General features: G+C 44.4%; 53 protein-coding genes (1 of these 53 cut by a window edge). 33 read left to right on the top strand and 20 right to left on the bottom strand.

The features are described 5' to 3' along the window. A protein-coding gene (locus tag ABD744_RS17640) for a LysR substrate-binding domain-containing protein (RefSeq protein WP_344799878.1) crosses the window boundary here: on the bottom strand, positions 1 to 426 show its 5' end (the start). The gene continues 507 nt to the left of window position 1, outside the view; the window shows 426 of its 933 coding nt (coding positions 1-426); it begins with the start codon at positions 424 to 426; the stop codon falls past the left edge of the window. 123 nt (positions 427 to 549) lie between these two features. On the opposite strand from ABD744_RS17640, the gene ABD744_RS17635 reads away from it, so the two are divergent. Next, entirely contained in the window at positions 550 to 930 is a 381-nt protein-coding gene (locus ABD744_RS17635) for an MAPEG family protein (RefSeq protein ID WP_344799877.1), read from the top strand. Between the two features lie 76 nt (positions 931 to 1006). After that, a complete protein-coding gene (locus ABD744_RS17630; protein WP_344799876.1) occupies positions 1007 to 2023 on the top strand; it encodes a DUF6795 domain-containing protein in 1017 nt (338 codons plus the stop codon). A gap of 85 nt (positions 2024 to 2108) precedes the next feature. Here the strand turns inward: ABD744_RS17630 and ABD744_RS17625 are convergent, their stop codons facing one another. Together ABD744_RS17625 and codA are read right to left on the bottom strand one after the other, a co-directional pair. Next, on the bottom strand, positions 2109 to 2423 hold the full coding sequence (locus tag ABD744_RS17625) for a DUF3817 domain-containing protein (RefSeq protein WP_344799875.1): 315 nt from the start codon (positions 2421 to 2423) through the stop codon (positions 2109 to 2111). Positions 2424 to 2676: 253 nt separating this feature from the next. After that, positions 2677 to 3954 (bottom strand): cytosine deaminase, encoded by a 1278-nt coding sequence (gene codA / locus ABD744_RS17620; RefSeq protein WP_344799874.1) that lies wholly within the window; start codon positions 3952 to 3954, stop codon positions 2677 to 2679. 84 nt (positions 3955 to 4038) lie between these two features. Here codA and ABD744_RS17615 point away from each other — a divergent pair, with 84 nt between their 5' ends. The 3 genes from ABD744_RS17615 to ABD744_RS17605 all read left to right on the top strand — a co-directional run bounded on the left by ABD744_RS17615 (position 4039) and on the right by ABD744_RS17605 (position 6561). Further along, positions 4039 to 5403: a protein kinase gene (locus tag ABD744_RS17615; RefSeq protein WP_344799872.1), complete on the top strand. Its 1365-nt coding sequence runs from the start codon at positions 4039 to 4041 to the stop codon at positions 5401 to 5403. Positions 5404 to 5428: 25 nt separating this feature from the next. Further along, positions 5429 to 6289 carry a GNAT family N-acetyltransferase gene (locus ABD744_RS17610; RefSeq protein ID WP_344799871.1) on the top strand — a complete coding sequence of 287 codons (861 nt, stop codon included), beginning with the start codon at positions 5429 to 5431 and terminating at the stop codon, positions 6287 to 6289. A gap of 62 nt (positions 6290 to 6351) precedes the next feature. Then, the gene (locus tag ABD744_RS17605) at positions 6352 to 6561 is read left to right on the top strand and encodes a DUF1289 domain-containing protein (RefSeq protein ID WP_344799870.1); all 210 of its coding nucleotides are present in this window, start codon (positions 6352 to 6354) and stop codon (positions 6559 to 6561) included. 99 nt (positions 6562 to 6660) lie between these two features. Here the strand turns inward: ABD744_RS17605 and fusA are convergent, their stop codons facing one another. After that, positions 6661 to 8751, bottom strand: a complete 2091-nt coding sequence (gene fusA, locus ABD744_RS17600; protein WP_344799869.1) for an elongation factor G — start codon at positions 8749 to 8751, stop codon at positions 6661 to 6663. Between the two features lie 497 nt (positions 8752 to 9248). Here fusA and ABD744_RS17595 point away from each other — a divergent pair, with 497 nt between their 5' ends. From ABD744_RS17595 to ABD744_RS17580, 4 genes are all read left to right on the top strand, one after another. Further along, a complete protein-coding gene (locus ABD744_RS17595) occupies positions 9249 to 10085 on the top strand; it encodes an HDOD domain-containing protein (RefSeq protein ID WP_344799868.1) in 837 nt (278 codons plus the stop codon). An 88-nt stretch (positions 10086 to 10173) separates the two neighbouring features. Further along, positions 10174 to 10428, top strand: coding sequence for a DUF2164 domain-containing protein (locus ABD744_RS17590; RefSeq protein WP_344799867.1), 255 nt, complete (start codon positions 10174 to 10176; stop codon positions 10426 to 10428). 35 nt (positions 10429 to 10463) lie between these two features. Continuing rightward, the gene (locus tag ABD744_RS17585; RefSeq protein ID WP_344799866.1) at positions 10464 to 10826 is read left to right on the top strand and encodes a VOC family protein; all 363 of its coding nucleotides are present in this window, start codon (positions 10464 to 10466) and stop codon (positions 10824 to 10826) included. A gap of 11 nt (positions 10827 to 10837) precedes the next feature. Continuing rightward, positions 10838 to 11641 (top strand): adenosylcobinamide-GDP ribazoletransferase, encoded by an 804-nt coding sequence (locus ABD744_RS17580; RefSeq protein WP_344799865.1) that lies wholly within the window; start codon positions 10838 to 10840, stop codon positions 11639 to 11641. A gap of 81 nt (positions 11642 to 11722) precedes the next feature. Here ABD744_RS17580 and ABD744_RS17575 read toward each other — a convergent pair whose 3' ends face one another. Both ABD744_RS17575 and ABD744_RS17570 read right to left on the bottom strand, forming a co-directional pair. Then, a complete protein-coding gene (locus ABD744_RS17575; protein ID WP_344799864.1) occupies positions 11723 to 12205 on the bottom strand; it encodes a YajQ family cyclic di-GMP-binding protein in 483 nt (160 codons plus the stop codon). Positions 12206 to 12401: 196 nt separating this feature from the next. Then, on the bottom strand, positions 12402 to 12944 hold the full coding sequence (locus ABD744_RS17570) for a carboxymuconolactone decarboxylase family protein (RefSeq protein WP_344799863.1): 543 nt from the start codon (positions 12942 to 12944) through the stop codon (positions 12402 to 12404). A 71-nt stretch (positions 12945 to 13015) separates the two neighbouring features. On the opposite strand from ABD744_RS17570, the gene ABD744_RS17565 reads away from it, so the two are divergent. Together ABD744_RS17565 and ABD744_RS17560 are read left to right on the top strand one after the other, a co-directional pair. Continuing rightward, positions 13016 to 13924: an AraC family transcriptional regulator gene (locus tag ABD744_RS17565; protein WP_344799862.1), complete on the top strand. Its 909-nt coding sequence runs from the start codon at positions 13016 to 13018 to the stop codon at positions 13922 to 13924. Between the two features lie 89 nt (positions 13925 to 14013). Next, on the top strand, positions 14014 to 14904 hold the full coding sequence (locus ABD744_RS17560) for a hypothetical protein (RefSeq protein ID WP_344799861.1): 891 nt from the start codon (positions 14014 to 14016) through the stop codon (positions 14902 to 14904). A gap of 23 nt (positions 14905 to 14927) precedes the next feature. Here the strand turns inward: ABD744_RS17560 and ABD744_RS17555 are convergent, their stop codons facing one another. After that, the gene (locus ABD744_RS17555) at positions 14928 to 18365 is read right to left on the bottom strand and encodes a methylmalonyl-CoA mutase family protein (RefSeq protein ID WP_344799860.1); all 3438 of its coding nucleotides are present in this window, start codon (positions 18363 to 18365) and stop codon (positions 14928 to 14930) included. Positions 18366 to 18575: 210 nt separating this feature from the next. Here ABD744_RS17555 and ABD744_RS17550 point away from each other — a divergent pair, with 210 nt between their 5' ends. After that, on the top strand, positions 18576 to 19313 hold the full coding sequence (locus ABD744_RS17550) for a substrate-binding periplasmic protein (RefSeq protein ID WP_344799859.1): 738 nt from the start codon (positions 18576 to 18578) through the stop codon (positions 19311 to 19313). Positions 19314 to 19486: 173 nt separating this feature from the next. Further along, positions 19487 to 20686 (top strand): NnrS family protein, encoded by a 1200-nt coding sequence (locus ABD744_RS17545; protein WP_344799858.1) that lies wholly within the window; start codon positions 19487 to 19489, stop codon positions 20684 to 20686. Positions 20687 to 20763: 77 nt separating this feature from the next. Here ABD744_RS17545 and ABD744_RS17540 read toward each other — a convergent pair whose 3' ends face one another. After that, positions 20764 to 22506: a bifunctional protein-serine/threonine kinase/phosphatase gene (locus ABD744_RS17540; protein ID WP_344799857.1), complete on the bottom strand. Its 1743-nt coding sequence runs from the start codon at positions 22504 to 22506 to the stop codon at positions 20764 to 20766. A 230-nt stretch (positions 22507 to 22736) separates the two neighbouring features. On the opposite strand from ABD744_RS17540, the gene ABD744_RS17535 reads away from it, so the two are divergent. The 4 genes from ABD744_RS17535 to ABD744_RS17525 all read left to right on the top strand — a co-directional run bounded on the left by ABD744_RS17535 (position 22737) and on the right by ABD744_RS17525 (position 25488). Further along, positions 22737 to 23930: an alpha/beta fold hydrolase gene (locus ABD744_RS17535; protein ID WP_344799856.1), complete on the top strand. Its 1194-nt coding sequence runs from the start codon at positions 22737 to 22739 to the stop codon at positions 23928 to 23930. 37 nt (positions 23931 to 23967) lie between these two features. Then, positions 23968 to 24162, top strand: coding sequence for a cysteine-rich CWC family protein (locus ABD744_RS23190; protein WP_425562195.1), 195 nt, complete (start codon positions 23968 to 23970; stop codon positions 24160 to 24162). Positions 24163 to 24437: 275 nt separating this feature from the next. Then, a complete protein-coding gene (locus ABD744_RS17530; RefSeq protein WP_344799855.1) occupies positions 24438 to 24722 on the top strand; it encodes a hypothetical protein in 285 nt (94 codons plus the stop codon). A 52-nt stretch (positions 24723 to 24774) separates the two neighbouring features. Beyond that, a complete protein-coding gene (locus ABD744_RS17525; RefSeq protein WP_344799854.1) occupies positions 24775 to 25488 on the top strand; it encodes an SGNH/GDSL hydrolase family protein in 714 nt (237 codons plus the stop codon). On the opposite strand, the gene ABD744_RS17520 is transcribed toward ABD744_RS17525, so the two are convergent. After that, on the bottom strand, positions 25463 to 25738 hold the full coding sequence (locus ABD744_RS17520; protein ID WP_344799853.1) for a peptidylprolyl isomerase: 276 nt from the start codon (positions 25736 to 25738) through the stop codon (positions 25463 to 25465). The genes ABD744_RS17525 and ABD744_RS17520 overlap by 26 nt on opposite strands. A 144-nt stretch (positions 25739 to 25882) precedes the next feature. On the opposite strand from ABD744_RS17520, the gene ABD744_RS17515 reads away from it, so the two are divergent. The 5 genes from ABD744_RS17515 to ABD744_RS17495 all read left to right on the top strand — a co-directional run bounded on the left by ABD744_RS17515 (position 25883) and on the right by ABD744_RS17495 (position 32588). Continuing rightward, positions 25883 to 27211, top strand: coding sequence for an ATP-binding protein (locus ABD744_RS17515; protein ID WP_344799852.1), 1329 nt, complete (start codon positions 25883 to 25885; stop codon positions 27209 to 27211). 94 nt (positions 27212 to 27305) lie between these two features. Then, complete coding sequence (locus ABD744_RS17510) at positions 27306 to 27860, top strand: response regulator transcription factor (protein ID WP_344799851.1); 555 nt, start codon at positions 27306 to 27308, stop codon at positions 27858 to 27860. A gap of 43 nt (positions 27861 to 27903) precedes the next feature. After that, complete coding sequence (locus ABD744_RS17505) at positions 27904 to 28758, top strand: TonB family protein (RefSeq protein ID WP_344799850.1); 855 nt, start codon at positions 27904 to 27906, stop codon at positions 28756 to 28758. 96 nt (positions 28759 to 28854) lie between these two features. Continuing rightward, positions 28855 to 30972, top strand: a complete 2118-nt coding sequence (locus ABD744_RS17500) for a TonB-dependent copper receptor (protein ID WP_344799849.1) — start codon at positions 28855 to 28857, stop codon at positions 30970 to 30972. Between the two features lie 173 nt (positions 30973 to 31145). Next, positions 31146 to 32588 carry a wax ester/triacylglycerol synthase family O-acyltransferase gene (locus ABD744_RS17495; RefSeq protein ID WP_344799848.1) on the top strand — a complete coding sequence of 481 codons (1443 nt, stop codon included), beginning with the start codon at positions 31146 to 31148 and terminating at the stop codon, positions 32586 to 32588. Positions 32589 to 32717: 129 nt separating this feature from the next. Here the strand turns inward: ABD744_RS17495 and ABD744_RS17490 are convergent, their stop codons facing one another. From ABD744_RS17490 to ABD744_RS17480, 3 genes are all read right to left on the bottom strand, one after another. Then, positions 32718 to 34064, bottom strand: coding sequence for an ABC1 kinase family protein (locus ABD744_RS17490; protein WP_344799847.1), 1347 nt, complete (start codon positions 34062 to 34064; stop codon positions 32718 to 32720). 21 nt (positions 34065 to 34085) lie between these two features. Further along, entirely contained in the window at positions 34086 to 34760 is a 675-nt protein-coding gene (locus tag ABD744_RS17485; protein ID WP_344799846.1) for a UPF0149 family protein, read from the bottom strand. A gap of 99 nt (positions 34761 to 34859) precedes the next feature. Beyond that, positions 34860 to 35720 carry an SDR family oxidoreductase gene (locus ABD744_RS17480; protein ID WP_344799845.1) on the bottom strand — a complete coding sequence of 287 codons (861 nt, stop codon included), beginning with the start codon at positions 35718 to 35720 and terminating at the stop codon, positions 34860 to 34862. 182 nt (positions 35721 to 35902) lie between these two features. Here ABD744_RS17480 and pyrC point away from each other — a divergent pair, with 182 nt between their 5' ends. Continuing rightward, positions 35903 to 36940, top strand: coding sequence for a dihydroorotase (gene pyrC, locus ABD744_RS17475; protein ID WP_344799844.1), 1038 nt, complete (start codon positions 35903 to 35905; stop codon positions 36938 to 36940). Between the two features lie 87 nt (positions 36941 to 37027). Here the strand turns inward: pyrC and ABD744_RS17470 are convergent, their stop codons facing one another. Further along, complete coding sequence (locus ABD744_RS17470; RefSeq protein ID WP_344799843.1) at positions 37028 to 38413, bottom strand: HAMP domain-containing sensor histidine kinase; 1386 nt, start codon at positions 38411 to 38413, stop codon at positions 37028 to 37030. After that, positions 38410 to 39165, bottom strand: coding sequence for a response regulator (locus ABD744_RS17465; RefSeq protein ID WP_344799842.1), 756 nt, complete (start codon positions 39163 to 39165; stop codon positions 38410 to 38412). Before ABD744_RS17465 ends, ABD744_RS17470 begins: the two co-directional genes overlap by 4 nt. 217 nt (positions 39166 to 39382) lie before the next feature. On the opposite strand from ABD744_RS17465, the gene ABD744_RS17460 reads away from it, so the two are divergent. The 3 genes from ABD744_RS17460 (at position 39383) to ABD744_RS17450 (ending at position 43557) form a co-directional block, all read left to right on the top strand. After that, positions 39383 to 40216 carry a CvfB family protein gene (locus ABD744_RS17460; RefSeq protein ID WP_344799841.1) on the top strand — a complete coding sequence of 278 codons (834 nt, stop codon included), beginning with the start codon at positions 39383 to 39385 and terminating at the stop codon, positions 40214 to 40216. A gap of 150 nt (positions 40217 to 40366) precedes the next feature. After that, on the top strand, positions 40367 to 42955 hold the full coding sequence (locus ABD744_RS17455) for an EAL domain-containing protein (RefSeq protein ID WP_344799840.1): 2589 nt from the start codon (positions 40367 to 40369) through the stop codon (positions 42953 to 42955). A gap of 161 nt (positions 42956 to 43116) precedes the next feature. Then, positions 43117 to 43557 carry a Spy/CpxP family protein refolding chaperone gene (locus tag ABD744_RS17450; protein WP_344799839.1) on the top strand — a complete coding sequence of 147 codons (441 nt, stop codon included), beginning with the start codon at positions 43117 to 43119 and terminating at the stop codon, positions 43555 to 43557. A gap of 171 nt (positions 43558 to 43728) precedes the next feature. Here the strand turns inward: ABD744_RS17450 and ABD744_RS17445 are convergent, their stop codons facing one another. Next, entirely contained in the window at positions 43729 to 43878 is a 150-nt protein-coding gene (locus ABD744_RS17445; RefSeq protein ID WP_344799838.1) for a hypothetical protein, read from the bottom strand. A gap of 103 nt (positions 43879 to 43981) precedes the next feature. On the opposite strand from ABD744_RS17445, the gene ABD744_RS17440 reads away from it, so the two are divergent. The 3 genes from ABD744_RS17440 to ABD744_RS17430 all read left to right on the top strand — a co-directional run bounded on the left by ABD744_RS17440 (position 43982) and on the right by ABD744_RS17430 (position 46135). Then, positions 43982 to 45058 carry a helix-turn-helix transcriptional regulator gene (locus tag ABD744_RS17440; protein ID WP_344799837.1) on the top strand — a complete coding sequence of 359 codons (1077 nt, stop codon included), beginning with the start codon at positions 43982 to 43984 and terminating at the stop codon, positions 45056 to 45058. 105 nt (positions 45059 to 45163) lie between these two features. Next, a complete protein-coding gene (gene bamE / locus ABD744_RS17435; RefSeq protein ID WP_344799836.1) occupies positions 45164 to 45487 on the top strand; it encodes an outer membrane protein assembly factor BamE domain-containing protein in 324 nt (107 codons plus the stop codon). Between the two features lie 12 nt (positions 45488 to 45499). Next, on the top strand, positions 45500 to 46135 hold the full coding sequence (locus ABD744_RS17430; RefSeq protein ID WP_344799835.1) for a LysE family translocator: 636 nt from the start codon (positions 45500 to 45502) through the stop codon (positions 46133 to 46135). A 75-nt stretch (positions 46136 to 46210) separates the two neighbouring features. On the opposite strand, the gene ABD744_RS17425 is transcribed toward ABD744_RS17430, so the two are convergent. After that, a complete protein-coding gene (locus tag ABD744_RS17425) occupies positions 46211 to 47098 on the bottom strand; it encodes a Tim44 domain-containing protein (RefSeq protein ID WP_344799834.1) in 888 nt (295 codons plus the stop codon). A 162-nt stretch (positions 47099 to 47260) separates the two neighbouring features. Here ABD744_RS17425 and ABD744_RS17420 point away from each other — a divergent pair, with 162 nt between their 5' ends. Then, positions 47261 to 47845 carry a DUF1415 domain-containing protein gene (locus ABD744_RS17420; RefSeq protein WP_344799833.1) on the top strand — a complete coding sequence of 195 codons (585 nt, stop codon included), beginning with the start codon at positions 47261 to 47263 and terminating at the stop codon, positions 47843 to 47845. Here the strand turns inward: ABD744_RS17420 and ABD744_RS17415 are convergent. Beyond that, positions 47832 to 48524, bottom strand: coding sequence for a class I SAM-dependent methyltransferase (locus ABD744_RS17415; RefSeq protein ID WP_344799831.1), 693 nt, complete (start codon positions 48522 to 48524; stop codon positions 47832 to 47834). The genes ABD744_RS17420 and ABD744_RS17415 overlap by 14 nt on opposite strands. Before the next feature lie 62 nt (positions 48525 to 48586). Between ABD744_RS17415 and ABD744_RS17410 the strand changes: the two genes are divergently transcribed. Next, the gene (locus ABD744_RS17410) at positions 48587 to 49579 is read left to right on the top strand and encodes an ion channel (RefSeq protein WP_344799830.1); all 993 of its coding nucleotides are present in this window, start codon (positions 48587 to 48589) and stop codon (positions 49577 to 49579) included. Positions 49580 to 49584: 5 nt separating this feature from the next. Here the strand turns inward: ABD744_RS17410 and ABD744_RS17405 are convergent, their stop codons facing one another. From ABD744_RS17405 to ABD744_RS17395, 3 genes are read right to left on the bottom strand one after another with little or no spacing between them, the layout of a single operon-like run. Further along, the gene (locus tag ABD744_RS17405; RefSeq protein WP_344799829.1) at positions 49585 to 50421 is read right to left on the bottom strand and encodes a PIG-L deacetylase family protein; all 837 of its coding nucleotides are present in this window, start codon (positions 50419 to 50421) and stop codon (positions 49585 to 49587) included. A 4-nt stretch (positions 50422 to 50425) separates the two neighbouring features. Continuing rightward, entirely contained in the window at positions 50426 to 51316 is an 891-nt protein-coding gene (locus ABD744_RS17400) for a hypothetical protein (RefSeq protein ID WP_344799828.1), read from the bottom strand. Positions 51317 to 51375: 59 nt separating this feature from the next. Beyond that, a complete protein-coding gene (locus ABD744_RS17395; protein WP_344799827.1) occupies positions 51376 to 51594 on the bottom strand; it encodes a hypothetical protein in 219 nt (72 codons plus the stop codon). Positions 51595 to 51734: 140 nt separating this feature from the next. On the opposite strand from ABD744_RS17395, the gene ABD744_RS17390 reads away from it, so the two are divergent. Together ABD744_RS17390 and ABD744_RS17385 are read left to right on the top strand one after the other, a co-directional pair. After that, the gene (locus tag ABD744_RS17390) at positions 51735 to 52367 is read left to right on the top strand and encodes a cyclic nucleotide-binding domain-containing protein (protein WP_344799826.1); all 633 of its coding nucleotides are present in this window, start codon (positions 51735 to 51737) and stop codon (positions 52365 to 52367) included. Between the two features lie 179 nt (positions 52368 to 52546). Further along, positions 52547 to 57671, top strand: a 5125-nt coding sequence (locus tag ABD744_RS17385) for a hypothetical protein (RefSeq protein WP_344799825.1), incomplete at its 3' end; no start/stop codon positions are given.

The following is a 57671-nucleotide window of genomic DNA, read 5'->3' as shown; positions in this document are numbered from 1 at the left end:
CACTGCGTCGGTGTCAAAGTCGACAAATGACATTCGCGCTTCTAATCGTAGCTCGGTATTGGGCAGATAATCAGAAAACTCCAGGTAGTGAGGCATAATCAATTCTTGCGCAACAAAAAGAGGTGCACTTACCTTCAAGGCTGACTTCTCAAAGCGACGTTCGTATTCAGCAAAGCCTTGATAGTGGACTTTCATGATGGCCATTGCTGTGGCTTGGTAATGTTTACCTTCAGGGGTAAGGCTTAACTTTCGAGTATGTCGCTGAAATAATGGCTTTCCAAGCCAATCCTCAAAGGCTTTAATTTGCTGGCCTACCGCCGGAGCTGAAACGCACAGTTCATCTGCGGCTTTTTTAAAACTCAGGTGCCGGGCTGCAGCTTCAAAAACAGGGATGTATTGTATTGGAGGAGACTGTTTGTACTTCATTTGCTTATTTTATGAAAAAGTAGATATTTTTTATAAAACATAAATTCTGTTTTGTCAGCCCTTTATGAAAAGAATATATTTTTTCTTTGGATGAAAATTATTAATTTGAAATAAGGAGTTAAAGTGTTGATTACGCCTTTGTATGCTGCGGTTTTTGGCTTGTTCTTTGTATTTTTAAGTGCTCGGGTGATATGGATTCGGCGGCATTATAAAGTTGCTTTTGGGGTAGGTGAGAATAAAAAGCTGGAGCGTGCCGTTCGGGTGCATGGTAATTTTTCGGAGTATGTGCCGCTCACATTTTTATTGATTTATTTTGTTGAAATCGAAAATACCAATGCGATGTGGATTCATGCCCTGAGCATCACTTTTTTAGTCGCTCGATGCTCTCATGCTTTTGGCGTGAGCAGGATCAAAGAAGACCTTAGGTTTCGGGTTTGTGGATTGTTTTTAACGGGTGTTGTTATTTGTGCAAGCGCTTTGATGATTTTAGTGGGTAGGTTATAACGGATTTAATGATCTCTTTAAAGGTTTGTGGGCCGTGTCTACTTAATGGATTGCTGGCTTTTGATATCCTTGCTAAATGCAGTTACTCTCTGAAAAATATTACTTGTCGATCTTCGAGGCTCCATTGTTTCGAGAATTCAGGTTACAGCGATTTTTAACGTTAGCATTATCATTGCTTCTAGGGATGAATGTGTTTGCCGGGAATAATGCAAATAAAGGATTAACCGTTTCGCTTTTTTCTGAAGTGAAGGGGGTTGTAAAATATCAGGGAGAGCCGGTTGCTGATGCGGTTGTTACTCGAAAATACCACTTTACGTGGGTGAACAAGGATATAGAAGAGACAACGCAGACCAACGAAAGAGGTGAATTTTCTTTTAAAGAAGCGACCACCTGGATGATTTTGGGCAAGTTTTTCCCCCATGAGCCGGTGATTCCACAGATCATCAGCGTTCACTTTCAAGGTGAAGAACTGGACATTTGGCAACATACCAAGAGGACTTATGACTCTATGGGTGAGTTGTATCCGCTTGAGGCGTATAGCGATGTCTCGACGCCTGTGATGGATGCGTATCGCGAGGGATACATCCTGATTGACTCGGAGCTGTCTCTACCTGATTTAATCATGCAGGCCAGCGGTGACCACGCCTTTGTGTTTGCTCGTGGTGATCTGAGATTACCTTATCAGGTGGCTTTAGAACGCATTGAGGGAATACGGCAAAGCAGAAGTTCAGAGTTTCTCGCCGCTCTCATACCGTATTTCACTAATTCAGAGCGCTGGCGGAAGCAGTTTGACGAACCTGAGTTCAGACCCTATCAGGGGGCGATGTTTCAGGCAATCGAAGCACTTCGACTGTCTGACTATTCAAGACTTTATCAGTTTGAAGAAGAGTACAAAAGTGACGAGTTAACGGTCGCTACCGGCGGAGAGGTTATTTTACGAGTGCGTTTGCCGAATGGTGAAGAGGTGAAGATTCGTGGTTGGTTGAGCGATGGCGTTTTTAAGGTGTCTGACAAGCAGATTCTTGTTGACCAGAATCGGACTTCGCTGGTGTTTAATCAGTTTAATATTGATCCAGACTCTTCGACGGATTAGCTCGTTGCTTTTGAGAAAGAATGTAAGAAAGGGATACAGACATTTGGCCCAGTACAGCAATGTAGTGGGCCTCTTTTTAGGTTCATTAAGTCAGTTCTGGCGACTCGCTGCCTTCTTGAGCAGTGATTGATTTTTTAAGTTGAAGCTCAAGCACAATAAAACCAAAGGGTACTACAGATAAGACCAGGGTAAACAGCCAATAACCGACAGACCATTTTGCGTTATGGGATGCGCTGAGAGACATCACCAGATATATTAGCCAAAGTACGCCATGGGTCATGCCGACATAGGGAACCAGCGACGGATTGTTGAACATGTATTTTGCGGGCATGGCAATACATACCAGTGCAACGAGGGATAGTCCTTCAATCAGACTGATCATGCGAAAGGATTTCAGCATTAAAGTGGGTCTCTTCGTAGTGGGTAGAAGGGGGCCAAGTAAAATTTGCTCGGTTCCTCAGCTTGTCGGGCGCATTATACGAGTAATTTCTGCCGATTCAAGGTCACTTCATCTGTTTACTATTTGATCGCTTTGCTGTGGCTTTATATCAATATTCGTTTATTAAAGACCTGTTTTGTGATCTTGAGCGGTTGGGGTTGAAGTGACAGAAAGGTGTTTAACTCGTTTAGATTGAGAAATTATACAGATCGGCCTATGGTTCGAACACATCACTGAATGTGGTTCTTTGGATCAGTTGAGCGGGTTTTCGTTCGATAAGAATCGCCCCTTCACGAACCGACCAAAGCACTTCCCCTTGTTTTTGGATGACGTCTAGATCTGAGCTTCCTTCAAGAATGATGAAGTTCGCTGGTTTACCGATCTCAATGCCATACTCGGTGATGACTTGAAGTGTTTTTGCTCCATTGACCGTGATCAGGTCTAAAGCCGTTGACAGTTGTTGGTAACCCATCATATGGCATATGTGCAATCCTGCATCCAGAACCCTTAATAACTTTCCGTTACCCAGGGTGTACCAAGGGTCTTGAATGGAGTCTTCAGCCATGCAGACATTCATTCCTGCTTCGGTAAGTTCTTTTACTCTGGTAACTCCTCGGCGTTTAGGAAAAGTATCAAAGCGCCCCTGAAGATGAATGCTTTCTGTCGGGCAGGAAACAAAGTTAATGCCTGACATTTTGAGCAAACGAAACAGTTTTGAACAATAGGCATTGTTGTACGAGTGCATTGCGGTGGTGTGGCTGGCGGTTACTTTGTCTTTCATTTCGGTTTCAAGGGCGGCGGTGGCCAAAACTTCCAAAAACCGGGAGGAGCCATCGTCTGTTTCGTCGCAGTGGACATCCACTAAAAGATTATGTTGTTTTGCTAAGTCCACCACCCAGTGCATCGATTCGACGCCATATTCCCGGGTGAACTCAAAGTGAGGAATGCCTCCGATCACATCAGCGCCTTCATCAATGGCTTGTTTCATTAATTGCTTGCCATTGGGAAATGACAAAATGCCTTCTTGCGGAAAGGCCACAATTTGAAGATGAATTTTATGCGCAACTTTGCGTTTTATTTGAGCGATGGTTTTGAGGGCTGTTAGGCTCGGGTCGGTAACATCTACATGGGTTCGAATGTATTGAACGCCGTGACTGATGAGTAGCTCCAGTACTTTTAGTACTCTTCGCTCAATGTCTTCGGGGGTTAGTAAAGGTTTTCGTTCAGACCATCTTTCAATGCCTTCGAATAATGTGCCGCTCATGTTCCAGTTTGGTTCACCCGCAGTTAAAACGGCATCTAAATGGATGTGAGGTTCGACAAAAGGAGGGCATACCAGATTTTGCTGAGCATCAATGAGTTGAGTTGCTTTTGATTCCGGGCTTGCGGGGATTATGCCTGATTGTGCTTCGATGCTTGAAAACTTCCCTTGATGAACGTTCAAGCTGTAAAGACCGTCCATTCCTCTCAGTCGAGCATTAATGACTTTCATGTGGCTTCCTTTAATCATTGATTCCATTCAACCGCTCAGTTTTTTATTATGTGCGCTCTTTTAATTTAGTTTGGATGGAACACTTTGCATACTTTAGACCAATTGAAGTCTGGCTCGTTGTTTGGAATAACTCGTTTACAGTTGGCAGAGGGCTTATTGGAGTTCCCTCTGGAAATCCTGGAACTGTCCGAGACTTTGGAAGTTCTGGACTTATCGAACAACAATATAAGTGCTTTGCCAGACGACTTTGGTCGTTTGAAACAACTCAAAATCCTCTTCATGGCAAATAATAAGTTTGATCATTTGCCGGAGGTGTTGTCTCAGTGCCCTAACTTGGAAATGATCGGGTTCAAGTCGAATCAAATTAAAACCGTTTCAGAGCAGTCTTTACCAGAGCAAACGCGATGGTTAATTCTGACCAATAACCAAATTAAAGTTTTGCCCGACTCAATGGGTAAGCTGCATAGACTTCAGAAACTCGCCTTGGCAGGCAACCAAATAACCCGTTTGCCTGATTCTATGGCGAATTGTAAAAACCTTGAATTGGCTCGTATTTCAGCAAATCAGTTAACCTCCTTACCGGATTGGTTGTTTCAGCTTCCCAAGTTGTCTTGGCTTGCGTTTCAGGGTAATCCTCTGCAAGCCGCTAATGAGCATAATTCTCATATGTCAGACTCTGTCACTCAGGTTGGGTTACAAGACTTGGCTTTGAAGGAGCAACTGGGCGAAGGGGCTTCAGGGGTTATATATCGTGCCGAGTGGATTAATCAGCCAGAATCACTGAAAGATACGAGTGCTTTTGTGGCAGTGAAGTTATTTAAAGGCGAGGTTACCAGCGATGGTTATCCTGAAGACGAGTTGAAGTGCTGTTTGTCTGCGGGTGAACATAACAATCTAATCAAAGTGGTTGCTCAAATTTCAGATGAAGGCCAGTTAGGTTTGGTGATGGAATTGATTCCAGATACATACGGGAATTTAGGCTTGCCTCCTTCTCTGGTGTCATGCACAAGAGATACCTTTAAAGCCGGTACACAAATTGAGCTGAAAGATATTGTGGAAATTGTGTTACAGATGTCTGATGCGATGGCTCATCTGCACTCTCAATCTGTGAGTCATGGCGATGTATATGCTCATAACACTATGGTTGATTCAAATGCGTCCATGTTATTTGGGGACTTTGGCGCGGCTTCAGACTTATCGGTACTGTCTGTACTACAAAAAGAAGCGATGGAAAGCATTGAGATAAGAGCTTTAGGCTGTTTGCTTGATGATTTATTGAAGTTGTCTTACTCCGCGCATGGAGAGCAGGCGGTTGCTTTAAAGGCTGCATTAAGCGAGCTTAGGGATGACTGCATGCAACCATCAATGGGGGATCGACCGAGGTTTTCCGAGGTTTATAAGATGCTTGATACCTTAGTAGTTGTGCCCGAAGAAGCACTCACCCAATAGTTTACATCCAAACAGGCTCGTAGTTATGGACTTTCAGATTCGTAAAATGGTACGTAAAGATCTTGCTAAAGTGATTGATTGGGCGGCTCAAGAAGGCTGGAACCCCGGTTTGCACGATCTCAATGCATTTTTTGATACCGACCCAACAGGCTTTTTGGTTGGTGTGTTAAACGGAGAAGTTATTGGGTCTGTTTCCGTTGTGAGGTACGACGATTCTTTTGGTTTTTTGGGTTTTTATATTGTAAAGCCCGAACATCGGGGCAAAGGCTATGGTATTAAAATCTGGCAGGCCGGGATGGACTATTTGCATGGGTGTAATGTTGGCTTAGATGGGGTAGTCGAACAGCAGAATAATTATAAAAAGTCCGGTTTCGAATATGCGTACGCTAATATCAGGTTTCAAGGGTGTGGCGGAAACCGAAACCAATCTATTGGCAAGCAATGTAATGACCCTGCCGTGTCTGAATACTCGTCTGAAATGTTTGATTCGCTGCTTGCGTTCGATCGAAATTATTTTCCGGTTGCTCGCACAGGCTTTCTGAAAGCATGGTTAAATTTACCGGAGAGTCGTGCGTTTGTTCACCGTGCGGGTGAAGAAGTTACTGGCTACGGGATGATTAGAAAGTGCAGGGAAGGGTATAAGATTGGACCTCTTTTTTCTACAACACCCGAAGTTGCCGAAGCTTTATACTTGGCGCTTAAGGCTAACGTTGCTGAGTCTGAATCGATTTATTTGGATGTCCCTGCTATTAATCATCATGGCATGGCTTTAGCCCAAAAATATAATATGACTGAAGTTTTCGAAACAGCTCGGATGTATACCAAGTCAACACCCGACATCAATTTGGATGGCGTATTTGGTGTCACGAGTTTTGAGTTGGGCTAATACGCAATTTGTCTTGATCGAGACTAAAATTAGGGCAGAGTGCATGCTATTCAGGCGCAACTATGTCTTTTGTCGATTCGTCCTCCGTTAATTCCCCGTGCGTTCGCAATTGTTGTTTGAATGAGCAAGATGTTTGTCTTGGCTGTTTTCGAACGTTGGAGGAAATCAAAGCCTGGGGTGGGGCGGACGCTGGACAGAAAGAAATCATTCTAATTAATGCAATGAAGCGGAGAAAAGAACACGGCGCAGCCAAGGCAAAGCGATTTCGTTGATGGTGAAGTAAGCATCTGGCATAAAAGTTCCAGGCATTAAAAAAGCTCTACTGGTTTTCACCAGCAGAGCTTTTCTTTTTGAAGCGACCTAGAAGTTAATTACTTCTTAGCTGCTTTCTTTTCTTTCTCTTCTTCGATTACTTTCTCAGCAACACTGTTTGGACATGCCATGTAGTGTGAGAATTCCATCGAGAACTGACCACGACCTGAAGTCATAGTACGTAGGTGTCCGATGTAGCCAAACATTTCTGATAGAGGAACGTCTGCTTTAATACGAACGCCTGTTACGCCAGCTTCCTGATCTTTGATCATGCCGCGACGACGGTTCAAGTCACCGATTACGTCACCAACGTGGTCTTCAGGCGTGAACACGTCAACTTTCATGATAGGCTCAAGAAGTTGTGGTCCGGCTTTAGGCATAGATTGACGGAATGCACCTTTCGCTGCAATTTCAAACGCGATTGCAGAGGAGTCAACCGGGTGGAAGCCACCGTCGAACAATTCAATTTCAAGGTCAAGAACCTGGAATCCAGCCAAAGGACCTTCAGCCATCATCATTTCAAAACCTTTCTCAACTGCTGGCCAGAATTCCTTAGGAACGTTACCACCAACAACTGTTGAAGAGAACTTAAAGCCTGTACCTGGCTCACCAGGCTTGATGCGGTAGTCGATCTTACCGAACTGACCAGAACCACCAGACTGCTTCTTGTGCGTGTAGCTGTCTTCTAGAGGCGTAGTAATTGTTTCACGGTAAGCAACCTGTGGTTGACCCACTTCTAGTTCAACACCGTAAGTACGCTTAAGGATGTCAACTTTAATGTCTAGGTGAAGTTCACCCATACCCTTAAGGATAGTTTCGCCAGTTTCTTCGTCTGTTTCAACGATGAACGATGGATCTTCTGCAACCATTTTACCGATAGCAACGCCCATCTTCTCTGTAGAACCTTTGTCCTTAGGAGTAACAGCAATAGAGATTACTGGCTCAGGGAAAATCATAGGCTCAAGAGTACATTCGTGCTTAGGATCACATAGAGTGTGACCAGTTTGAACGTTCTTCATACCAACAACGGCCATGATGTCACCCGCTTGAGCGCGATCGATCTCAGTACGGTCATCAGCGTGCATCTCAACCATACGGCCGATACGCTCAGTCTTACCTGTGAATGAGTTAAGAACTGTCATGCCTTTTTCAAGAACACCAGAGTAAATACGGATGAAGGTCAGGGCGCCGAAACGGTCGTCCATGATCTTAAACGCAAGTGCACGTAGTGGCTCGTCTGCAGATACAGTTGCCACTTCACCAGTAGGCTCACCAGTTTCTGAGTCAGTCAATGGCTGAGGATCAACTTCTGTTGGGCTTGGTAGGTAATCAACAACAGCGTCAAGTACCAACTGAACACCTTTGTTCTTGAACGCAGAACCACAGTAAGTAGGGAAGAAGTCCAGAGCAATTGTACCTTTACGGATACAACGCTTGATGTCTTCTATAGAAGGCTCTTCGCCGTCCATGTAGGACATCATCAGGTCGTCGTCTTGCTCTACTGCAGTTTCGATTAGTTTCTCACGGTATTCTTCTACCTGATCAACCATGTCTGCAGGAATTTCTTTGATTTCGTAGTTTTCTGGAAGACCAGAGTCATCCCATACGAAAGCTTGACGACTTAGGATGTCTACAACACCAACGAATTCGTCTTCACGACCGATTGGAAGCGTCATTACAAGTGGATTTGCACCCAAAACGTCTTCAACCTGACCAACTACGCGCAGGAAGTCAGCACCGATACGGTCTAGCTTGTTTACGAAGATGATACGAGCAACTTCAGATTCGTTAGCATAGCGCCAGTTAGTTTCTGATTGAGGCTCAACACCACCAGAACCACAGAATACACCAACACCACCATCCAATACTTTCAATGAACGGTAAACTTCAACAGTGAAGTCAACGTGTCCAGGAGTATCGATGATGTTCATGCGATGATCTTTCCAGAAACAAGTCGTTGCTGCCGACTGAATGGTAATACCACGCTCAGCTTCCTGTTCCATGAAGTCAGTTGTCGCTGCACCGTCGTGTACTTCACCTGTCTTATGGATTTTACCCGTAAGTTTCAGGATACGCTCAGTTGTAGTTGTCTTACCCGCATCAACGTGCGCGAAGATACCAATGTTTCTGTAATGTGATAAATCTGCCATTGTTTTACTCTATCAAAAAATTAGCGTCGAAAAAATTTCGAGCAAGTATACAGGGTTTTAACAAAATTTTTATAGATTTTTTATCGAAATTATCTAAATAAAATTCATACGCCCGTTGGATGTGACTTCTTTAACACCACTTCGGAATGGAGGCGGTGTTCTTTTAGGTGGCAGAGTGTGAATTTGAAATCAGGTAAAGTAAACAGAAATCAGCTTCCGGCTATGATTTATAAAGAAATATGGTTCTGATTCTTTGAACGCTGACAATGCACAAATTATATTCTGTTGGTTGCATTCTTGTGATCATCCCCCTTTTTTAGGTGACCCAAGGGGGGAGTTTTAAACAAGGGATTTTTATGCGATGGCAGATAGTATCTAATTTGGTGATATTGACTACTATTGTTATTAAACGCTGCCCTGATTTCAGTGGCTGAGTATCGCTTGAGTCGGCTCCGGTCTGGGAGCTGGAAACCCTTTAGTAAGAAAGGTGCTGCTTAATGGCTTTAGATCCTGTGTCTGAATTGTTTGATGATGCGGTTAATCAACTAAAAGGGATCGTCTTTCCAGTTAAACCCCGTTTACTCTCCAACATAAGCTCTGTTTATCCAGACACTGAGGCAATGAGTGAGTTGCTTATGGCAGACCCGGCTCTTTGTTTAAGTGTCTTAAAGGCCAACTCCTTTCAGAAAAGCTCGGAATTATCACAAACCTCCATTCAGGAAGCCATTGATGAACTGGGAGGGGAACGCTTGATGATTATGATTAAAGCAGTGATGTTCATCATGGCGAAGCACGGGGATTTTCATCAATGGGACTTTGAAGATTTCTGGGAAACCAGTAAACAAGTGGCCGACATTACCACTGAACTGGCGCGTCAATTAAATATCCCCTTGGTGGATGAAGCGCAATGCGTGGGCATTCTTCATAACGCAGGTATGCCATTCTTATGGCAAAAACATCCCAATTACTTTGATCAGATTAAAGAGTTGGATGGAAAGTCACTGATTGCCCGCGAAGATGAACTGTTCAAATGTGATCACGCGACTATTGGTTTCTATATCGCTAAAGGCTTAAACCTTGATCACTCTGTCTGTGAAGTCATTCGGCTGCATCATTTTAGTGAGGACATACTTTGTAAATCTCAGGTGGCAGATGATAAAACCCAAACTTTACTCGCTTTACTCAAAATTGCAGAGAACATTGCGGAAGAGCAGTTTCAGCTGGTGCACAGTTCTGATCAAACTGAGTGGGATCGAATGAAAGGGTGCGTGTTTGAAATTTTAGGAATCAGTGAGCTGGATTATGAAGATTTGGCCGGGATGTTTCAGAATTAACTGAACGTTTTTTCTGTGTTTATATCTTGTATTCTATTTGTGAAGCAGAGTAGTGTGCTTCGCAAATAGAATACAAAGGATGAGCAGTATGTCGAAAATTGAATTCTCCAAGGATGAAAAAGCAATTATCGTAAGAAAGTTACAGATGTATTTTAATGAGGAACTGGATCAGGATCTTGGTCAGTTCGATGCAGAATTTTTATTGGATTTCTTTTCTGAAGAAGTGGGGGCCTATTACTATAATAGAGGCTTGTACGATGCGCGTTCTGTGTTGGAGGATAAACTGGAAACCATTACAGAGGCAATTTACGAAATTGAAAAGCCCGCTTCTTTTGTTAAGTAATGTTGAACGTTAAATATACGCAAGGGATTGAACAGATGAATCACCATGAAAAAATAAACTACGTCGAGTTTCCTGCCAAAGATATTGAGGCCACTAAGGCATTTTTTACCAAAGTATTTGATTGGTCTTTTACGGACTACGGCCCCGAGTACACTGCTTTTTCGAATGAGGGCTTAGATGGCGGCTTTTATAAGTCGACATTAAATGCATCTGTTGCCAGAGGCAGTGCTTTGGTTGTTTTTTACAGTGGTGACCTGGAAAAAACGTTGGCCAAAGTTGAGTCTGCGGACGGAAAGATCGTTAAACCGGTGTTTACATTCCCGGGAGGGCGAAGATTTCATTTTACAGACCCAAGCAATAATGAATTCGCTGTTTGGTCCGATGTTGGAATGGTTTAATCGTGCAAAAAATGAAGAACTCTGTCATGCACTTTCAGGCTTTTTTAACGGCACTGCAATTTTTGACTGTGTTTCCGGTACGATTTAAATCGTACCCAAATGAGACAGTTGTGGGTTTGTCGTTGATTTATTATCCCTTGGTGGGGGCGATAATTGGTGGTGTATTATTTACTGTTTCATATTTCTTTCAAGGTATGGCATCTCCAGTTCTGGCTGCATTCTTATTAATCGTATGGGTAGTTTGTTCAGGGGCTCTTCATTTAGACGGCTTTGCCGATTCTGTAGATGCATTCATGGCGGGCCACAGCTTACATTCTGAGGGATCACCTGAAGAACAAAAGAATCTTAAAAAAGAGCGGATTCTTAGCATCATGAAGGACCCTACCTCCGGTCCAGTGGCCGTTGTAGCCTTGGTGCTTCTTCTGTTATTAAAGTTTGCTTTGTTACATTCACTCATTGAGTACGGGCTTTGGTATGTCTTGGTTTTATCGCCTTTGATTGGTCGTGCTTTTTTGCCTGTTGTGTTGTTGACGACACCTTATGTCAGGGAAAACGGGTCTGGTAGCTGGTTGGTGGATTATGCTCCGAAAGATATTGTTTGGCCTGGCTTGGCGGTATTAACCATCGGTTTAATTGCTCTGTTTGGTGCCTGGCTATTTGTAACTCTGATATGCTGCTTATTCGTATTTTTGGGTGTTCGTATGTATTTGATGGCAAGAATCGGTGGAACGACCGGAGATACCGCTGGCGGAATTCTTGAAGTTATTGAGCTTATGTTTATGTTGTTTGGGGTGATGTTAATCCAGGCGATGTAGTTTGTTTCTTGAATGTCCTTGAAATATAACAGAAAGGTAATAGCCCCGGATTGTTCCTTCGGGGCTATTAATGCAGCTCTTCTAGTCTCTGAAGTTGTTGAATTGCAGAGGCATGCCGATATCACCTTCTCGAAGAAGGCTCATTGCTTGTTGTAAGTCATCTCGTTTTTTGCCGGTGATACGAACCTTCTCACCTTGAATGGCCGCTTGGACTTTCATCTTACTGTCTTTGATCAGCTTAACTACTTTCCGGGTATGCTCCGACTCAAGGCCAGTGCGAACAATGATGTCTTGCTTTACTTGTTTTCCGGCACCAACAAGATCTTTGATTTCTAAAGAACCTGTATCAACGCCTCGCTTGACCATCTTCCCGCGAAGAATGTCTTCCATTTGGTTGAGTTGGAACTCAACGTCGGCCGTCATTGTGATGACGGTGTCTTTCACTTCAAATTTGGCTTCCACGCCCCGGAAATCAAATCGGGTTGTCAGTTCGCGATTTGCCTGATCGACCGCGTTAGTTAATTCATGCATGTCAATTTCAGACACAACGTCAAACGAAGGCATAGCTTGCTCCAATATAGGCTGTACAGAGAATGTTAACAGGGTCAGATGTCCCATAAAATTGGTTGGAAGTTTACTATAAATTATTGCTTTTGTGAGAGTGTTTTCAAGGACGGGGACTTTCTTGCGGCGCAGATACGTGGTTAATGCTGTTAGAGGTGTTGTTTTCACCTCTAACAGACAGGGGTTTGTAAACAGTTTAACCAATCATTTTGATCAGCTCGGGGTTAACTTCGGGCTTGGTTACATGATTGGTGTAATTGGAAAGGGTTTTGATAGCAACAACGACCATCAACTCGAAGTACTGTTGTTTAGTAAAGCCAGCCTCAAAGAAGGTGTTGAGCAGGTCTTCTGAAACCCAGCCTTTATTCTCCAGAATGGCGGTTACAGTTTTAACCAATACTCTGTCCTGAAGGTCTTCAATGTCTGTGCCGTTTAATATGGCCGAGACGGTTTGTTCATTCGAACCGTAGTTTTTACTCATGGCATGGTGCGCTGTGGAGCAGAAATCGCATTCATTTTTTTTGCTGATGGCAAGCAGTGCCACTTGAAGCTGACCCGCAGGTATCGAACTTTCTGATAAAAGCTCATTCAATTGCAGGTACGCTTTTAATGCGATGGGCGCTTCGGCCATATACCCGAATAAGTTAGGAACGAAACCGTATCCTTTTTGTACCTGCTCAAGAATTTCTTTGGATTCACCGGTCGCAGTGGTTAAGTCGTGAAAAGTAAAGTCGGTCATTTTTTTATTCCTGTTCGCGTGAGAGTTGGGTTCTTTAGGAATAAATATAGTTTGATAAAGACGTATGATGAATGTCTAATTGTATGCTTTTGTTGATGCAGAGTCCGAATATGGATGCTTTTTCTGAGTTGATTCGTGTATTTAGGCTAAAGGTCACTATTTATCATAATGCCAAAGTCTGCGGTGATTGGTTAATCAGAGAGCACAGTCAAAGTAATACTTGCTTTCATATGGCAACCTTGGGGGCGTGCGAACTGGAAGTACCTGGGCATTTGTCTTGTATTTTGAATGCCGGCGATTTGGTTATTTTTCCTCGCGAACTACCTCATAAAATGGTTCCGGTTGGTCAACAGGTCGGCCCTCAGCAACACAAAAAATACAGCGCTCCTGGCTCTGGCGTCGGCATGTTGTGTGGTCAAGTGATGTTTGAACATTCGGGCAGTCAGAAGCTTTTGGGTGTTTTACCTCCAGTGTTTGTTGTTTCTAATTCCTCCCAAACTCCTTGGTTAAAGCACTTGTTGGATCTGATTCTTGAAGAAAGTTTTCATCCGACGTCCGCTTCAGATGAAATAGTGGATCGGTTGTCAGAGTTATTATTTACCTATGCGCTGCGGGATTATTTTATTCACAACCCTCAAGAGCCCGGAATTCTGGCCTTATATGGGCATCCAAAACTTTCGAAAGTGATTCAGGCCATACATCAACAGCCTAATTACCCCTGGACTCTTGAAGCCTTGGCAAGCTCTGCGAATCAGTCCCGGTCGACTTTTGCGGAGACATTCAAGAGAGCCTGTGGTTGGACCGCCATGCAATACGTCACATGGTGGCGGATGCAGTTAGCGTGGTCAAAGTTACGTTCTGGGGAAAGCGTCGCAGAGGTTTCAGAAGCGGTAGGTTACAATTCAGAGGCGTCCTTTTCCCGGGCGTTTAGTAAAGAATTTTCAGTGAGTGCCGGAAAGGTTCGAAGACATCAGGATTAAGAAGTACCGATGTCTGCTGAGCATAAGGACTAACATAAGGGCTAAAGGGTGTCTAGAATTAGTAAATCTGACCGGAGCGTGTTGTTACGATGCAGTATCTTATTTTAGTGGTTGTTTTTCTATACAGCTCGATGGCTTTCCCTAATGAGGACGGCTCTATTACACCGGTTCGGGTTTGTCAGGTCGAGAAAGCCAAGTATTTATTTCGCATTGATTTAGCGAATCTGATTTTAGCGAAAACAGCTCCGGTATACGGTGATGCGCGTGTGACGCCATTTCGCAAAGAAACATCCACCGTCAGTCAGGATCGCTGTGTGGTACTTCTAAAGCAGCAGCAAGTGGATTTATTGTATTTACCGCCCAAAGATAATTTGCTGGAAAGCTTTGACTATATTCCATTTGATATTCATGCCGGTATGTTGGGTTATCGGGTTTTTATTATTCGTGAGAATGATCAGAGACGATTTGATCAGGTTGAAAGTCTGGACGATCTAAGGCGGTTTGTGGGTGGGTTTGGTAGTCAATGGGGGGATTTCAAAGTCTTTGGTCTGAATGATTTGCCTGTGATCGGTGCCGCCAATACCTCAGTGCTACTTAATATGCTGAACCATGAACGTTTTGATTATTTTCATCGGGGGCTGCATGAGGCTTGGGCCGAAGTTGAAGCAAATAATAGCAAGCTTCCTAATCTGAGCGTTGAAACCGGCCTCACTTTGAGGTATCCGTTTCAGGTCTACTATTGGTTTAACCCGAGCAATACCGAGCTTAAACAGCGGTTTGAAACCGGATTGTTACTGGTATTACAAGACGGCAGTTATCACGCACTCTTTAAGGAGTACTTCCAGAAAACAGTGAAACGGGCTCGTCTTGCTGAACGTAAAACCATTAATATTAAATACCCGCTGCCTCAAAAGTCGGATAATTGGGTGACGGAAGTCAATCACACCCCGTTTTGGGTAGAACCCCGCTGGCTTGACTAGGCTTTACTCTGGATTAACCGGGTTCACATATTCCTTCGATATTCGCCTCCCACCTGATACAAAGCCTGAGTGATTTCACCAAGCGTGCAGTGTTTGACTGTTTCCATCAGACACTCAAAGGTGTTCTCTCTACTTCTGGCTACGGCTTTTAATTGATTTAGCCGAGAGGCAGATTGTGTTTTATGCCGGTTCTTGAATTTGTTTAATTCGGATACTTGTTGCTGTTTCTCCGTTTCACTGGAACGCATTAACTCAATGGTGTCTGTCGTGTTTGTCTCGTCTTTTGATTGAAAGGTATTTACGCCAACAAGAGGCAAAGAGCCTTCGTGTTTTTTGTGCTCATAAAGCATGGATTCGTCCTGAATCTTGGATCGCTGATACATGGTATCTATCGCGCCCAGCACACCACCCCGGTCGGATATGGATTTAAACTCTTGATAAACCGCCTCTTCTACAAGGTCCGTTAACTGGGTAATGAAAAAGGAGCCTTGCCAGGGATTTTCACAATAATTTAAGCCAAGTTCTTTGTTGATGATAAGTTGAATGGCAACCGCTCTTCGAACAGAAGATTCCGTGGGGGTGGTGATGGCCTCATCAAATGCATTGGTATGTAAGCTGTTGCAATTATCGACTAAAGCATACAGCGCCTGCAGCGTTGTTCGTATGTCGTTGAATTGTATTTCTTGTGCGTGCAATGATCGACCGGAGGTCTGAATGTGGTATTTCAGTTTTTGTGCGCTGTCACTTGCGTCATATCGCTCTTTCATGGCTTTGGCCCAGATGCGTCGAGCGACTCGGCCTATGACGGTGTATTCCGGGTCCATACCGTTGCTGAAAAAGAAACTCAGGTTCGGCGCAAACTCATCAATGTGCATGCCCCTCGCTAAATAATATTCTACGATGGTGAATCCGTTTGCGAGCGTGAACGCTAATTGAGTAATGGGGTTCGCTCCGGCTTCAGCGATGTGGTAACCCGAGATTGAAACGCTATAAAAGTTTTTTATTTGATGATCGACAAAAAATTGCTCGATGTCGCCCATCATGTGCATGGCAAACTCAGTGGAAAAGATGCAAGTGTTCTGTGCTTGATCCTCTTTTAGAATGTCGGCTTGAACGGTGCCACGCAATTGCTTCAGGGTTTTGACTTTAATCTCATTGTAAACTTCAGTCGCCAGCAATTGATCGCCAGTGATTCCAAGAAGCTTTAACCCTAGGCCGTTATTGCTGGCGGGAATATCTCCTTGGTATGTCGGTTGGGGGGCTTCTTTGAAAATGGCTTTTATTTTGTTTTCCATTTCAGGCCACAAGCCTTGGTCTGAAATGTACTTCTCGACTTGCTGATCTATGGCGGCGACCATAAAGAAAGCGAGGATGATGGGGGCCGGGCCGTTAATGGTCATGGAGACAGACGTTGTGGGCAGGCAGAGATCAAACCCTGAATACAGTTTTTTCATGTCGTCTAAGGTGGCAATGGAAACCCCCGAGTTTCCTACTTTGCCGTATATGTCGGGTTGTTCATCCGGATCATTGCCGTAAAGAGTTACGGAGTCGAAGGCGGTTGAAAGCCGGGCAGCGGGTTGGCCTTGAGCAATATAATGAAAGCGCTTGTTTGTTCTTTCCGGCGTGCCTTCGCCTGCAAACATGCGCGTTGGATCTTCCCCTGAACGGCGATAAGGATAAACTCCGGCTGTAAACGGGTAGTAGCCCGGTAAATTTTCTTTGCTGATGAAGGTCAGAATTTCCCCCCAATCTCGATAGTTGGGTGCAGCAACTTTGGGGATGGGGTTGCCTGCCAGTGAGGTATGGTAATTTTCGCCAACGATGGACTTTCCTCTGACTTGGTAACTGTATTCCGGGTTGATTACGCTTTGTTGTGTCTTTGGCCAATGCTGAATGGTACTTTTTTCTTCAAGACTTAAGCATGCAATAGCCTCCTGATAACCACTCCTCAACTTAATGATGGCTGGCTCGATTGAGTCGTCTTTCACTTGTGATGCCGAGTAGGGAACGAGTGGGTGAGGTAATTCGGGGTCTTCCAGCAGCTTGAGACTGCCATAATACTGCTGAGCCAAGTGGGCCGCTTTTGCTTTTTGATTAATGGATGCGTTAATGGCAGCACCTTGGTCTGCGATTTCAGCTAAGTACCTTATTTTTTCTGAGGGAATTAAAGCATTGCCTTTTGGCAATTGCTGTAGGGGTTTTGAACCCAGAGCCCAAGTGTTGTTATTGTTGGAGTTTTCAATAGGCACTTGGTTTGCAAGTAGCTCTACAATATTAGCAAATAACCAGTTAATGCCTGGGTCGTTGAACTGGCTGGCAATGGTTGGAAATACGGGAAGAGCTTCATCGGGAACAGAAAATTCGTTGTGGTTTCGCCGGTATTGTTTGCGCACATCTCTTAAGGCGTCTTGTGCGCCTTTTTTCTCGAATTTATTAATGACAATGACGTCGGCGAAATCGAGCATGTCTATTTTTTCAAGTTGACTGGCTGCACCATAATCACTGGTCATGACGTAAGCGGAAACATCCACTAAATCAATGATGGCGGAGTCGCTTTGGCCAATTCCTGCAGTTTCGACGATCACTAAGTCATACTTTTGTGCTTTCAGAAAAGAGATTGCATCATTCAGTACTTCGTTCGTGGCTAAGTTCTGCCGGCGGGTAGCCATTGAGCGCATAAAGATATTGTTGCTTCGTAGGCTGTTCATTCGGATTCGGTCGCCCAGAAGTGCTCCACCGGTTCGTCGTCGGCTTGGGTCGACGGCGAGCATGGCCACTTTTTTGTTGGGAAACGTCTCACTTATCCGGTTTAACAGTTCGTCGGTCAGAGAGGACTTACCTGCGCCGCCAGTGCCTGTGATGCCTAATACCGGGGATTGTGATTGTGTGTGCCATTCCTTTCTTAACTGAGTTAGCTCTTGTTCAGTAAAGTGGTTGTTTTCCAGCTGGCTAAGGGTTCGGCTGATGTTGAGGTCCGGCGCTATGTTAATGAGTTCAATGGCGGTTTGATTGTTTCGGGTTCGCTGGATGACATCTTCGATCATATCAATCAGCCCCATTTTCAGGCCATCCTGAGGGTGATAGATACGTTCAATGCCATATTCATGAAGGGTCTGGATTTCTTCCGGGGTGATGGTTCCGCCTCCGCCACCAAAAATTCGGATGTGATTGGCACCGCTTTCTTTCAGCTTATCGTAAAGATATTTGAAAAACTCAATATGCCCGCCTTGGTAAGAACTGATGGCGATGGCATCGGCATCCTCTTGCAGTGCTGCTTTTACGATATCCTCAACACTTCGGTTGTGGCCTAAATGTATGACTTCCACACCCTGAGCCTGAATGAGGCGCCTCATGATATTGATGGCTGCGTCATGACCGTCAAACAGTGATGCTGCGGTAATGAATCGAAGTGGCCTGAGTTCTGCGTTTTTGTTTTTGTTTTTGTTGGATGTCCCTGTCATGGTTTGCCTCATTGTTTATCCATAAATTTGTGGCTTTTTATTCAGTATGGGTAGGGTTTTGAGGTTCTGCCAATCCAACTATTTGCTTATCAAGTCCGGATGGGACATGAAATAGAGGCATTGGTGTGCATTTTTATAAGAATTTGTCATTAGTTTGAATGTATTGTCTATATTGATAAGGGTGGATTTTTCGAATAAAAAGGAGGAAAAATGTCACGCTTTATCATGCTTATGGCGCTTGCGCTGGTTACTAATTTGAGTTTTGCTGAAAAAATTACGTTGGCGAATGGTGAATGGGCTCCGTACCTTTCTAAAGGGTTGAAACACAATGGGTATATTTCCCATATCGTGACAGAGGCTTTTGCCGAAGAAGGCATTGAAGTTGAATATGTGTTCCTTCCTTGGAAGCGAGGCTTTGAAGATGCCAAGTCCGGTAAATTCGAGGGGACATTGATTTGGGGGTACAACGAAGAGCGTGCGAAAGATTTCATGTATTCGGATGTGGTTGCTCAGTTGGGTACGTCTCTTTTTCATCTTAAAGACAAGCCGTTAACGTGGGATAAGGCCGAAGACCTGGCGAAATACAAAATGGGCGGCGTGATTGGTTATGCTTATGGCATTGAAGAGCTTGAAAAGCAGGGCGTTTTGAAGGTTGAGCGCATTGGTAAAGACGTAGGTAATTATAAAAAACTTGCGGCAGGCCGCTTAGATATTGTTTTGGAAGATACCGAAGTGGGTCATGAAACTCTGAACAAGCTGAACCTGGCAGATAAAATCACAGCAGACCCGAAAACGCTTAAATCCCGAAATTATTCGGTGATTTTTTCTAAAAAGTCGCCCAATGCTCAGCGTTTGTTAGAGGCGTTTAATCGGGGCCTGAAAAAACTTCAGGATGATGGTCGTTATCAAAAATATCTGGACGCTTCTCGTCGGGGTGAATACAAGTAAGTTTCAGTTATTAGAATTTTTGTTGTTTGGATAGAAAGGGCTTTTTTTAAGGCCCTTTTTTATTATCAAGAGTTTTTTGATCTGGCTCAGAGAGTGACAAAGTGAATGCGGTGATAATGCGAACTATTCTACTCTTCGCTGTACTTATTGATGATTGACCTCGGATATCGCCTATGAATGATTCTGTTTCTGCAAGCCCTAAATTGCCTGCCCCAATTTTGAGGTTGGCATTCAGACCTATGTTCTTTTTAGGCACCTTGTTTTCAACGTTGTTGATGGCTTGGTGGGTATTCTTTTGGTTGTTCCCATTTAATTGGCAACCCTACGGTGGACCTATTTGGTGGCATAGCCATGAAATGTTGTTTGGTTTTGGCAGTGCCATTGTTGGTGGTTTTTTGCTGACGGCCGTTCAAAACTGGACGGGCGTACCTGGCATCAAAGGGCCTTTATTGGCGGTTTTGGCAGGTTCTTGGTTGTTAGGGCGAGGATTGATCGCATTTGGGGCGTCTTTACCGGCTGTGTTGGTTTTGATCGGAGATGTGCTTTATCTAGTGATGGTCGCAGCGGCGATGGCATATCCTGTGATTAAAGCCAAGATGTGGCGAAACCTTATGTTCGTACCCATGCTTTTAATGTTGGCGTTGTTAAATGTGGCGAGTCACGTCGGCATTGTAAGAGGGGATCTGGGTTTATCGATGTCGGCCATTCATGGTGCTGTATTTGTAATTACTCTGATGATTGTGATTATTGGCGGGCGGGTGGTTCCGTTTTTCACTGCAAATGGGTTGGGCGTTCCTAGAGTAGAGGCGATTCGTTGGGTTGATGCCGTTTCGATCATTTCGTTGTTGATTCTGCTGGTTTCAGCGTTTGTTGGGTTTTCTACGCTGAATGCAGTGTTTTTAGCGTTTGTGAGTTTAGTTGCTGCATTGGCGAATGGTTATCGGTTCTGGCGTTGGCAGTTCTGGTTGTGTGGCAAAGTGCCTTTGTTGTGGTCGTTACACTTTGCTTACGCGTTTGTGCCTTTTGGCTTTTTAACGTTGTTTCTGTATTTCATCAATGTGGTTCCTACGTTGAGTATTGCCTTGCACGCATTAACGGTAGGCGCGATCGGAGGCATGATCTTATCTATGATCTCAAGGGTCAGTTTAGGGCACATGGGCCGACCTTTAAAACCTGTGAAAATTATGAGCCTGGCATTCGGTTTGATTCTGGTGTCTGCCATTGCCCGAGTTGTCATTCCATGGTTGTTCCCGTCTTTTACGAACGTCGGCATTGCCTTGGCGGGTGTGTTTTGGGTTTTGGCCTATGGTATTTTTTGTGTGGTGTATGGCGCGGATTTCTGGAAGCCTAGACCCGATGGACGACCTGGGTGAGAAATGAGAACGCGATGTAAAATGGTGTGAAAAATCGTTTTTCACACAATCTTACTGTTTGTTCACCTTTTAAGCGTTTATCGAAAGTACAATGAAATGCAAAGGGCTGTGAATAGCATGCCCGAAATGATCTGCCACATAAGCACCGGATTACGATCGGCTAAGACGGAATCGTTTACTTTTTTGTATTTTGGATTAGGGTGCTGCAGTTCATACAAGAATTCTGAAATGTCTTGATGGCGTCGCTCAGGCTCGTATCTGAGTGCTTTACGAATGGCACCGTCCGCCCAGAATGGCACTAATGGGTTCACTTCAAAACTAGGGATGTACTTCAGTCGCAGATAAGCGCCCTTACTTCGGCAGTGGTTCAGTTTTCCTTCAAAAGGCTCTTTACCTGTCATCATTTCATACAAGATAACACCCAGTGAAAAGACTTCTGAACGGATGGAGCTTTTAAAGGACAAGACGGTTTCAGGTGCAGAGTAGCCTGCTGTACCAAGAATGCCGTCCTGCTCGATTGGCGATGAAATTTCGGCAACACCTTTGGCATAGCAGGAACCAAAGTCTATGATCTTGGCTTCACCGTTTCGATCCAGCATGATGTTGCCAGGCTTGAGATCCTGATGAAGCGTTTCTTTACGATGAAATGCCCGAACGCCTTTTATAATCTGTTCAAAAATGTAGAGCACTTCCTGAATGGGGGGCTTGGGGTGTTCGTTAATCCACTGTTCCAAGGTAATGCCGTCTACGTATTCGGTCAGGTAATACAGGCAGGACTTTCGCCGATGAGTTTCAATCACTTTGATGACGTGAGAGTTTTGAATCCGGCTGCCGATCCAGCTCTCCATGATGAATCTTTCTATGTAGGCCGGATCGTCTTCGTAATTAACAGAAGGTGTTTTCATGCAGTACCGGTTGCCGGTTTCGGTGTCTGTCACCAGGTACAGTTGGCTGCGATTACTTGCATGTAATTCTTTTTCAATTTTGTAACCGTCTAAAGTCAGCCCTTCTTTCAAGTAAGGAGGGAAGGGGAGCTCCGTCAATTTTTGTGTTACGTCATTGACGTTTTGCTTCGGCAGTTTGTCCACTCTGAGAATTTGACAGCTTAAGTTGTCGCCGCTGTCATTTGATAAAGCCTGGTCGATCAGGAGTTGGCAGAGGTCTTCGAAGTCAGTTAATTCTGGCTCGGATGCTTTTAGTAAGACTTCTTTGATTTTTTTGTCAGGAAGAAAATCGTGAATGCCATCGGTACTTAAAAAGAAGATATCGTCTTGCTCAACGTCCAGGGAGCGGCAGTCCACATCGAGATTGATGTCCAGGCCCATGGCTCTGGCCAGGTAGGATTGTTTGTCGCTGATGTAGGTGGTGTGGTCTCGGGTCAGCTGTTCCAGATCTTGCCCCCTCAACCGGTATATGCGGCTGTCTCCGACATGAAATACCGTTGCGGTGTGGGACTTGAATACGATGCAACTGAAGGTACTGACGTAACCTTTCCCGGCATCAATAAAGTGCCGCCCCTGACCATATAGCCAGCGATTGAGAGCAGTCAAAACTTTGGTGGTGGATTTTTTGACAGACCAGGTGTCTGGCGTGGAGTAGTAATCGTAGAGAAAATTATGCACACAGGTTTCACTGGCTTCTTTGCCGGCTTCCGCTGCGCTGACACCGTCGGCGATGACGGCGACCGCACCTTTGCTACTGAGGAGTGTTCCTTCAGGAATTCTAATGCCGATGGCATCTTCATTTTCAGGTTTTTTACCCGCGATGGACTTTTGACCCACGGTAAAACGAGATTCGCTGTGAAGGTGCCATTCACTCATATTGTACGTCCGTATGTTCTGTTTAAGCCTATGAAACAATAACCTTTTCTCGATGAATAAGGAATCTCAGGCACAGAAAAAATCGTTGAGTCTTTAAGAGTACTGCTATTGAGTGATGTATTGGGTTTGGAACCACGACTCAAATCAGCTTGCAGCTTGGCGTGCAAAAAAATGACCTCGAAGTCAAAAACCTCTAAACTGCGGTCAATCTGGATGTTTAGGGAATCGTAATGCAACAAACAGCTCGCCGAATTATAAATAACAACTTTAAAAAGAGCCTGAAAACGGGAATGCAAAAGCAGACTGAAGTGGTCAGTCTGGTTAGAAAAACCACAGAAAACGCCAAACAGCGATTTTTTAAAGCCGGGTCATTAGTGCAGGCAGAAAAAACCAAGTTTGATGTCGTTCATCAGAAAGACATTGTCACGCTGCGTTACTACCCGCCATTGGAAGAAGATTCCATTGTGGTAGCCGATGGAAAGGGCGGTTTTAATACCCTTGTTGTTGAGAAAGAAACCCATGCAGTGCCTTTGGTTCTCGTCGCGCCTTTGGCAGTAAATATGTACATCTATGATCTGTTTGCGGATCGTAGTTTGGTTAAGTATCTCCGGGCCAGGGGCTTCGAGCTTTATCTTGTGGACTGGGGAAGACCGGGTTGGCGTCAGAACCACTTCTCGTTTGAAACCTATATCACTGAGTTATTGCCTGAAATGATTTCCAAAGTGAGAGAGCACTGCGGCAAAACCAAGTTGTCTCTTCATGGTTGGAGTCTGGGGGGCTTGTTCAGTGCTTGTTATGCGTCCATGGACAAAGATATAGAAAATGTTGCCCTGATTGGTGCGCCCTGTGATTATCATGCCAATGGTGAATTAGGCGTGCATTATCAGCGAATCTCTAAAAACTTACGTTGGTTAGAAAAGCGTACTGGCTGGCGGGTGCATAACACGCCTCAGCGCTGGTGGCGTTCACCGGGTTGGGCCAACTCAGTTGCTTTCAAACTGACTAACCCTGTTGGCAGCATTCAGGGGTATCTGGATTTATTGCGTAACCTTCATGACGAAGAGTATGTGATTTCTCATGCCACTAATGGTGCTTTTTTGGATGACATGGTGGCTTACCCTGGCGCTATCATGCAGGACGTAGTTCAATTCTTATTGACGGATAATGTTTTGGCCAAAGGTGAGTTGCCATTCCGGAATTCAAGAGGCCAGTTTTCGGATGTGACAGCCAATCTCTTTATGGTCTGCGGTAAGCAAGACCCGGTCGTAACCCCAGATTGTGGCGCGAAACTGTTAGAGTTGGTGTCCAGTAAGGAAACGCGTCTTGAATTGGTACCGGGTGGACACATGGGAATTCTGTCCGGAAGTAAATCACCGGCAGAAATTTGGCCTATGGTTGCGGATTGGTTAGTTGAACGATCCTAAGGTTTGTCCTTTGTGTGGAGGCTCGAATGCTTGCTCAATGGCAGGGGCTGAGCCGCCCAGAACATGCGCTGGCAATTCTGATGGTTGTTGGTGCACACAAATGGAATTTCCTGAAAACTATCAGCGCTTTTTAACGAAAGAGCAGCAAAATACTGCGTGTATTTGTCAGCATTGTATCGAGCGAATTGCTAGGGAGCCTCTGATTAAGTCTCTTAAAACTCTGGCTTATTAGGGCAATTCAAGTTCGAGGCGCAATTTTGCAGGTTTAACGGGTTCCATCAAAAAGTTGCAACAATGAAATTGAATTGCTCTAAACGCCCTGAAAGGCACGGCTTGTAAGTTTTTACTGCTTCGTTGAAGTTTTAGTTAAGGGAATAACCATTAACGTCTAACTTCGCCTTGCATTAAAGCCTTACAAGCGCGTGCAGAGATCAATAGACTTGTTCAGAGGCTCCCTGAAAATATAAATCCTGAATAGAGGTTTTGTATTTTTGATGATGATTTATAATGCGCAAAAAATTAATTTGGGTTGTAAAAATGAATGCAGTAACGATTGCAATTGGGTTGGCGTGTTGGTTGATCGCGCTTATTTTTGGTTATCGCAGTGTTAAGTGTCAAGACACGGATGGCCGTTTGAAAATGATGCGAGCGACACTCGGCGATAAGAAAGGGATGATTTGTTTTCGTTTTACTTACGTCGCAATGCCCATTTTTATCGGAGTCATGGTTGTGACGGCAGGCGTTGAAGGCTATACCATTCTTGAATTTTTACAGGGCGCTAATCAACACTGAGCCGAAACGACCGGTTTAGTTTCTTAAGAGTTTAAAGCAAGGGACTGGTTTGATGATGTTTAATACGCTTTCTACGCTTTTGTTGATTCCGGTCTTGCTTCCACAGGGCATTTGGGTTCGTATGACAACTCCCAGGCTACCTGAAGCAGAAGGGCCTAGATTTGGCTCCATCGGTTCCGGCCCTGCGATTAAGGTGCTCATCCTTGGGGATTCGGCAGCCGCTGGTGTTGGCGTGGAAAGCCAGTCCCAGGCGCTGTCTGGCCAGCTGGTTGCTCGATTAGCGAAGCGTTATACCGTTAACTGGCGCCTGGAAGCGAATACGGGGGATAAAACTCAGGATGTCTTATCCCGTCTGGCAACCATGGATGCAGAGACGTTTGATGTTGTGATCACATCCATCGGGGTCAATGATGTTACCAGCAGCGTCCAGCCTCAGGAATGGAAGAAACAGCAATCTGCGCTTGTTCGTACCCTTCGAACTAAATTTTCAGCAAGTCGTATTTTGATGACAGTCGTGCCGCCGATGAATGCGTTTCCCGCATTACCACAGCCGTTGCGGTGGTGTTTAGGGCATCGGGCTTATGAATTGAATGTGCAACTGGCAACACTCGTTAAAGAACATTCGTGGTGTGAGCTGGTTGAACCCGGCTTTGAGCTGGATTCGGCATTAATGGCCTCAGACGGTTTTCATCCGGGGCCAGAGCTTTATAAACAATGGGCAGAAACCTTGGCCCGCTGTATTACTGGCGATAAATCGTTTGGATAAGATGGAACCCAAACTGGGTTTTAACCGGCCCATGCACTTCCAGTACTGCTTTTTTGAACACGACATTATCAAATGCTTTGACCATTTGACCGGGCTTGAACTCACCAAGATCCCCACCTTTCTTTGCGGAAGGGCACTGTGAGTACTTTTTGGCTAATTTTCCAAAGTCTTCTCCCTTTGCAATTCGTTTTTTAAGCTTATCCGCTTCGTCTCTGGTTTTAACGAGTATGTGTCTGGCACATGCGATCATTGATTTACCTCAAATGTTTGGCTTTTCGCTATTATAACCATTTTTGCTGAAAGTGAGATAAACACTCGTCTTTCGTCCTGTCTTCACCTAAGGTGCGACAATTTGTCACAGTGACTATTTTTTTGTCTGCGGGATAATGCGGTTATGTCTGAAATTGTGTTAGAAAAATTAAACCAGAATAAAAACCTGAAGTTACTGTTCTGGTTGAGAAATATTGCCATTCTAGGGCAGTTATTATCAGTGCTGTTTGTCCACTTCGGATTAGATATTAGCTTACCAATTGAACCTATGTTGGTGAGCATTGCTGTGTTGGTTTTGGTGAATGTATTCACTGGCTTTCGATTGAAGCAGCAACAGGATCAACTCAATATTTCTAACCATGAAGTGTTCGTGCAATTGCTTATAGATGTGGCTGCGTTGGCGGTTCTGATTTACTTCAGTGGCGGTGCATCAAACCCGTTTATAGGGTTTTTTATATTGCAGGTGGTCATCGCGGCAATTTTGCTAACGCCTAAACAGACGTGGGCCATTGTTGCTGTGACGGGGTTAGCGTATCTCCTGTTGTCGTATTTTAATTATGAGGTGCAGGGGCTTTCGAACCATTCGATGTCCGCCAATATGCATCATGGGATGCATGGTGATATGGCCGGTGCTAATAATGACGACATTTTTAATATGCACTTGCATGGGATGTTGCTGGGGTATTTGATAACCGCCATTTTAGTGGCTTTATTTGTGGTGCAGATGTCTAAAAACCTCCGTGAGCGGGATCAGGAACTCTACAGAATACAGCAGCAAGCCTATTCGGAAGCTGAAATCTTAAAATTAGGGATGTTAGCCGCTGGTGCCGCACATGAGTTAGGTACGCCTTTAAATGCTATTCAACTTATCTCGGACGAATTAAAAGAATCTCTTATAGATCAGGATCAATTTAAGCCCACTTTGAATTTGTTAGAAAGACAAGTAAATCGATGCAGTCAGTCCCTGAACGATTTGATGACCGTGGTAAGGCAGCCAAGAGCGATGAGTGCCACAGAGCAATCCGTAAATCGCTTTGTCAATGAAGTGGCTGATAACTGGTGTCACCTTAATCCGAGTATGGTGTTAGAAAAAGAACTCACAGCGACAGACGATACCGAAATTATCACTGACAAGTTATTGGCACAGGCGATTATTAATTTACTCGACAATGCCGCCCGGGTTTCTTCTCATTTTATTCGGATCATAACGAGACAAGAAAACAACTCGGTTGATGTCATCATTGAAGATACTGGTTCAGGCATGCCGGAGCATTTAAAGAAGATGTTAGAAAACAATATGCCGATCACTGACCAAAACGGCAATGTACGGCTGGGACTGTTTTTAGTAAAAACTTTGGTACAGCGAATTGGTGGCGCTTTGATTTTTAATAAGTCAGAGGTGGGTGCCTCTCAGGTAATTTTAAGGCTGCCGACTGTACCTTATAAAACTTAGTACCTTAAAAACATTGTATCTTAAAGAACTTTGTCCCTTAAAAAATTTACCTTCAAAACTTTGAACAGTAAGCAAAGTTTAAACGGAAAAATACATGACACAAAGCGATATAGACAGTGATCAACCAGTAGTATTGGTGGTTGACGATGATTTGGATTTTTCAGAAGTATTGGCAATGTCTTTTCGCCGAAAAGGCTACCTACCTGTGGTGGCTAATAATGCAGAAGAGGCCAAAGCGAAAATGCAAGATAAACAGTTTGATTATGCAACGCTTGATTTAAGGATGCCTGGGCCTTCTGGCTTGACGTTGATTCAAGAGTTGATTGAGCACAGCCCAGGAATCCGCATTGTGGTGCTGACGGGATATGCCGGTATTAATACGGCTATTGAAGCCATTAAATTGGGGGCGGCGCATTACTTGGCGAAACCGGCTTCCATTGATGAAATCATTCAGGCCATGACGACTTATCAGCCGAACCCGGATGAACCTATTAACGAAACACCAAACACCATTGGCATGCATGAATGGGAGTGCATTCAGCAAGCGTTAAAAGATAACGATTTTAACATTTCCGCAACCGCTCGACAGTTGGATATGCACCGACGAACGCTGCAAAGAAAACTTCAGAAAAAGCATTATCGCGATTAATTCGGATGAGTGTCGTGGATAAGTGATTTCAAAGGGGTGAGGCATGGACGTGTTTAGAAAACATATTTTTATTTGGGGAATATTGATTTTTTCTGCGTTGCTTCATGCCGCTTTTATAGTTGTCACGCCTTATACCCACCAAGAAAAGATAACCGAAGTGCCAGACCAATTCACTATCCGGGCCACATTGAAACTTAGATCACCAGAACCGGATAATCTGATCGTGAATGACTTAGCTGAAGTGGTACAGGCCAAACCTGTGGAGCCACAGCCTGTAAAACCTGAGCCTGTAAAGGTAAAGCCTGAAAAGAAAAAGAAGCTACCGCAAAAGAAAGTAGTTAAGCAAAAGGTGAAAAAAGCGCCAGCGCCTGATCCGATTAAGAAGGAAGCGAAGCCAATAGAAGAAGTGGTTAAGAAGGTTGAAGAAACTCCTTTAATTCAGGAAGACGTCTCAGACCAAGAGATAATAGATCAAGAAGTTTTAGAAAAAGAAGCATTAGCGTTAGAAGAATTAAACAGAAAACGTTTGGAAGAAGAGCGTTTGAAAAAAGAGCAGGCGATACAGTTGGCTGCGGCTCACGAGGCGGCTGCCGCTCAAGCATTAATGGAGCAGAGGGCGAGAACTCAGGCTTCTTATGTTGCTTTGCTGAAAGAGCGCATCTCTGATAACAAACGTTATCCAAGAATTGCAGAAAAGCGTCGTTTGGAAGGTGCAGTAGAGTTGCATTTTGAAATTGATAAGCAAGGAGTTGCGTCTGCTCTAGATATTCAAACCGGGCATAGGTTATTCCAGCAGTCTGCGAAAGTTGCAGTGCTGAATGCTTTGCCTTTTCCTCCTCCAGAGGGAATTGAGGTCCCAATTAAAGTTGATTTAACTTTAACGTACCGAATTAAGTAGCAAGACAACTTAGATTGTCGGTCGCCCAAAGTATTAGGAGGGATGACCACTACCAAATTATTGAAAACATAAGTTAGTACATAAAGGGGAAGTATTATGTCTTATAAATTGGAAGCATCTAAGTTGATGAGCTTCATTTCCAACCGGATGGTTGTGCGTCGTCCGTTTCTGTTTGCGGTGCCTATGTTGGCTGCCTCTGTTGTGGCTCAGGCGGATCACAGCATGGCCATTGATGTTATCGGTGAAGCTCAGGAAGTGGCGACAGAAACCACATTGTCCACTGAGCAATCGGCCATTACCCGGCCAATGAATGACTCGGGGGAACTATTACGATCAATTAATGGTATGACTGCAACCCGACGCGGAGGGCATGGTTTTGAACCTATCATTCGTGGTCAGCAACAAAGCCAGTTAAATATTCTTTCCGATGGTGGCTACATCGTCAGTGCTTGCCCAGGAAGAATGGACCCGGCTACCAGCTACATCGGGATGGAAACCTTCGACAAAGTGACGGTAATCAAGGGCAATCGATCCGTGATTTATGGTTCAGGGGGTTCAGGTGGAACGATCTTATTTGAACGTCAGCGCCCTGAATTCGAAGACGGTAAGCCCTATCAGGGAACCGTAACGCTTGGGCATACTGATAATTCAGAGGCAACCAGTGGTTCGGTGGATTTATCCGCAGGCTCAGATCGAGGCTTTGTACGAGTTTACGCAGAGAAAACCGACTCAGGCAATTATGATGATGGCGACGGAAATACAGTGTCTTCTGCTTACGAGTCATTGACGCAAGGTGTAATGCTCGGTTTTGATGTGACGGATATCGACTATATTCAGCTGGGTTATGAGCAAAGCCGTCAGGATGATATCCATTATGCTGGGAATGGAATGGATTCACCTTACGCGGATGCCGATAATGTACGTGGTAAATGGGTTCATGAAGCTCCCATCGGTGTTATTGATGCATTCGAATTAAACTTTTATCGCACAGACGTTGAACACTTAATGGATAACTATTCAGTCAGAGACCGGGTAGGGATGATGGGGCAAATGAAATCGCCTGCATCGTCCGAAAGCTGGGGGGGACGTTTCTTGGCTAAAACCTATGGTGAAGCCAGTGAGCTTCGATATGGTGTGGACTACCGAGCCAGTGATCAGGAAGTTACCCGATACATGGATATGATGGGCAACGGCTTTACTGCATCCTCTATTTTGTGGCCTGACGTTGAATTAAGAAATACTGGGTTGTTCGCTGAGTTTGATTATCAGTTGAACGCGCAAGACATGTTACGGGCTGGTGTTCGTGTGGATCACTGGACTGCGGAAGCAACTTCTGCGGATGATACATATGGCATGATGCCTCCGAAGAGCCCGAATGGCCTGTATGAAACCTACTATGGCTCTGAAGCGGACAAACGTTCTGAAAATGAACTTGGCTTTGTGTTTGGTTGGGACCGAGACATGGCCAATAACATGACCTTCTCAGCCAATTTAAGCCGCACTGCCCGAATTCCGGATGCAAATGAACTCTACATCGCTTCGGACAAAGAAATGAGGATGATGGGGATGACTCGTCAGGACGACTGGGTGGGTAATCCTGACCTGGACGCAGAGATTCATCATCAATTGGACTTGTCGCTCCAGCAAGCTGCTAAATCTTACAGCTGGTCTGCAACTGCATTCTATGATTATGTAGAGGACTATATTGAGCGTTATCAGGCAGGCACCGGAAACGACTCCGTTCTTAAATACCGCAATGTGACCGCGACCTTGGCAGGCTTTGAACTGGAAGGGCAATACGCTTTTACTGAACGAGTTATTACTCGCGCAACCTTGGCTTACACTCGCGGTATGAATACGGACGATGATACGGATCTTGCTCAGATAGCGCCTTTAGAAGCCCACTTTTATGCTGATTACAAAACGCAGCAGTGGGGCACAGGGCTGGAGTGGGTTGTGGCGAAAGGCCAGGACCGAGTGGATGATGACAGCGGTTTTGATGCAGGTGAAAGCAACGGCTTTGGTGTCTTGCACTTGAAGGCATTTTATCAGGTTGCAGAGCCGGTCAAAATTGAAGCCGGTGTAGAAAACGTATTTGATAAAACCTATGCTTATCATGTGAACTCGGCCAATGCTGATCCGTTCAACCCGTTAGCCGTCAGAGTAAATGAACCAGGAAGACAGCTTTGGGTGAAAGGTGTTTATAAGTTCTAGCGTTGTCTGAACTGAAATACCTTGCTTGAAAAAGCTGTACGAAAGTGCAGCTTTTTTGTTTGTGACAAAAAATAATTTATAAAAACGAAAAATTACATTTTATCGAGCTATAACTTTTGTTTTAATTGATCATCACTCATTGTTTATGGACTAACCTAACAAAGGAACTATTAATGGTCGAAAAAAGGCGCTATTTAAGCCTCGCAGATAATGGCTTTTTAATTACAGAAACGGAAGACAGTCCTAAGCATATTGCGGGTTTATTGATCTTTGAAAAGCCGAAAGATGCCGACCCGGATGTTGTAGAAAATCTGTATAAGAAATGGGTAACCGTGGATACCGTTTACCCGCCGTATAACTTAAAACTGAATGCTTCAAACCCGCTCACGCCGTATTGGACGGAAGACGAAGATTTTAAAGCGTCCAATCATCTTGAATTTTTCACAATGCCGGAAGGCTCGACCCGTGAGGCGCTTTATAAAAAAGTATCGGATTTACACGAGCCTTTGACTGATCAGTCGATACCTCTATGGCGCTGTTATTTGATCGACGGTATAGGAAAAGACCGCTTTGCGCTCTATTTCAGAATTCATCACTGCATGATGGATGGCATTTCTGGCGGTAAAATTACCGAACAGTCGTTGGCAACCAATGTAAAAGATCTTGACCGACCGCCATTTTGGGCGATGGAAGATAATTTATATAATCGAAAATCAAGCCGGGCGAAGCCTAAATTGCTTGGCCGTTTGATCAATGCCGCAACAACCAATGCAAAAACGGCCTATGGTTTATCTCGCATTTCAACTCAGCTTTGCCTTGAAGCTGTGGGTTTAACAACCAACGCCATTTCTTTACCGTTTACTTCGTCCAAATCCGCTTTAACCGGTCCGGTCAATAATCAGCGAGCCTTTACCACAGCGTCTTTGCCGATGGCTCGGGTGAATCACCTGCAGAAAATTGCAAGAAATACTCTGAATCATATTGCGTTGACGTGTCTGGATGGTGCTCTGCATCGTTATCTGGAGCATATAGGCCGACCGTTGGAAGAGCCATTGACGATCACTATGCCTGTTTCTCTGCGACGAGAAGATGCGAAAGTGGGAGGTAATCAAATTGGTTTGGTAGCTACTAAGCTGGCGCCTCAGACGGATGACCCTATCATTCGTTTGAGAGAAATCGGCGTTTCATTGCAGAATATCCGAAACCAAATTGATACTTCGCCAGCGTCCAGTATTCAGGCGTTTTCTTTGGTAACTAACGGTGTTTCTCAGTTGGTTGAAAGTGCCAGTGCATCTCAGTTTGTACCACCGTTGTCTCACACCATTGTGTCTAACGTACCAGGTCCGAAAAAGACATTGTATGTGGAAGGGGCCAGATTGCTTGAATGGTATCCTGTCAGCACCTTAGGCCCTGGTCATCGCCTGAATGTCACCATGTTCTCGTACGATGGTCAGCTGCACTTTGGTTTGATTGCCGCAAGTGCCTATCTGCCGGATTTGAATGTGTTGGGTGATTATATCTACGATGCTTTTGAGGAATTAGAAGCGGTGGTTCAATCGCCAGATATGGGCGCGTCTTTGTTGGCCGAGAAAAGAAAGCCTAAAGCAGTTGCGTAATGGCTATTGACGTGACCTTCATACAGGAAAGGAAAAACAGAGGATATAGAACAGAGAGTGTGATGAGTTAAGTCACACTCTTTCTGAATTAAATCAAGTTCATTATGAATTAAATCAAACTTTCTGGAATTAAGTCGTAATCTCTGTTTTGTTCTGCAAGTGTTCAAGCTTTAGGAACTCGTTTAAGGGTTCCTGAAGTTGGCACTGACATCCCATTTCAACCAATAGTAAGTAAACGCCTCCAATGACCCGGTTAATGAAAACCGTGTCGGGCGAAGGCTGAAAGTCTTTCCAGTAAGGCAGAAATGTCTTCCACTCTTTGATGGCGCGCTTATGAATGTTGGACGACCCGAAATCAAAGGGTGTGTCCTGGTCAAATGGAGTCATAAAAATTTCGCTCCATAACGCGTAAAAGTCATCGGGTATTCGGGTGTCGGTTGAGCTTCGAACTTTCAGCTGAATCAGAGATTGGTCCAGTGCTTTATAATTTCGATCAATGGAGGCTTTCAAGAATTGATAGAAGTTTTGCTTCAAATCTTCTGACACAGGACTGATGCTTCCGAAATCATAAATAATGACTTTGCCATCCGGCCTGAATGCAAAATTTCCTGGGTGAGGATCGCTGTGGAAACCATCAAACTCAAAGACCTGGCGACCAAAGAATTGAAACAGTTGCTCGCCAATTTGATTTTTTGCTTGCTGAGAATAACCTTTTGACAGAACTTGCTTGATGCTGTCGCCCTGTTCCAGGGTGGTGGTTAATATCGTTTTGGTTGAAAGTTCGGGGATGACTTCAGGAATGATGATGTCATCATCCATTTTATGGAACTCATAAAAGCGGGTCAGTTGTTTCGCTTCTTCGATATAGTCCAGCTCTCGTATCAAGGTTTCGGAGAGCTCGTCAAACACCGCTTCTAAAGCATCGGGGTCTACTTTAATCAACCCGCCTAACTTTAGAAGACGACGAAGGTGTTTTAAATCCGATTTACAAGCTTTTTCAATGCCTGGGTACTGGATTTTCATCACTACATCTTTGCCGTCGTGGGTGACGGCACGATGAACCTGACCGATGGACGCCGCTGCCATTGGCGTTTTGTCAAACTTGGCAAACAGATTGTCCGGGTAGTCGCCCAGCTCAAGAATGATTTGACGTTCCAGAACCGAAAAGTCCATCGGTGGCGCTTGGTTTTGAAGAGCGGCCAGTTCGTCGGCGAACTCTTTGGGGAAAAGGTGCTGCATTTGAGAAGCCATTTGACCGACTTTCATTGCTGCGCCTTTCAGTTCGCCTAAGGTAGACACAACCTGTTTGCCTATGTGCCGATAGAAATCAGCCTTCGCTTCATCCGAATGAGGTTGGTTGCTGAAGGCCGACTTGATGCGATTTCCTGCGTACTTGCTGGCAACAGAAACGGTCATTCCTGCCAGCTTGGACGCTCTTTTTCTGTGACTGACCCATTTAGAAATCTTTTTGCTCATAGTGGTTGTGGCTTCTTGTGATCAGGAGGACTGAGGTTCGGAACTTGCCTCTTCCAATGTTTGGAAAAGCTCTTCCAGTTTGCCACCCATTTCAGCCAAGGCATAGATCACTTCGGGCAATTGTTTAGCAAATTCAGGTAAGCTTTGTTTTAACAGCTCAGGATCTTCTGATCTTTCTATATTTAAGTCGGGTGATGCCAGAGTAGAAATCAGCCCTAAGATGGCGTAAACCTGTTCGCCGAGATCCAGTTCACCGCGTATGCTGGTATCGATCGCTGAAAAGCGTTCGATGTTTGCTTTCCAAAGTTGCTCCATCCAGGTAAATCCTGTGATAAACCCTTGACAGAAGTGCTCTAGCCCCATTCGTTCTGCGGTGTCTTCTGTCCAGTCCAGTTTGACGACAGGAGAACAGCTGCCCGACATGAGATCGTCGAATGCTTCTTTGTAATGCTGAATCATAATCATGATGATTTTTTGCATTTCTGTCTGTTTTTCGGCGTTGGCGGATTCACCATTGAAGATAACCGGTAACCACTGATCCGTTGCTAAAAACTCTGGAGCGCATAATACGGAATAAATAAAACCGATGAATTGAGTATAATTCAATGTGCCTTCTGGTCGATCGGCATGGATGAGAAACGCTTTGAGCGTTTCGCGATCTTCGTCGGTTAAAGGTGGTAGTTGTTGCTCGGTCATTCCCAACATCCTTGGCTGATAATTTTGATTAATAAAGTTTTCCAGCCTAGATGAATTGGCATCGTATGGCTATTCATTTCTATTATTGAGTACTTGGGATTATTTTAAAACGTCTGGTGTTTCGGACAAGTGGAGGCCGTTAAACGGTTCGCAGTGGCTTGCATCGGGAAGTGGCCACATGCGGTTGCCTAATGAGGCTGCCCCGTCTACCCGGATTGACGTACCGCTAATGAATGAAGCGGCAGGGGACAGTAAGAAACAGATGATTCCGCTTACTTCGGATTCTGTGCCTAATCGTTTCATGGGAACGGCTTCTTTTAATTGAGGAATGATGGCTTTGAATGCGCCGTCGTAGGTATCCATGCCGCTAGAGGCAACCCAGCCAGGAGCAACGGAGTTAACTCGTACACCCTTATGGCCCCATTCGAAGGCGAGTGTTTTCGTCATATTATCCATACCCGCTCTGGCGGCGCCGGAGTGAATCATTCCTGGCATGCCTCCCCACATATCGGCGGTAATGTTGATAATGGCTCCACCCGTTTTGGCCATACTTTGGTTGAATACTTCACGGGCAAACAGGAAGCCACCCATCATGTTGGTTTTGACGACGGCCTCAAACCCTTTTTGAGTGATAGAGGATGCTGGGCCAGGATACTGTCCACCGGCGTTGTTGATTAGCCCATTGATCTTCTTATGGGTTCCCAGGATTTTTTGAACGGTGGTTCTGACCGTGTCTTCCTCTCGAATGTCGCAGGAATAATAATCTGCACTGCCACCGTCGGATGTAATTTCATTAGCTACTTTTTCCAGTTTTTCTGTTTTTCTTCCGATCAGGGAAACAGTGCCGCCAAGGGCGCTGATTTCATGTGCAATGCAACGACCGATCCCGCTGCCGCCGCCTGTTACGATGAAATGTTGTTGATTAAACAATCCGGGTTTAAGCACACTCTCAAAACTCATAATCTTCCCTTTATTGTAGATGGCAGGCTGATGAGCTTATAACAAGCGCTTGCTTGGTATCAACCGTTGTCTGTGGGATAAGCTTGAGTGAAATTGAAATCGACAAATGAGCGATGATCCATTTAACGATTTCGGGCATAATACTGGTAAGTATCAAAGTATCATTGATTGACGGGAAAGTTATGAACGAAATTACTATTCAGGCACCAGACGATTGGCATTTGCACTTCAGAGACGGTGACATGTTGAAGGAAACAGTGCCTGCAACGGCTCGCCTTTTTAAACGAGCGATTGTCATGCCGAATCTTGTTCCGCCTGTAACGAATGCAGATATGGCATTGGAATACCGTCAGCGTATTTTGGACGCTCGACCTGAAGGCAGTGATTTCGAACCTTTGATGACGATTTATTTGACCAATACCACTTCAAAAGAAGACATCATTGCAGCCAAAGCTTCAGGGGTGAAAGCTGCAAAACTTTATCCAGCGGGAGCAACAACCAACTCGGATGCAGCGGTCAGTGCACTTGAATCTTTATATCCGGTTTTTGAGGTGATGTCGGAAGAAGGGATGTTGTTGCTGATTCATGGCGAAGTTACAGATCATGACATTGATATCTTTGATCGCGAAAAGATGTTCATTGATCGGCATATGCGCCCGATTACTGAAAACTTCCCGAACCTGAAAGTGGTTTTTGAGCACATTACGACGAAAGATGCGGCCGATTTTGTGGTGGCGGGTTCCGATAACATTGCGGCAACCATTACCCCGCAGCACTTGCTTTTAAATCGCAATGATTTGCTGGTGGGAGGCATTCGACCTCATAATTTTTGTTTGCCGATATTGAAGCGTAATATTCATCAGCAGGCACTTCGTGAAGTTGTGGCTACGGGGTCTAAGAAATTCTTCTTGGGGACTGACTCTGCTCCGCATGAAAAGCATCGTAAAGAATCTGCGTGTGGCTGTGCGGGTTGTTACAGCGCCTGGAGTGCGCTTGAGTTGTATGCTCAGGTCTTTGAAGATTTAGGCGTTATTGAGAAGCTTGAAGGGTTCGCAAGTCAGTATGGCCCTGATTTTTACGGTCTTCCAAGAAACGAAGGTAAGGTGACTCTGGTGCGTGAAGACTGGACCATTCCGGAACAAATTATCTTACCGAATGGCAATCCGATTGTGCCGTTCTTTGCTGGCGAGACCGTTCGCTGGAAAGTCAAAACCGTGTAATAGGTTTTGAGTAGTGTTTAATAAAAAAGCCGGGTGAAGTACCACCCGGCTTTTTTTATGGCGTTGTCATTTATTGGTTCGCTATTCTTAGCTGTTTTTAGCGGCAGGCAGTTCAATCGTCACTTTGAATGCTTTGATTTGACCGTGTTGATCCTGAATGTTTTCTGCAAACACTTTCCCATCGTGTAATTTCACCAGAGCTTTCACGATGGACAGTCCTAAGCCAATATTGGTGCTGCCTGGTGTTCTTGCCTGGTCTGCACGAGAGAAAGGCTCAAATATTTCCTCGAGGTGTAAGTTGTCGACACCTAGGCTTTCGTTGGTGATTTCTACCCGGTGAATGGTTAGACCTTTGAATGTTTTTTGTGATGTGCAGATAGTAATTGCAGTATCGGGCAGTCTGTATTGCACCGCATTACTGATGACGTTTCTGAATATTGTAGAGATCCAGTTGTCTTTCGATTGAACCCAGAGTGGTTGGTTAATTAAACAGCCTTGGTTCAGCTGAATGTTTAACTGAGAATTCTGATGTTCAAACTTAAAATCACTGATCAGTGTTAAGAGGGTGTCGCGTACATCTACTTTATCGCTTAATTCAATGGTTGAAAGCTCAAACGCCGGTAAAGACAGCGTTTGCTTGATGATGGACTCGAAGTGATCTACTTCATGCTGCATTCGTTGAATCATTTGTGTGTCGTGTTTGTCCGCGCCTTCCATGATGGCGAGTGCCACTTGCATTCTTGCGATGGGGGCTCTTAACTCATGGGACATATCGTGGACTAAACGACGCTGTGAGTTGTAGGCATTTTTGATTTGTTTGGCCATTTCGTCAAAGTCTCTGGCCAGCTCAGATAATTCGTCTTTTCGTTTGCCAAGACGAGGGGTGATTTCCACGTCCAGATCTCCCTGAGCCAAGGATTGAGTTGCATCCTGAAGTGCCCGAACGGGGAGCGTGAGGTGTCTGGCGAGCAAGTAGCAAATAATGCCGCTCATTAACGTCAGTGAAGCAAATAATGCCCAGCCGGTATTCGCCATGTGCGCTAAAAATGCTTTATGAATCGGAGGGCGTTGGTAAATGATGGTGAATTCTTTATTGTCGTCCGTTTTAAAGTAACGTCCAAAATACAAATGGCCGCCAGTGGGTACCTGAATACTGCTTACCTCTTCACTGAGCTTTTTGGATACTCGGCGTACGCTTTTCGGTACGTCATCATCAAACAGGCCTTTGTGATCTTTGAGTAAGAAGACGTTATGTGGCCTGAGTCGGCCTCTCGTGTGTTGTAGCCAGCGCTGTAAGCCTAATTCGCCTCGGACTTCATAAGCTCGTTCTGCTTTAAATGAGGCTCTTTCTAGCGGTAATGGCAATTCGTGGGACTGAAGGCGGGATTGATACAGCAAAAACGCAGTCGTGATGATCACCAGAATGATCATCAGCCAAAACGATAAGAATATTTTTGTGAACAGGCTTTTCATTCACTGAGCTCATCGGTCAGTAATTCGTGCTTAAACAAATAACCCTGACCCCGGATGTTGCTGATGATGTCGGTCGTAATCTCAACGCCTGCTAATTTCTTTCGTAGGTTACTAACATGCACATCAATGGATCGGTCATAGGCTTCTAAGGGCCGGTTCAATACGTCCAGAGACAACTGTGCCTTACTTAAGATGGCTCCCGGGTGGGACAACATGACTTGCAATAGTTTAAATTCGGCACCCGTCAGCGTAATGGGCTGCTGGTCATAATGTGCTTCAAAGCGGGCCGTATTAAGAGTCAGTTTCCCAACCCGAATTTGAGTCGCTGCTTTTTTATGTGAGGGTTGGTCTGGCCTATTAGACTCATCACTATCACCGCTCAGTGATGGAGCGCTGGTTCGTCTCAAAATGGCTCGTATTCTTGCAATCAGTTCTCTTGGGTTACAGGGCTTGGGCAGATAATCATCCGCTCCCATTTCCAGGCCGATGATCCGATCAATGTCTTCACTTTTGGCTGTGAGCATAATGACCGGTGTTTGATGGTCTCGTCGTAAATCCCGCAGTGTGTCGATGCCATTTTTAACCGGCATCATGATGTCCAGAATTACGATGTCGAATGGCGACGTATTGATTTTTTTTAAAGCCTGCTCACCATCAAAGGCCTGTTCAACGCTGAATCCTTCGTTTGATAGGTAAGTGGATAGCAGTTCATTTAAAGATTGATCATCATCAACTAATAATACTTGTGTCATGAAAGTCGCTTGTGTTGAAAGGAACAACGTAATTTTATCGTTTTTTAGCGCTGGAGCTTTGGAACTTTACCCAACTTTACTGAGCTTAAAATAGTCTTTATGAAAGATCGAAGCAACCCTGAAATCATGTCATAATAGACAGGTCTATCACCTTCGCTAAAAACCCATTGCGAAGGTTTCTTTTCTCAAGCTTTCTTTCTGTAACAAGGACACTTTCATGGCCACTATCGGCAGACGTAATACTTTAGAAGTTGTAAAAATAGTGGATTTTGGTGTCTATCTGGATGGGGAGCAGCTTGATGAAATCTTATTGCCCAAGCGTTATGTGCCAAAAGACTGTGCTGTCGGTGATATGGTTGATGTATTTATTTATCTGGACTCTGATGATAAGTTGATTGCAACGACACTTAACCCGAAAGCGATGTTGAACGAAGTGGCAAAGTTGAAGGTCGTTTCTGTGAACGAGGTGGGTGCATTTCTGGATTGGGGCTTACCTAAAGATTTGCTTGTTCCTTTTGGTGAGCAGCACGTCAAAATGGAAGAGGGACGCTCTTATAATGTCTATATTTATCAGCATCAGGAAACCCATCGTATTGCGGCATCGTCCAAGTTGAACCGGTTTGTTGGAAAAACTGAAGCGGATTATCGAAGCGGAGATCCGGTTGAACTGTTTGTGACTGATCGGACAGACATCGGGTACAGTGCCGTCATTAATAATGCCCATTGGGGGGTGTTGTTTGAAGAAGACCTTTATCGTCCGTTAAGGAAAGGTCAGAAAATCAATGGTTATATCAAGCGAGTCCGGGAAGACGGTAAAATAGATTTAAGTCTTCAAAAAGTTGGCTATCAAAAAGTAGACGATTTAAGCCGCCGGGTTATGAATGTACTAAGAGCGGAAGGAGGGTATCTGGCATTGTCTGATAAAAGCCCGGCTCAAGCGATTCATGATAAATTTGGTGTAAGTAAAAATGCTTATAAAATGACAATTGGCGCGTTATATAAGCAACGAAAAATTACGATTGACCGTGAAGGTATTAAACTGATCGACTGATTGTTATCTTTTGTATGACAAGTGTTTGAACTTGTCATTCGCTACTATTCTTAAAAGTCCTTTCCTCTATACTGTTTTTTGTTATTTCCGGACAGCTTGGTTCGGAAATAGCCAATAATTAAAATAATAAACTACCGAAACAGTATCCGTATGATCTTGAGATGTTTTTTTCAATGTTTGGCCATTCTTAGCTTGTTTATCACTCCGCTGTTGTACGCCAAGAGCGGAGAACTGACCAATGTTTTTACTCATGAGAATCAACGGATAGATGCTGAATTTGATTACTTTGAAGATGGATCATCAGCGCTAAACCTGCAACAGGTTCTTGAATTGTCGGATTCGGACTGGACTCATGTCGAAAGCAATGGTGCGCATTTTGGGTTTAGTGAATCCAGTTACTGGTTTCGGATTCAGTTCGCTAACCACCTTGATGAGATTGCAACTTCATTAGTAGAGCTGGCTAAGCCGACACTTGATGTGGTTGAGTTTTATTCGGTCCAAGAGGACCAGGTTGTAAACCAACTGATAACAGGCAGCAAAGCGGCTTTCGACAGCCGTGACGTTGATCACCCTAATTTCGTGTTCAGAGTCCTACAGGAACGAGACCAAACCAGTACGGTATATGTTCGTGTTAAGACGCAAGGTTCTTCAGTATTTGCAATAAACCTTTGGCAAGAAAAGCGCTTTTTTGAAGTTACATCAAAAGCAATGAAGTTTCATTTTCTATATTTTGGCGGTCTGCTGGTCGTTATTCTTTTAAATCTCTCGATTTATATGATGCTAAGGGAGCGCATCTATCTTTATTATTCGCTTGCTCTGGTGGGCTACCTCATGTTTTTCAGTGGATTAAGAGGCTTCAGTTTTCAACATCTATTCTTTGATTGGCCAGAGTTGAATCAGCGCGTATTTTTGGCTTCGATGCCTTGCTTGGCCATATTTTCCGTGTTATTTACCCGGGACTTTCTTAAAACCCGGACGTATGCTCCGAGGCTGGATTTGGCTCTGAAAGTTCTCCTTGGGCTTGAGTATCTGAAGCTGTGTGCTGTTTTGGTGCTGGATTATAATCAAGCTATTCGATTGTCAGCTGCTTTGACCCTGCCCCTGTTTCTTCTATTGTTTATTTCCGGACCTGTTATTTGGAAGAAAGGCAATAATGCAGGTGTATTCTTTTCTGCTGCCTGGTTTATGTTGACTGTAGGCATGTTGCTGACTTTTTTCCGTGCAGTGGGTGTGCTTCCAAATAGTGTGATTACTCAATTTGGTATGCAGATAGGCTCTGCCCTGGAGTCACTTATTTTAATGATTGCGTTGGCTTATCGTATTTATCATGAAAGAGAAGCAAAAATTCTGGCGCAGCAATTGAGTATTGAGCAAACCAGGCAAAAAAGGGAAAGTCAGGAGCGGTTGGTTGATCTGATGTTGCATGATCCGGTGACCAAGTTGCCTAATCGTATGTTGTTTGAGATGACGATTAATGAACACATTGTACAGTACCCTGATTCTGAATCCATTGTGTTGCTGGTACGGATTGGTCGGTTTACGGAAGTTAGCCGAACACTTGGCCTTGCCAATGGTGAAAACTTGCTTCAGCAGCTGGGCGAACGCTTAAATAAAGATGCTTCTCTATTTGAAGGCGTAGTAAAGGTTGAGGAAAGTGCTTCTTCTGTAAATTACATTTGTAATTTTTCTACTGACACATTCGGTGTGCTCTTAAATCGACATTTTGTTGAAGCCGACAAAGACAAATATTTGGCGTTTATTGAAGCGTTACGCAAGCCGTATGAATTTATGGGTTTTAATGTGGATCTCCACCCCAAATGTGGTGCTGCGATATACCCTCAGGATGGCGATGATGCTTCTGTATTATTAAGAAATGCCAGTGTGAGTTTGGATTTAAGCCACAGTGCCGCATCCAATATAAATCTATATTCCAAACAACACGATGTTTATAACGAGCAGCGACTCACTTTAATGTCTGAGCTGCGTGTGGCTTTAGAAGTTGATAAGCCAGAGCTGTATTATCAACCCAAATTATCAGCGCGCGGTGATGGCGTTGTCGGTTTGGAAGCGTTGATTCGATGGGAACATACTGCCCTTGGTTTTATTCCGCCGGATCAGTTTATTCCTTTGGCTGAGGAAACCGGTCTTATTTCTGATTTGACCCGTTGGGTTTTTAAGCGAGCGTTGAAAGACTTTGTTCGTTTTAAAGCAGAAGGATTCAGTGGCTCTTTATCTGTCAATATTTCAGCCAAAAACCTCACTGAAATGGATTTACCTGTGTATTTGTCTAATTTGATCAGCAGTTACCAATTGGATGCCAGTCAGATTATTTTGGAGCTGACCGAAACCGCCATTATGGAAGACCCGGAGCAAGGCATTATTGCATTAAAGGCCTTGACTGAAGTTGGCGTTAAACTGTCCATTGACGATTTTGGTGCCGGGTATTCTTCGCTTTCTTATCTGAAACGACTGCCTGCTACCGAAATCAAACTCGATCGTTCCTTGATAACGGGGATTGCTCATTCAGACAGTGCCAGGATCATTGTGCAGACGTCCATCGAAATGGCGCATAACTTAGGCTATAACCTGGTCGCGGAAGGTGTTGAAACTCAAGAAGAATTAGACATTCTTTGTGCGATGAACTGCGATAATATCCAGGGGTATTTACTGAGTCGTCCTCTCAATGTGAATGATATGTGTACTTGGTTGTTGGCTTCGGCTGAGGAGACCCTGACGTAGGTATTTATATTTCATGAGGCTTAACGCTTCTTTACCTCGCCTTTACTTTTTTCTGACCCTACTTAACTTTTCAGCGCCCTACAATGGGTTCATCCACTAGCAACGAATCATCGTAGCTTCAGAATAAAATCTATGTGGCTTGAAGGCGCAGGGAGTTCATTATGAAAAAAGCATCAAAAATTATCGTGTTTACAGTGATTACAGGTTTAAGTGTTTCAGCGTTTGCGTTTGGGGGCTCAGGTAAGGGGCGCCATGGTGCAGACCCAATGAAACGCCTAGAGCATATGACTGTAATGTTGGATTTAACAGAAAGCCAGGTGGCGCAGTTAAAGCCCGTGTTTGAACAGCAAGAAGACCGTCATTCAGCCAAGGGAAGTAAAAAAGGTTTGATGAAGTCATTACATACCGCGATAGAGAATGGCGCTGGTACCAATGAAATAAACGCGATAGCCGACCAGGCCGCAGATCAAGCCAGAGAAAGAGTGCTTAAACGTGCCGAGGTCATACAGGCGGTACAAAATGTGTTAACGGACGAGCAAAAGATGAAGGCTCAAGAGTTTCGGGAATTACGTGAACGGCGACATGCTAAATTCAGCATGTGAGAGTTTTAGAGGGTTGAATTGGTAAGACTTAATATTTTTGCCTGAGTAAACATCGCAAGAGCATTACTTCAGGCAGTTTGTTTCGGCAGCTCCGGTCGGATACTCAGCACCCCCTCCGCTGAGTGGTTTGCGGTCAATTTAGCTAAATTGACCGCTTTTTTAAACTTCAGTTTAAGCATTAACCGGCTCCACGAGAACCAACCTCATTTCCATGCTCCTGAACATCAAATGTACTTTGTTTTGTACGTCCTGAATGTCTTCTCCTTGAACACGAAAACGAAATTTAGTGCCTTTTTGAGTGTAAGCGTTAATTCGGTACATGGCTGTATTCCTTTTTTAGATTTAAGTTGATTTAGCTGATAGGATTCAGTTTATGTATTGAAGCGACATATTATGTCGCCAAAGATGGGCGGATGTGACTTTTATGGAAAGTTTTTTAAGACGGTTGGCGATTCTTGAGTATTTACGACAGGCAAAAGAGCATGTATCAACGGATCAAATAGTCTCTTTCTTAACCAATGAAGGTTATTTGGATGAGCAGGCGAAAGCACGAACCCGATATCGGTCTGTTCAACGAGATTTAAACTTTCTGTTAGGTCGCGAGGAAGACGGAGAGCCAGACAATAACTTTGGTTTGGATGAAGTGCAGGGGGACGGAAGAAGTCGGTTGTGGCGAGTTGACCCATATAATGGCTTGAGCTACGACTTTGAAAAGATGCCTCAGAACATGGCTATTGCTTTCGCTATGACTCAAAAGCATTTGTCAGATTTACTGCCAAGAAATACCCATCAGGAACTTCAGCGCCTGTTCTTAGCAGCAGAGCATAAACTGGCTCACTCGACGAAAGTGCTGACCTCCAAAAACTATGGGCGGCTGAAAGATGCCATTGAGTTTTATCAGAGAGGGCAAACGCTGAAAGCAGCCGACTATGAATTGGATCATCTGGATACGATTTACAGGGCGATCGCTCAACAAAAACAAGTTTCCTTTGAATACCGGGATAAGTTATATCGCGTTCATCCTTTGGGTGTCGCAATATTGCTGCCAAAACTTTACTTGGTGGGCATGAAGGCAGGTGAAGTGACGAGTGTTGATGAAACACGTAATTTTTTGATTCACAAAATAAAAACGATTTGGATTGAGAATAGAACGGCTGAAGTCCCGGATGGGTTTGAATTGAAACGCTATCTAGAGCAAGGAAATATGGATGTCTTTATTGAATCCAGAGATAAACAAACCTACCGGCTAAAGTTGCAGATAAAGCAAGGTCAATTTCGGCTCATAGAAGATCTAACGGAGTCCCCTGTCAGTGAAGACCAGATGGTTATAGAGCAAGCGAATGGTACATATCTTCTTGAAGCTTCTGTAAGGCGAACGGTGCAGTTAAGAAGTTGGTTGGTGTCTATGGGTCAGGCTTGTCAGGTTATTGCGCCGGAAGTGATTAGGGAGGATGTGATTTCCCATATGACATTAGCATTGAACTTGTACACGAAAAGCTGACTTGTTGCGTTATTTTTTCTTGTTCCGTTTGAAGGAACCTGATTTACTCAAGCTTGTCTATGACTCTTTAGATAGAATGAGAGAGAAAAAATGAGGTTAGATCACGTGCTAAAAGTTAGAAAAATCAGAGTATTGGTTGTCAGTATTTTTTTGAGTCTCCTTGTTGGCGGTTGTGCCACAGTAGGCAAGGATTTTTCAGAAGATCGGGTCTCGCAAATTGAGATAGGCAAAACGTCTCAGCAAGAGGTCAAAAACATCTTTGGTTCGCCTTGGCGAGTCGGGTCTGAAAGTGGTCAGACCACATGGACATACGGCTTGTATGAATACAGTGTGTTCAGCGCAACCCAAACCAAAGACATTGTTATACGTTTCAATAAAGATGGCTCAGTTGCATCTTATACATTTAACACGACTCAGCATAAAGAATAAGAAAGAGGCCTTATGGAACTGGGTATCATCAGCCTGACGGTCTTGGCCGTTTTTATCCCAACATTTTTTATCGTGTCTTTGACTCCGGGCATGTGCATGACTTTGGCGCTGACAATGGGAATGACCATTGGCTTAAAACGAACGTTTTGGATGATGGCTGGTGAGCTTTTAGGGGTGGGCTTAGTCGCCACATTATCGGTGGTGGGTGTGGCAACCATAATGCTTCAATACCCTCAGGTGTTTAACGTTTTTAAATACCTGGGAGGTGGGTATTTAGGCTACCTAGGCCTTCAGTTATGGCAATCGAAAGGAAAAATGGCGTTGCAGCAGGATGGGTCGCATAGCTTCGATGTATCGCCTTATGCACTTGCTCTGCAAGGCTTTGTAACCGCAATTGCTAATCCAAAGGGGTGGGCATTTTTTGTTGCGTTATTGCCTCCTTTTTTGGACGTATCTAAGGCAATGGCGCCTCAGCTAGCGGTATTAATTGGAGTGATCTTGATATTGGAGTTTCTGTGTTTGCTGCTTTATGCCGCAGGCGGAAAAACAGTAAGTCATCTGCTTCAAAATGCGAATAATGTACGGATCATTAACCGGATAGCAGGTACGTTAATGATGGGGGTTGGCTTGTGGTTGGCGGTGGGTTGATTGCTGATCGTCAGAAATTAAAAAAGGGCTGCATTTGCAGCCCTTTTCAGTATTGAAGCCTAAAGTATCGAAGGCTTAGTTTTCGATGCCGATGATGAACCATGGTGCGTTTGGCTCTTTTAGGTCTCGTTCTAAATGCCAGATGTCTGTGATGTCTTCTTCAATGCCTTCAATATTGTCTTTGTAGCGTCCGCTGAACTTGATACTGACTTGTGCTGTTCCAAACACTTGGTGGGCACGAACCAAATCTGCATCCAAGAACATAACCTCGGTGTTTTGTTCACCTTCCAGTGTTTTTCTTTCTGCGATTAGTTCTTCGCCCAGAGATGGACTTGTGTATTCAGCGATGATGTCGAAGTCGGCTTTGTTCCAGGCTTCTTGAAGGGTACGATAATGATCGCATGAACCGGCAAGAAATCCGTTAACGTCAAAACCAGGAGGTAAATCTAAAGGCACTTCTTCACCTGTTTCCTGGTTCTCTGCTCGGCCTTGGGCACCACCAAACGAAGCAGGTCCTGAAGCATCGGCTGGTGTTTCATTGGTACGGAACTGCTGTGAACCTGAGTCAGCATACGCTGGTCTTGGTTGTGCCAGAGAAGACGCTTTCGCTTGTGACATGCCTTTAAACAGCTTGTAGGCAACGAATGCGATAAGCCCGATGATGAGGATGTCCATGAACTGGATACCTTCGAAGGCGCCCCCCAGTAGGGCTCCAATTAAACCGCCCGCAAGTAGGCCGCCAAGAAGACCACCCATTAGGCCTTTCTTCGAGTTAGATTTTAGGTTTTGAGCATTTGCCGGTTGATTTGCGTTATTTTTATTGTCAGCAATTGGCTTGTTAGCGGGAGCAGTTTTGAAGGATTTACCGAAAGATTTACCACCGCCGAATTTTTTTGCTTCTGCTTCTGCGACAGTGAAAGTAAATGCAAAAAGAATGGCCATTACGGCCCAAATGTTTTTCATAATTAACTTTATCCTGCTTGTGCTTTACTGAACTTGAGTGTGCATCGTATCTAGATTGTCAGACAAGTCAACTAATCTGAAGTTTCCTTTGTTGTTTTATTCGATAATTTAATTCCATTACAATGCTCTGCAATTTGATTCAAACAAATGGGTGAGTATTTCATGCCTGAGTCTTTGAAGGCTTACGAGTTGCAAACTCGAGCGTGGGTAGAGAAGGTGATTGTCGGATTTAATTTTTGTCCCTTTGCTAAAAAAGAGGTGGTCAGAGACAGTATTCGATACGCCATATTTGGCTATGAAGGCAGTGGCCGAGATGTATTTTTTGATGCGTTAGAAGAAATCTTAAAAGAGTGCAGGTTGCTGGATGAACACTCTGAGATTGAAACTACGCTCGTGGTTTTTCCGAAACTCCTTGGTGAGTTTGAGCAATTTCTTGATTTTTTAGGGTTTGCAGAACAGTTAATGATTGATAATGGCTATGAAGGTATTTATCAATTAGCGAACTTCCATCCCGATTATTGCTTTGAGGGTGAGAGTCAGGGTGATCCTTCCAATTACACCAACCGATCGCCGTACCCCACTTTTCATATTATTCGAGAGGAAACGATGGAAAAGGTGTTGGCGAATATTTCCGATCCGGAAGAAATACCGGCGAGAAATATTCGGGTGGCCCGTGAAATGGGAAATGATAGGTTAGCCTTAATATTAAAAGGGTGCATGGAATCTGCCAACGTTAAGGCTGATTGATCTCTGTGTCGCCAGCTGCACGATAAATGATGACGTGTTTGAATTCATCAAACCGTTCTAATGGTGGCAGTGTTTCAGCGTTACCTTCTGAGAATTGTTGATAACCTTCTACATTCAGGTTTTTGACTCTGGAGTCGGCCATCAGGATGCTCTTGCATTCTTTCCGGAGAAGAGAGAGCAGGGGAATGTTGTCTCTGTCGTACAGAACATCGGCTGCCAGGATGGTGTCTATTGGTTCGTTGAGTTCTGAGATTAACTGAAAGAAATCCTCGCTGAATTCAATTTCTACATTATTAAGTGCAGCGTTTGCTTTGCAGCTTACAATCGCATCTTTATCTATGTCGCAGGCAATGACCCGTTTGGCGCCAAACTTGGCTGCGGCGACGGCTGCGATTCCGGAACCAGCGCCAAAATCCACGACAACTTTGTCTTTTACTGAGTCCGGATTTTGCTCTATATACTGGGCCATGATTTGTCCGCTTGCCCAGCAGAAACACCAGTAAGGTGGTGCCTCCCAGATAACGCGTATTTCTTCTGGGCTAAATGGTCTGTCCATGTTGCTGTCGTCCAGTAACCACAATTGTAACCAGGGGGTCAGTGGCATACGAGTGGGAATAATATTCGCTGAAGGAATGGTTCTGTGGAGCAGCATTTTAAGATCATTTAAGACGTCAGACATTTTCTCGTCCTTCTGTATTCTCTGTCTATACTCAGTAAATCGGCAGCGGATTATAACGAGTTATGAACGAAACATCTCATTCAACTTCCTGTCTTTATACTTATCGGGATGGTAATCAGTGCCAGGAAACCTGTAACGAAGATTCTCCTTTTTGTTATTGGCATGACCCCGTTATTGATAAATCGACTCACGATATTAAAGAGAAGCTGGAAGCCTGGGCAAAAACCGGCAAGCCAATGGATGGCTTCCAGTTAAAAAAAGTGGATCTTTCTAATATTAATCTTGTTCGACGAGGTTCCAAGGTCGGCTATTCTTTTCGCGATGCAGATCTGTATCGTGCGAACCTGAATCGAGCGCATTTATTTGCCATGGACTTCAGTGGCAGTTCGCTTATGAAAGCGGATTTAAGCTTTTCTAATCTACATTGCGCGAATTTGCAGGGCTGTAACTTGCTGGGGGTCGATATCGGTCGTTGCAGGCTGGAGAACATTAACTGGGGGGATTTGGTTTGTCAGGAAGAAAAAGCCAAAGAAGCACAAAAAGAAGGTGAGAGTCAGTTGGCCAATGACCATTGTCAGGAAGCTGAGGAGATATATCGTAACGTTCGTAAAAACTGTGAAAAACAGGGGCTTTTTGAAACGGCGGGCTATTTTTTTCATCGAGAAATGGTTATGCGTCGGTATCAAATGCCGTCAAATTCTTTTCCCCGCTTCATGTCAAAAATGGTTGATGTTTTTTGTGGCTATGGTGAAAAGCCATTGAGGGTGGTTCTGTTTTCCATGACCTTGATTTTATTTTGCGCAATTACTTACTTTTTTTTAGGAATTTCTGCTGGTGGCAGTATGTTGGGGTTCAGTGTTGCTTCTTCTTTTGGTAATAATTTTATGGCCTTTGCCAACTGTTTGTATTATTCAGTGGTGACTTTTACCACATTAGGCTATGGCGACTTTACACCAGTGGGGCCATCGAAAGTTATGGCCGCCATTGAGGCGTTTGCTGGCAGCTTTACCATGGCATTATTTGTGGTTGTCTTTGTTAAGAAGATGACTCGTTAATTTGTTTATTTTTCATTATTGAAATGCGCCAGTGTCTGCATCGAGAAAGCTTCCAGTATGGGTGCTAAAAAAGACGATATCGTCAGAGATTGATCCGATAGCAGAGGGGTTAATTCAATTGCCAAATTCAGCGATCTGGCTGAATCCGAATTATGACTCGAATTGAACGTTGCGTTGGCCATGCGTCTGCCTAAGACTGCTTTGTCATAACCTTTGTTGCCATCTATTTGCGAGTCGTAGATGCCGATCAAAGCCTGTTCAAGGTTTGCCATTGGGCTACAATCCAGTTCAACCAGAAACTCTTTTGGTACCCAGTCGAGACTGCCCCAGACTTCTACACCGTAGATGGTCGGTTTGTAGTGATGGTCAGATTGCATGATCTTTCTGATGGCCGTGATGACGACTTCACAGACCACTCTATGCGTGCTGTGTTTATCGGTGGGGCAATGAGTATAGATAGTATCAGGTCGAGAGGTGGCGAGTTGTTGACTTAATTCGCAGGCAAAAAACTCCATCTGCTCTTTCAGTTCTTTACTGGAAATATCCCACTGGATGCAAAAGGCATAATCGCCTATTTGAGCTGCCTTAATCTGTTCTGATTGGCGAATGGCGCTCAGCTGAGTATCTGATAAGTTGGCATATCGCCCACCTCTTGAGGCTCCGCTCCCGTTGGTTAGAGTGATAGAACTGAACCAGTCAGACTCTTTTAAGTAGCATTGCTGGATACCTGAGTAACCGATAATTTCAGCGTCGTCCTGATGAGCGACGATCGCAAGATGGTTAGTCTTTTGGCATGCGGATTCTTTGGTATGTTGTGGATGTATATGGACAGTGGTTTTCATGAAGTCAGTCGTGGGGTTCCGTTGGTGTCAAATATTGCAATGCTCTTAGAGCCGCAGATTGGCTTGCAGACTGCTTGGACTCATGCAGGTTTGCATCATAGAGCCGTGTGAGTTCTTCTTCCAGTAATATAGCTAAAGCAGAGCTTTTGTTTAAGCACCGGCCATGAAAGCCAACGTTGAAGCCGGATGAAGGGAGGTTATTATTTTTTATAGCGATATCAACGAATTTAAGTAGCGCGTTAGCTGCATTACGGATGCAAGAAAGAGCACAGGCGTCACCTGCCAGAGCCAACTGATTTACTACTTTTGTAAATGAATACATATCCTGGGCGTTTCCCTGTTTTTCAGTTAACTGGCTCAAACTCTCTGTACCAAAGTGTTTATGAGCTGCTTTGTAAAGGGAGGTTATGTTTCCAGCGGACAGCTGCTCCAGTGACTCTTTAATGGCTTGCGCAGAGATTCCGTGCCCTGAGCCTGTTATTTCAGGGGCCTCAGGAGAAGGCTCGATCGTAAACAGGTTCCCGTCTGTCCGGTAGCCAAGTGCCGATGCATTTAAATCAGAGATTAGCGTAATGCAGGGGCCTTTCATCTGAAATTTTAAAAGACCTAAAAATGCGGCGGATGTTGTTTCAATGCGTTTTTTTGGGAAGTATGCAGATAGACTTTCAGTAAAGTCGAACTGTTCTTTTGTGTTCATCCAGCCGGCGATGCCAATCACTATGGATTGCACTGAAGGATGTTGTTTGATTATGTTCTTCAGGAAAGGCGTGATTTCTTCGAGAGTATTCGTATAAAAATTGCAGGTAGCTAAGTGATCTTCAAATACGATCTCTTTTGCCTGATTTATCATACAAATATGAGTGCTTGAATCTGCAGCGTCTATTCCCAGGAACATAGAGCTATACCAAAAGTAGGCCCAAGCAGTTAAATAAAGTTAACGGCTTGGCCACGCTTTTACAGATGGAGGTTGTTTAAATCAACGGTCTTTTGTCGGTTGTATGTTTCAACGACAGTACCGTCTTCCATGATATGGACAAATAAATTATCAATTTCACCTTGAGAAGCAGGATATTGGATACTTACCGACTGGCCATTCATGTCGGCCAGTTTTACTTTAAGCTCTTCGAGGTCCTTGCAGGAAACTTCTAAATCAAAAGTCTTGATTAAATACATCCAGTAACACCTATTTTGCGCGAGTTTAGCTTAATTTTTGTATCAGGGTTCTAAAAGACTAACATCTTTACTCCTTAAAACTTAATATTAAGTTATGATTATGGCAAGGATATTTCGTACTTATTAGGTAGGAGTCTCGAATGTTGATCGAAGTCGACATGGAAGCAGATCAGCTTCAGCGTTTATTATTGGGTGTTTCTTTTTTTAATGATGTAAAGAAGTTGGGTGATGATCAGTTTCAGATACTGATGTCCTTGGCTCGGGTTTATAGAGCATCGCCGGGAGAGGTGGTTATTTATAAAGGGGATATAGATTCTTCTATATACTTTTTATTGAAAGGCCAGTTAGAGGTTTATTCCGGGGAAACCGTTAATCCCGAAGAGAAGGTGAATTACATCTCACCAGGTGAGAGCTTTGGCACGTTTGCAATGATCAGCGGCAATGAGCGAAATGCGACTATTGCGGCCGATGAAAATTGCCATGAAGTCATACTGCTTTCTCTCAATGCAGACTTATTTTCGGATCTATACAATCATGAGTTGGTAAGTCTGGGGGTGAAACTGGCTTTTTACAGAATGGCTTGTCACAGTGCTCGATGGAAATTAGAAATGTATCGAATGGAGCACCCGGACTCTCCTTTGGTTCCAAAACTGCGCGAAGTGAAGCTATTTACCGGGCAGAAAGACAGCCAGGAAGAGCTGGAAGCGCTTAAAGATCAGGCTCAGGCGTTGTCGGATTTGTTAAATCAATGGAATCATTATTTCAATAGCTGAGGGTCGTCGGCGCTGTTATTACTCTTAAATTAAAACCCAACTTTACATTGCCTTTACGGTAAAATGTGAACTGGCGCAGCTTAGGTCTGGCTGATTAAGGTTGAGAGCGCGTATTATTTCAAGTAGTTTAGCCAGTTAGAATAAAAATACTAATGATAGGATTTTGCCTGGGAGGCAGAGTGGACTTTTTTAAATCTGTACGTAAATCAATGCAGCACCTGAAAACGGTTGGTGCTCTTTCCGCGTTGGTGATTATTGCCGGTTGTGATGAAAGTGGTGATTCCATCGGCCCTAAGCCAGACATTACTTTGAGTGGTCAGGTAATGAAGGGCGCTTTGGTGGGTGCCCCTGTTAATTTGTTTCGGGCGAGTAATGGTTCTATTAATGCGTCTCCCAATATTGAAGGGACGGATGATAACTTATATACCGACAGCAACGGTTCATTCAGCATTTCCTTGAACGGTAACTCTTATCGAAATAAAACACTCGTTGTAAAAGTGGGTAAGGCGGTCTGCGATCGTGCAGCGGGATGTACTGACTCAATGGGAAATACCGTTGACTTGAATGACGAGTATTTTTTGGGTAATTACCGATGTGATGCACCTGAGGGATGTATTGATCCAACGGATGGTACGACGGTTGTTCCTTTTGGAGACTTGGTTCCAATCGACTTTGAATTAATTGCGGTTGTACCGGAAATCAGTAATGACGACTCGGTTCGCTCTCAGAAGATTAATGTCTCTGTATTAACGACGCTTATGGAGCAGGAAATTCTTCTGCTTGGTGGATTTAGTGAGTTAACCGCTGGAGCAGGCAATCGAAAAATTGCGAATGTGTTTCAATTGGACGGTATCAACCCGCTTACGCAATCTATGGTTGATGTCGCGAATTTGTCCAGCGGTGTGACTAATACTAACTCATATTTGTTGTCAGTTTTAAATGCTGGCACCATTGCTGCCAGCACAAGACCGACTGAAGGTAACCCGGTTTCAGTGGGTGTTGGCCTTAGAAATCTGATTTCTGAATTTAATAATCGTAGCTATCAGTTCTACTACAGAAACTCGAGTGCAAGTGATGTTGATCTTGAGGCAATCTATGCAATGGCTCAATCTATAACCTCTCACGCAGAGGTCAGCCCATTCGTATCTGACGCAGCAAAAACGGCGTTGACGGAAAAAGAGACGTTTGTAAACGATCAGCCTGCGGATGTGGCGACCGATGAAGAATTTGACGTAAGTCTTGATTCAGATACCCAGGCTGCGCTAAATAACGCGAAAGATTATATGTTTGATACCTTGGATTGGTATTCAGATACAGCGGCAACAGGTACGGTGGCTCGCAATAAATTTGATTATATGATGGACAGCCTGAGAACCGGTCAGCAAGAGTCCTTGCCTTATATGGAAACTCTGGGTAATGACTTTACTTTGGTTTTGGCTGCTTCACTGAAGACCATTCAGGATGCGCCAGCGGGTACCACAGAATTTACTTTGAACTCTCTAGATAAAGATGGAAATGCCGTTGAAGCAGCACTGACCAAAGAAGGCAGTGGCTACCGCGTTGAAGGTGACTACTTAAATACGAACTTCAATATGTTGTTTACGTATGCCGACTCGACCAGTTCGGATTTGGCTGCAGAACCTGCGGAAGGCGAGGCTGACGACAGTGTTTACCGATTTACGGTGAGTGCAACAGGGGATTCGGTGGCTGCGTCAAACGTGGGGTTAACGCTGAAATTTACCACAAGTGCAGTGATCGCGCTTCAGCTTGATTCAGGATTTGATGGCACCGAAGAGACGGTTGTAAGGTCGTCTTTCCGTTGGGACGATATCTCATTGGCGCAGCAAACTACCGTAGGTTTGTACAGCGCTGATTTGGGGCGGTTGACCATTGATGGGCAATTGACGTTCTCGATGGAGCATGTGGCGGATACAATTTTAAGGTCTGATGGCAATGGCGGAACGGTAAGCTTTGATGTACCGAGAGTGGATGGCAGAGAGTTTGTTTTCTTGCAGTTTGGTAATAACGACCCAGGCAATGAAGACCCGACTAAGTTCCGGGTAACGGTTGGAGATACCGATGAAAATACCGGTGATACTTGGCCTGTCAGTTACTTGTTCAGTGTCCGAAATCATGTGGTTTCTGATACGGAGCGTTACAGTGCAGAAGCGTTTGGATCTTTTGCTCAGGATTATCTAACGGGCACAGGTGCAAACCAATGGGGTGAAACCGCCTGTGATTTTCTGCCTGTTGCTTATGGTATTTCGATTACCAAAAATACCAGCGATGGTGATGAGCTAACTTATAACGACATCGACGTTATTCTTGATCCGAGCAACCTGGATAGTGACGGGAATATTGCTCAATTGTCGTATGCCTTGTCCAGTGTCAGAGAAAAAGCCCAGCCAAACTCAACCATTGTGCCGCTAAAAGATGAAAGTAAGCTTTGCCCAATTACGTTCACTAATGCGCAAGACGTTGAAACGACCGTGGATTTTTATGAGTCACAGACGATCAGTGAAACCGGCAGATATGACGATCATTTGTTTGTTTATTTGGCTGTGCCGAATTTGACCAATAACCACTCACTGTCTTTCGGTGATAACGCCTCTACGGCACAGTTGAGCTATGACGACTGCGAGAACTTTGGTGCTTACGCATCATCAAGCAATAACGTGCTTGGCCGTCTATACAGCTGCGCAACTCCGGCTGCCGACAGTGATGATGCCAAATGTCTGGCGGATGAAAAGTACATTGACTTCAGCTCCGGCTTAATCTCAGGAAAGAAAATTGAGCGTGTTAACGGGGTAATTGAGGAAGTAGACGACAACTACAGTTCTTGTGAGGACTACGACCCTGATACTGGTGAAAATGAATGGGAGGTTCGCTATCTTGACGGAACGTTCCAGGTTTTACCGGTAGATATCAGCAATTTTGGGATTAATGGTACAACTGTAGAGCCAGCAGAATCTAACTCGGAAGATACAATAACCCTTAACGGTCAGGTATTTAGAGGTGCTGTTGTTGGCGCGCCTGTTAATATATATAGGGCCAGTAATGGTTCTATTAATGCGTCACCCAATATTGAAGGGACGGATGATAACCTATACACCGACAGCAACGGTTCATTCAGCATTTCCTTGAACGGTAATTCTTATCGAAATAAAACACTCGTTGTAAAAGTGGGTAAGGCGGTCTGCGATCGTGCAGCGGGATGTACTGACTCTATGGGAAATACCGTTGACTTGAATGATGAGTATTTTTTGGGTAATTACCGATGTGATGCACCAGAGGGGTGTACTGATCCAACGGATGGTACGATGGTTGTTCCTTTTGGAGACTTGGTTCCTATCGACTTTGAGCTCACAACGGTTGTCCCTCTAATAAGCAATGATAATTCTGTTGGTTCGCAAGATGTAAATGTTTCTGTTCTAACTTCGTTAATAGAGCAAGAGATTCTGCTTTTAGGTGGCTACTCTGAATCAAGTGCTCGCGCTGGAGTTGATAAAATTTCAGATGTATTTCAGTTGGGGGGTATTGATCCATTAACACATCCAATGGTGGATGTTTCAAGTATATCTGGGACGGTAGATGACAGTTCTTGGATACTGTCCGTTGTTAATGCAGGTACAATAGCTGCAAGTACTAGGCCTTCTGAAGGTAGTCCTGTGTCTATGGGGGCAGCGCTCAATAATTTAATCTCTGAGTTCAAAAACCGTAACTATCAGTTTTATTACAGAAACTCGGGTGCAAGTGATGTTGACCTGGAAGCAATCTATGCAATGGCTCAATCTATAACCTCTCATGCAGAGGTCAGCCCGTTCGTATCTGACGCAGCAAAAACGGCGTTGACGGAAAAAGAGACGTTTGTGAACGATCAGCCTGCGGATGTGGCGACCGATGAAGAGTTTGACGTAAGTCTTGATTCAGATACCCAGGCTGCGCTAAATAACGCGAAAGATTATATGTTTGATACCTTGGATTGGTATTCAGACACAGCGGCAACCGGTACGGTGGCTCGCAATAAATTTGATTATATGATGAACAGCCTGAGAACTGGTCAGCAAGAGTCCTTGCCTTATATGGAAACTCTGGGTAATGACTTTACTTTGGTTTTGGCTGCTTCACTGAAGACCATTCAGAATGCGCCAGCGGGTACTACAGAATTTACTCTGAACTCTCTAGATAAAGATGGGAATGCCGTTGAAGCTGCGCTTAGTCAAGAAGGCAATGGTTACCGGGTTGAGGGCGATTATTTAAATACGAACTTCAATATGTTGTTTACGTATGCCGACTCGACCAGTTCGGATTTGGCTGCAGAACCTGCGGAGGGCGAGGCTGACGACAGTGTTTATCAGTTTACGGTGAGTGCAACGGCCGACTCGGTGGCTGCATCAAATGCGGGTTTAACGCTGAAATTTACCACAAGTGCAGTGATCGCGCTTCAGCTTGATTCAGGATTTGATGGCACCGAAGAGACGGTTGTAAGGTCGTCTTTCCGTTGGGACGATATCTCATTGGCGCAGCAAGCTACCGACGGTTTGTACAGCGCTGATTTGGGGCGGTTGACCATTGATGGGCAATTGACGTTCTCGATGGAGCATGTGGCAGACACCATTCTAAGGTCTGATGGCAATGGCGGAACGGTATTTTTTGATGTGCCGAGAGTGGATGGCAGAGAGTTTGTATTTTCACAGTTTGGTAATAACGACCCAGGCAATGAAGACCCGACTAAGTTCCGGGTAACGGTTGGAGATACCGATGAAAATACCGGTGATACTTGGCCTGTCAGTTACTTGTTCAGTGTCCGAAATCATGTGGTTTCTGATACGGGGCGTTACAGTGCAGAGGCGTTTGGATCTTTTGCTCAGGATTATTTATCGGGTACAGGTGCTAACCAGTGGGGCGAAACTGCCTGTGATTTTCTGCCTGTTGCTTATGGTATTTCGATTACTAAAAATACCAGCGATGGTGATGAGCTGACTTATAACGACATCGACGTTATTCTTGATCCGAGCAACCTGGATAGTGACGGGAACATTGCTCAGTTGTCGTATGCCTTGTCCAGTGTCAGAGAAAAAGCCCAGCCAAGCTCAACCATTGTGCCGTTAAAAGATGAAAGTAAGCTTTGCCCAATTACGTTCACTAATGCACAAGGCGTTGAAACGGACGTGGATTTCTATGAGTCACAGACCATCAGTGAAACCGGCAGATATGACGATCGTTTGTTTGTTTATTTGGCTGTGCCGAATTTGACCAATAACCATACACTGTCTTTCGGTGATAACACCTCAACGGCACAGC

This window comes from Litoribacillus peritrichatus (assembly GCF_039537985.1).
Taxonomy (GTDB): domain Bacteria; phylum Pseudomonadota; class Gammaproteobacteria; order Pseudomonadales; family Litoribrevibacteraceae; genus Litoribacillus; species Litoribacillus peritrichatus.
This window is presented reverse-complemented; position numbering and strand designations above follow the sequence as displayed.

Excerpts from the sequence above, each read along its gene's own strand:
- ABD744_RS17630 (WP_344799876.1), top strand. The coding sequence starts at position 1,007 with ATGCAGTTACTCTCTGAAAAATATTACTTGTCGATCTTCGAGGCTCCA.
- ABD744_RS17625 (WP_344799875.1), bottom strand. The coding sequence starts at position 2,423 with ATGCTGAAATCCTTTCGCATGATCAGTCTGATTGAAGGACTATCCCTC.
- codA (WP_344799874.1), bottom strand. The coding sequence starts at position 3,954 with ATGAAAGTCATTAATGCTCGACTGAGAGGAATGGACGGTCTTTACAGC.
- ABD744_RS17610 (WP_344799871.1), top strand. The coding sequence starts at position 5,429 with ATGGACTTTCAGATTCGTAAAATGGTACGTAAAGATCTTGCTAAAGTG.
- ABD744_RS17605 (WP_344799870.1), top strand. The coding sequence starts at position 6,352 with ATGTCTTTTGTCGATTCGTCCTCCGTTAATTCCCCGTGCGTTCGCAAT.
- fusA (WP_344799869.1), bottom strand. The coding sequence starts at position 8,751 with ATGGCAGATTTATCACATTACAGAAACATTGGTATCTTCGCGCACGTT.
- ABD744_RS17595 (WP_344799868.1), top strand. The coding sequence starts at position 9,249 with ATGGCTTTAGATCCTGTGTCTGAATTGTTTGATGATGCGGTTAATCAA.
- ABD744_RS17590 (WP_344799867.1), top strand. The coding sequence starts at position 10,174 with ATGTCGAAAATTGAATTCTCCAAGGATGAAAAAGCAATTATCGTAAGA.
- ABD744_RS17585 (WP_344799866.1), top strand. The coding sequence starts at position 10,464 with ATGAATCACCATGAAAAAATAAACTACGTCGAGTTTCCTGCCAAAGAT.
- ABD744_RS17580 (WP_344799865.1), top strand. The coding sequence starts at position 10,838 with ATGAAGAACTCTGTCATGCACTTTCAGGCTTTTTTAACGGCACTGCAA.
- ABD744_RS17575 (WP_344799864.1), bottom strand. The coding sequence starts at position 12,205 with ATGCCTTCGTTTGACGTTGTGTCTGAAATTGACATGCATGAATTAACT.
- ABD744_RS17570 (WP_344799863.1), bottom strand. The coding sequence starts at position 12,944 with ATGACCGACTTTACTTTTCACGACTTAACCACTGCGACCGGTGAATCC.
- ABD744_RS17565 (WP_344799862.1), top strand. The coding sequence starts at position 13,016 with ATGTCTAATTGTATGCTTTTGTTGATGCAGAGTCCGAATATGGATGCT.
- ABD744_RS17560 (WP_344799861.1), top strand. The coding sequence starts at position 14,014 with ATGCAGTATCTTATTTTAGTGGTTGTTTTTCTATACAGCTCGATGGCT.
- ABD744_RS17555 (WP_344799860.1), bottom strand. The coding sequence starts at position 18,365 with ATGACAGGGACATCCAACAAAAACAAAAACAAAAACGCAGAACTCAGG.
- ABD744_RS17550 (WP_344799859.1), top strand. The coding sequence starts at position 18,576 with ATGTCACGCTTTATCATGCTTATGGCGCTTGCGCTGGTTACTAATTTG.
- ABD744_RS17545 (WP_344799858.1), top strand. The coding sequence starts at position 19,487 with ATGAATGATTCTGTTTCTGCAAGCCCTAAATTGCCTGCCCCAATTTTG.
- ABD744_RS17540 (WP_344799857.1), bottom strand. The coding sequence starts at position 22,506 with ATGAGTGAATGGCACCTTCACAGCGAATCTCGTTTTACCGTGGGTCAA.
- ABD744_RS17535 (WP_344799856.1), top strand. The coding sequence starts at position 22,737 with ATGCAACAAACAGCTCGCCGAATTATAAATAACAACTTTAAAAAGAGC.
- ABD744_RS23190 (WP_425562195.1), top strand. The coding sequence starts at position 23,968 with ATGGCAGGGGCTGAGCCGCCCAGAACATGCGCTGGCAATTCTGATGGT.
- ABD744_RS17530 (WP_344799855.1), top strand. The coding sequence starts at position 24,438 with ATGCGCAAAAAATTAATTTGGGTTGTAAAAATGAATGCAGTAACGATT.
- ABD744_RS17525 (WP_344799854.1), top strand. The coding sequence starts at position 24,775 with ATGATGTTTAATACGCTTTCTACGCTTTTGTTGATTCCGGTCTTGCTT.
- ABD744_RS17520 (WP_344799853.1), bottom strand. The coding sequence starts at position 25,738 with ATGATCGCATGTGCCAGACACATACTCGTTAAAACCAGAGACGAAGCG.
- ABD744_RS17515 (WP_344799852.1), top strand. The coding sequence starts at position 25,883 with ATGTCTGAAATTGTGTTAGAAAAATTAAACCAGAATAAAAACCTGAAG.
- ABD744_RS17510 (WP_344799851.1), top strand. The coding sequence starts at position 27,306 with ATGACACAAAGCGATATAGACAGTGATCAACCAGTAGTATTGGTGGTT.
- ABD744_RS17505 (WP_344799850.1), top strand. The coding sequence starts at position 27,904 with ATGGACGTGTTTAGAAAACATATTTTTATTTGGGGAATATTGATTTTT.
- ABD744_RS17500 (WP_344799849.1), top strand. The coding sequence starts at position 28,855 with ATGTCTTATAAATTGGAAGCATCTAAGTTGATGAGCTTCATTTCCAAC.
- ABD744_RS17495 (WP_344799848.1), top strand. The coding sequence starts at position 31,146 with ATGGTCGAAAAAAGGCGCTATTTAAGCCTCGCAGATAATGGCTTTTTA.
- ABD744_RS17490 (WP_344799847.1), bottom strand. The coding sequence starts at position 34,064 with ATGAGCAAAAAGATTTCTAAATGGGTCAGTCACAGAAAAAGAGCGTCC.
- ABD744_RS17485 (WP_344799846.1), bottom strand. The coding sequence starts at position 34,760 with ATGACCGAGCAACAACTACCACCTTTAACCGACGAAGATCGCGAAACG.
- ABD744_RS17480 (WP_344799845.1), bottom strand. The coding sequence starts at position 35,720 with ATGAGTTTTGAGAGTGTGCTTAAACCCGGATTGTTTAATCAACAACAT.
- pyrC (WP_344799844.1), top strand. The coding sequence starts at position 35,903 with ATGAACGAAATTACTATTCAGGCACCAGACGATTGGCATTTGCACTTC.
- ABD744_RS17470 (WP_344799843.1), bottom strand. The coding sequence starts at position 38,413 with ATGAAAAGCCTGTTCACAAAAATATTCTTATCGTTTTGGCTGATGATC.
- ABD744_RS17465 (WP_344799842.1), bottom strand. The coding sequence starts at position 39,165 with ATGACACAAGTATTATTAGTTGATGATGATCAATCTTTAAATGAACTG.
- ABD744_RS17460 (WP_344799841.1), top strand. The coding sequence starts at position 39,383 with ATGGCCACTATCGGCAGACGTAATACTTTAGAAGTTGTAAAAATAGTG.
- ABD744_RS17455 (WP_344799840.1), top strand. The coding sequence starts at position 40,367 with ATGATCTTGAGATGTTTTTTTCAATGTTTGGCCATTCTTAGCTTGTTT.
- ABD744_RS17450 (WP_344799839.1), top strand. The coding sequence starts at position 43,117 with ATGAAAAAAGCATCAAAAATTATCGTGTTTACAGTGATTACAGGTTTA.
- ABD744_RS17445 (WP_344799838.1), bottom strand. The coding sequence starts at position 43,878 with ATGTACCGAATTAACGCTTACACTCAAAAAGGCACTAAATTTCGTTTT.
- ABD744_RS17440 (WP_344799837.1), top strand. The coding sequence starts at position 43,982 with ATGGAAAGTTTTTTAAGACGGTTGGCGATTCTTGAGTATTTACGACAG.
- ABD744_RS17430 (WP_344799835.1), top strand. The coding sequence starts at position 45,500 with ATGGAACTGGGTATCATCAGCCTGACGGTCTTGGCCGTTTTTATCCCA.
- ABD744_RS17425 (WP_344799834.1), bottom strand. The coding sequence starts at position 47,098 with ATGAAAAACATTTGGGCCGTAATGGCCATTCTTTTTGCATTTACTTTC.
- ABD744_RS17420 (WP_344799833.1), top strand. The coding sequence starts at position 47,261 with ATGCCTGAGTCTTTGAAGGCTTACGAGTTGCAAACTCGAGCGTGGGTA.
- ABD744_RS17415 (WP_344799831.1), bottom strand. The coding sequence starts at position 48,524 with ATGTCTGACGTCTTAAATGATCTTAAAATGCTGCTCCACAGAACCATT.
- ABD744_RS17410 (WP_344799830.1), top strand. The coding sequence starts at position 48,587 with ATGAACGAAACATCTCATTCAACTTCCTGTCTTTATACTTATCGGGAT.
- ABD744_RS17405 (WP_344799829.1), bottom strand. The coding sequence starts at position 50,421 with ATGAAAACCACTGTCCATATACATCCACAACATACCAAAGAATCCGCA.
- ABD744_RS17400 (WP_344799828.1), bottom strand. The coding sequence starts at position 51,316 with ATGTTCCTGGGAATAGACGCTGCAGATTCAAGCACTCATATTTGTATG.
- ABD744_RS17395 (WP_344799827.1), bottom strand. The coding sequence starts at position 51,594 with ATGTATTTAATCAAGACTTTTGATTTAGAAGTTTCCTGCAAGGACCTC.
- ABD744_RS17390 (WP_344799826.1), top strand. The coding sequence starts at position 51,735 with ATGTTGATCGAAGTCGACATGGAAGCAGATCAGCTTCAGCGTTTATTA.